Here is a 57,671-nt window from a genome sequence, read left to right on the forward strand (position 1 = left end):
CGTTGAGGTCCAGCTCGCGCATGGTCTCGATCGCGCCGAGCGCCGCCGCGCAGGCCACCGGGTTGCCGCCGTAGGTGCCGCCCAGGCCGCCCGCGTGCGCCGCGTCCATGATCTCGGCGCGGCCGGTGACGGCGGCGAGCGGCAGGCCGCCCGCGATGCCCTTGGCCGTGGTGATCAGGTCGGGGACGACGCCCTCGTCCTCGCACGCGAACCACTGGCCCGTGCGGCAGAAGCCGGACTGGATCTCGTCCGCGACGAAGACGATGCCGTTGTCCTTCGCGAACTGCGCGATGCGCGGCAGGAAGCCCTTGGCCGGCTCGATGAAGCCGCCCTCGCCCAGCACCGGCTCGATGATGATCGCGGCGATGTTGTCGGCGCCGACCTGCTTGGTCATGGCGTCGATGGCCTGGGCCGCGGCCTCCTCGGCGCAGTTCTCCGGGCCGGTGGGCCAGCGGTAGCCGTAGGCCACCGGCACGCGGTAGACCTCGGGGGCGAACGGGCCGAAGCCGTGCTTGTACGGCATGTTCTTGGCGGTGAGCGCCATCGTCAGGTTCGTACGGCCGTGGTAGCCGTGGTCGAAGACGACGACGGCCTGGCGCTTGGTGTGCGCGCGGGCGATCTTCACCGCGTTCTCCACGGCCTCGGCGCCCGAGTTGAACAGCGCGGACTTCTTGGCGTGGTCACCCGGCGTCAGCTCGGCGAGCTTCTCGCAGACCTCCACGTAGCCCTCGTAGGGCGTCACCATGAAACAGGTGTGGGTGAAGTCGGCGAGCTGCGCGGCGGCGCGGCGCACCACGGCCTCGGCGGAGTTGCCGACCGAGGTCACGGCGATGCCGGAGCCGAAGTCGATCAGGGAGTTGCCGTCCACGTCCTCGATCACGCCACCGCCGGCGCGCTTGGTGAACACCGGCAGCGTCAGGCCAACGCCACCCGCGACCGCGGCGTTCTTCCGGGCCAGCAGCTCCTGCGACTTCGGGCCGGGGATCGCGGTGACGATGCGGCGCTCCTGGGGGAGGGCCGGGCCTCCGGTCAGTTCGGTCATGAGGTGCTCCAGGGGGAGAGAACGGGCTTCGATCGGACTTTTAGTCGCAGGCTAGGGGCGGGAGCGGGGGTCGGGCATGTTCCGTTCGGGAGCAGTGGGCGCGTCGCGTTGTCCGTACCGGACATGGCGGCGGGTGACAGGGCCGTCAGCACGTTTCCCGGGTGATCATGCGCGCGGCATGGCCGGGGACGCTGAACTCGCCACGGCCGACCACTAGATTGAGCGACGGCGCGCACTCAGACGAGAAAGCCAGAAGTCGGCCGGCGGGGGGCGAGGGGCAGCGATGGAGCACGAGGGCACGTACGACGCACCGGGCGCACGGGGCCGGCTGCCCGGGGCGGCCGGCCCGCCGCAAGCCCGGGCTGCCGGCGCCGGGCCCTGGCCCCGGCAGCCGGCAGGCCCCCCCGTACCTCCGCCCATGCCCCGTGCGGCCCCCGTGGCGCCCCATGCGGCGCCCCCCGCCATGCCTGCGGAGGCCCCGCCCCCGCCCCGTGCGGTGCCGCCGCAGCCCGGAAGGGCACCCGGGGCGGCTCCGCAGGGTCGGTCCCCGTTCCTCACCTGGCTCCGCACGCCCCGTGTCGCCGCGGGCCCCGGCATCTGGGCGTACGGCTACCGCCCCAAGCCTCCGGAGGAACCGGACCGCATCCCGGGCCGGCAGCTCCTCAGCGGGGCGGTCATCGCCCTCCTGTGCGGCTGGCTGCTGGGGTCGCTGCTGTGGAACGGCTACCTCGGCTTCTACTGGCTGTGGCCGCTGACCGTCCTGACCCCCGACTCGTGGCACAGGGGCATGGCGGCGGTGTGGACCGTCTACACCTATTACGCCGTCTGCCTGGGCGTGCTCGTCTACGTCTTCGGCCGCCTGGGGCGCTGGCCCCAGGTCTGGCGGCGGTACTTCGCGCCGCTGCTGGCGAGGCTGTGGGACGACGGCGGAGCCCTTCCGGCCGCCGTGGGAGGCGGCCCCCGCCAGGACCCGGCCGACTGGCCCCAGCTGCGCGCCGCGGGCGCGCACGAGGCGGCGGAAAGGCTTGCCGCGGAGGCGCAGGCCGGGCTGATGAACGACGTCGACCACGCCCGTATCGAGCGGGCCTGGCAGACCGTACGCGTGCAGCCGGGACGGCTCGCCGCGTTCACGGAAACCGTTCTGCGGCACGGGGCGGCCGCCTGCGCCCACCCGTCCGGTGCGCGCGATCTGCCCGTACGCGCCGCGCGCCACGACCTCGTCACCCGGCAGGTGCGCATCGGCACCGCCGTGGACGACGAGCGCAACCCGTACGTGCACCGGGGCGCCGGATTCGCCCTCGACCCCCGCCTGCTCGGTACGTCCCTGCTCGCGGTCGGCCCGCCCGGCAGCGGCAAGACCGACCGGCTCATCCGCCCCGTGCTGGAGTCGCTGTGCCTGCAAGCGCTCGCCGGCCGGGCGGCCGTCGTCGCGGTCGGCGCGGCGGGGGCGGGCCTGGCGCCCGACGAGGCCTTCGACGTCGTGGTGCGTATCGGCCGACCGGACTCCGCGTACGACCTCGACCTCTACGGCGGCACCGACGACCCCGACGAGGCCGCCGCCGTGCTCGCCGAGGGCCTCGTGGGCGACCTCACCGCCATGCTGCCGGGCGAGGGGGTCCGCCGGGCCGCAACCGTGCTGGCCCAGATCCTCGGCCCCTACCGGGCCGCTCACGGCCGCTTCCCGTCCGTCCCCGAACTGCGCGAGCTCCTGGACGGCTCGCCCGCCGCCGTGGCCTCCCTGCGCGCCGCCCTGACGGACGCGGGGCATGAGGCCCTCATCCGCGAGCTCGACGCACGGGAGCGGCAGGCGCACCGCCCCGGCGACGCCGGCCCCATGCTCGCCGACCGCCTCGCGCTGCTCGACCGCCCCGCCTTCGCCCGCTTCTTCGACACCACCGACCCTTCGCGCACCTTCTCCCTGCGCGCCCTGGAGCACCCCCTGCGCGTCCGGATCGACCTGCCCGAGCGCGGGCACGCCGAGGCGTCACGGATGCTGGCCCGGCTCGTCCTCGCCCAGTTCACGGAGTGCGCGGTCGCGCGGGGCGACCGCTCCCTCTTCGCGTGTCTCGTCCTCGACGACGCCACCCACACCGTCACCTCCGAGGCCGTACGGGGCCTGGCGCGGCTCCGCTCGGCCAATGCGGGAGCGCTGCTCACCCTCCGTACGCTCGACGACGTACCCGACTCCCTGCGCAGCGCGCTGCTGGGCTCCGTCGGCTGCCGCATGGCGTTCTCCGGCGTCACCACCTGGGACGGTGCGCGCTTCGCGGAGGTGTGGGGCAAGGAGTGGGTGGAGACCCGCGATGTCACCGACCGTCAGGTCATCGCCCACGAGCCGCTGACCCGCGTCACGCATGTGGTGCGCAGGCTGGTCACGGGGCGGGCGGTGACCGCGCAGTCGGTGACGGTGCGCAAGGTGGAGCGGGAGCGCTGGTCCGCCTCCGAGCTGGCGCACGCAGTGCCGGCGGGGCATGCGGTGCTGTCCGTGACCTCCGTGCGGGGGAACAGCGCGCCGCCGGTGCTCGTCGATCTGCAGCGGTGAACCGGTTCGTGTTACCGGTGATTGCTCCACTGAGGCAGAATCGGTCGCAGATGTTCATACGCGACGGCACTTTTGCCACGACGCCCCTCCCGAAGGTGCCATGCCCCTCACGCTCGCCTCACTCGTCCACCACTCCGCGCTGAAACTCACCGTCCTCGCGGGGGAGGACCGGCTGGACAGGCCCGTCCGCTGGGCACACGTCAGCGAGCTGGCCGACCCCGTGCCGTGGATGGACGGCGGCGAGCTGCTGCTGATCACCGCGCTGAAGATCGACGCGGAGGATCCCGAGGCCATGCGGCAGTACGTCCGCCGCCTCGTGCGCGCAGGCGTCGTCGGCCTAGGCTTCGCGGTCGGCGTCAACTACGAGCGTGTGCCGGAGCCCCTGGTCGACGCCGCGAGGGGCGAGGGCCTGCCGCTGCTGGAGGTGCCTCGCCGTACGCCCTTCATCGCCATCACGAAGGCGGTGTCCGCAGCCATCGCGGCCGACCAGTACCGCGCGGTGACGGCCGGATTCGAGGCCCAGCGTGAACTGACCCGCGCCGCCTTGGGCCCGGACGGGCCGGCGGCCCTCGTCGCCCGGCTGGCCGCGCACCTGGACGGCTGGGCGGCGCTGTACGACGCCTCGGGTTCCGTCGTCGCGGCAGCGCCCGAATGGGCTGCGCGCCGGGCCGCGCGCCTCGGAGCGGACGTCGAGCGGCTGCGGGAGCGCCCCGCGCCCGCCACCGCAGTCGTGGGCACGGATCCCGCCGAGGAGGGAGCCGACCGCGTCGAGCTGCAGTCCCTCGGCTCCGGGCGGCGCGCACGGGGGGTCCTCGCCGTCGGCACGGGTGCGCCCCTGGGGACCGCCGAGCGCTACGCCGTGCACTCCGCCATCGCTCTGCTCACCCTCACCACCGAGCGCTCCCGGGCCCTGCAGGAGGCGGAGCAGCGACTGGGCGCGGCGCTGCTGCGCATGCTCCTCGCCGGCGAACCCGACCATGCGCGGGCCGTGGCAGGGGATCTCTACGGAAGCCTGCTGGACGCTCCGTTCCGGGTGATCGTCGCGGAGGCGGTGGAGGTGCCCGCCGACGCCGACAGCGTCGGGCCTGAGGGGGAGGGCGAGCCCCCCGTGGAGCCGCTGGCCGTACTCGCGGACACCCTGGAGACCGCTGCGGGCCGGGTGGCGGAGCCGCTGCTGGTCGTCCCGGACGGCGACCGGCTCGTCGTCCTCGCACCCGACGGAGGGGCGGTCGCCGCGGCATGCGGGGAACACGCCCGCGCCATAGAAGCCCGCCGCGGAACGAAGGCGCGGCCTCGGGACCGCAGCGCTGCCGCCCCCGCCTGCGACCTCGTCATCGGCCTGTCCGCCCCCGCGGGGCCCATCGCGGCCGCGGCGGCCTTCCGCCAGGCGGAGCAGGCCCTGTCCGTCGCACGCCGCCGCGGCAGGGTCCTCGTGGAGCACGAAGAGGTCGCCGCCGGCTCGGTGCTGCCACTCCTCGCGGACGACGCGGTACGTGCCTTTGCGGACGGCATGCTGCGGGCCCTCCGGGAGCACGACGCGACCGGCCGCGGCGACCTCGTCGCCTCCCTGCGCGCCTGGCTCTCCCGCCACGGCCAGTGGGACGCGGCGGCGGCGGACCTCGGCGTCCACCGCCACACGCTGCGCTACCGCATGCGGCGGGTCGAAGAGATCCTGGGCCGCTCCCTCGACGACCCCGACGTCCGTATGGAGCTGTGGCTGGCCCTGAAGGCGACAGCGGCCTCGGGGCAGGAGTAGAGCCCTGGGGCACCGGAAAGCCGGAAGGGGCGCCCTGTAAGCCCGAGGAGGCTCAAGGGTCCGCGGTCCGGCTCGGGGGAGGGCCGCATGGGGCCGCGGCCGGTCTCCCCGGCACGGCGCCGTGCCGGGGGCGAGCGCGTGGTGGCATGGGGCCCGTGCGGGTGGCGCCGGTGGCGCGCCCCATGCGCGCCGCATGGGGCGCGCCACCGCCGGCCTCATGCCGTCGCGAAGGCCCGCAAGCCCTGAGCTCTGCAGGCGCACGAGGCGCCGCCACTCCGCCATTGCGGTGCCCCCCGCACCGGTACTGCTCCACCGCGGACAATCGGCGCCCGGCCGCCCCGCACCTACCGTGGGGGAGCAATATCCACACCACTTGGGAAGGGCCGGGATTGTGACTGCTCCCCACGCGTTCTGGCTGGCCGGCCGCGAGGCCACCGGCGAGGAGACCTTCGACGTCACGAACTCCTGGGACGGCCGTCTCGTCGGCACCGTGAGCGTGCCCACCGAGGCACAGGTCGAGGAGGCCGTGGCCGCCGCGCACGCCGTCCGAGAGGAGTTCGCGGCGACGCCCGCGCACGTGCGGACCGCCGCCCTCGACCACGTCGCGAAGCGGCTGACCGAGCGCACCGAGGAGATCGCCCAGCTCATCTCCGCCGAGAACGGCAAGCCCATCAAGTGGGCCCGCGGCGAGGTCGGCCGCGCCGTCTCCGTCTTCCGCTGGGCCGCCGAGGAAGCTCGCCGCTTCAACGCCGGCGACGCGCAGCGCCTCGACACCGACGCGGGCGGCACCGGCCGCCTGGCGCTGACCCGCCGCTTCCCGCGCGGCACCGTGCTGGGCATCGCGCCGTTCAACTTCCCGCTGAACCTGAGCGCCCACAAGGTCGCCCCCGCGATCGCCGTCGGTGCGCCGATCATCCTCAAGCCCGCTCCGGCGACCCCGATCTCCTCCCTCGTGCTGGGCGAGATCCTGGCCGAGACGGACCTGCCGGCGGGCTCCTGGAGCGTGCTGCCGGTCCCGAACGACCGCATGCCCGCCCTCGTCCAGGACGAGCGCCTGCCGGTCATCTCCTTCACCGGTTCCGGGCCGGTCGGCTGGTCGATCCTCGACTCCGCCCCCCGCAAGCACGTCACCCTCGAGCTCGGCGGCAACGGTGCGGCCGTCGTCCTGGCCGACTGGTCCTCCGAGGAGGACCTCGACTGGGCCGCACAGCGCATCGCGACGTTCTCGAACTACCAGGGCGGCCAGTCCTGCATCTCGGTGCAGCGCGTCATCGCCGACGCCTCGCTGTACGAGCGCCTCGTGCCCAAGGTCGTGGCCGCCGTCGAGGCGCAGGTCACCGGTGACCCGTCGGACGCCGCGACGGACGTCGGCCCGCTGGTCAGCGAGGACGCCGCCAAGCGCGTGGAGTCCTGGGTGGACGAGGCCGTGGAGAAGGGCGCCGCTCTGCTCACCGGCGGCAAGCGCGACGGCGCGACCTACGCCCCGACCGTGCTCGCGGACGTGCCGGCCGACGTGACCATCGCCTGCGAGGAGGTCTTCGGCCCCGTCCTGACGATCACCAAGGCCGAGGGCGAGGAGGCTGCTTTCGCCGCCGTCAACGACTCGCCGTACGGTCTGCAGGCCGGTGTCTTCACGCACGACCTGCAGACGGCGTTCCGGGCGCACCGTGCGCTGGAGACCGGTGGCGTCATCATCGGCGACGTGCCGTCCTACCGTGCGGACCAGATGCCCTACGGCGGCGCCAAGCAGTCCGGCGTCGGGCGCGAGGGCGTGCGCTACGCGATGGACGACTACACCTACGAGCGAGTGCTCGTCCTGACGGGCCTGGCGCTCTAGCAGGGAACTGCCTGCAGGCACCTGCCCAGGCAGAGAAGTCCCGTCCGAGGGCCGGGGCGCGCACGAAGCGCGCCCCGGCCCTCGGCGTTTCTGCCTGCGCCCCGCCCGGCCGTGTGCCGAGCCGCATGGGGCGCGGGGCCGGTGCCCCATGCGGTCCCCCCCCCGTGCGGCGCCCCATGCGGTCGGCCGCGGCGAGCGGCAGCGCCGCTCTTCGGGCCCGCCTCGCGCTCCCGTCTGGCCGGATCCTTGCGAGCCGTGGCAGTCAGGCCGCTCGTCGCCGTTCGTGATCTCCGGAAGTCTGGGGGTATCGAAACGGCACGACCGCAAGGAGCGCACCGTCATGACCGCAGCACCCGCCCGCATGCACGCCATCCGCCAGGAGTCCGCCGGCGGCCCCGAGGTGCTGCGGCTGGTCGAGACCGACCGCCCCGTGCCGGGGCCCACCGAGATCCTGGTGCGGGTACGGGCGGCAGGGGTCAACCCGGTCGACTGGAAGACCCGGACGCGCGGCTACTACTACACCGGGGACACCACGCCCTTCGGCCTCGGCTTCGACGTCTCGGGCGTGGTCGAGACGGTCGGTGACGGCGTGACGTTGTACGCCCCGGGCGACGAGGTGTACGGCATGCCGCGCTTCCCGCACCCGGCCGGCGCGTACGCCGAGTACGTTGCCGCGCCGGCCCGGCACTTCGCCCCCAAGCCGCAGGGGCTCGACCACGTACAGGCAGCCGGCCTGCCCCTCGCCGCGCTCACCGCGTGGCAGGCCGTCGTGGACACCGCCCGCGTCACCGAGGGGCAGCGGGTGCTGATCCACGCGGCGGCGGGCGGCGTGGGCCACCTGGCCGTCCAGATCGCCAAGGCACGGGGCGCGTACGTCATCGGCACGGCCAGCGCCGCCAAGCACGACTTCCTGCGGAGCCTCGGAGCCGACGAACTCATCGACTACCGCGAGCAGGACTTCGCCGAGGAGCTCGGCGACCTCGACGCCGTCGTGGAGTCCATCAGCGGCGACTACCCGGCCCGCTCGCTGCGCACCCTCCGCTCCGGCGGCACCCTCGTCTCGTTGCTGCCCCTCACGGAGCCGGTCCTCGCCGAGGCGCGGGAGCGCGGCATCCGCGCCGTGCGGATGATGGTCGAGCCCGACCTGGCGGGCCTGCGGGGCATCAGCGAGCTCGTCGAGTCCGGGCGGCTGCGCACCGAGATCGCGGCGGTCCTGCCGCTCGCCGAGGCCGGCAAGGCCCACGAGCTCGGCGAGACGGGCCGCACCTCCGGGAAGATCGTGCTCACTGTCGGCGACTGACCGCCCGCCCACGTCACCCGCCCCATGCCACTGCCCCATGCGGCCCGCACGGCCCGCGCGCGGCTGCTGCAGACCGGCCTCCTGCCCGCACAGCGCGTGCCCCGTAGCCCACACCCGGAGCGCACTTGCCTGCGCAACCCGGGGCGCTGGCCTCACACCCCGCATGGGGCCCTGCCCGCACCCTGCATGGGGCCCCGCCTCGCGCCCTGCACGGGGCTCCCGCTACGCCTCGGGCCGGAACGTTGCGCGAGGTCTGGTAGATGCCGGGAGGATCGGGTACATACGGTCCAGTAGTACCGGTCGGTAGCCGACCGGGACGGCCCCGACTGAAGCGGCGAGGTGCCTCATGACCGCACCATCCGTACGACAGGTCTCCGAGCGCGAAGCACGCCAGGTCGCCGAAGCGGCCCGGGAGCAGGACTGGAAGAAGCCGAGCTTTGCCAAGGAACTCTTCCTCGGCCGGTTCCGCCTCGATCTGATCCACCCGCATCCGACGCCGGCCATGGAGGACGTACGGCGCGGCGAAGAGTTTCTTTCGAAGCTCCGCGACTTCTGCGAGACGCGCATCGACGCCGCCCGGATCGAGCGCGAGGCGAGGATCCCGGACGAGACGGTGAACGGGCTCAAGGAGCTCGGCGCCCTCGGCATGAAGATCGACACCAAGTACGGGGGCCTCGGGCTCACGTCGGTCTACTACAACAAGGCCCTCGCCGTCGTGGGCTCCGTCAGCCCCGCCGTCGGCGCGCTGCTCTCCGCCCACCAGTCCATCGGCGTGCCCCAGCCGCTCAAGCTCTTCGGCACCCAGCAGCAGAAGGAGACCTTCCTGCCGCGGTGCGCCCGCACCGACATTTCGGCGTTCCTGCTCACCGAGCCGGACGTCGGCTCCGACCCCGCGCGCCTCGCCACCTCCGCGGTCCCCGACGGTGACGACTACATTCTCGACGGGGTCAAGCTCTGGACGACCAACGGCGTCGTCGCGGACCTGCTGGTCGTCATGGCGCGCGTCCCCAGGAGCGAGGGCCACAAGGGCGGCATCACGGCCTTCGTCGTCGAGGCCGCGGCAGAGGGCGTCACCGTCGAGCGCCGCAATGCCTTCATGGGCCTGCGGGGCATCGAGAACGGCGTCACCCGTCTCCACCAGGTGCGCGTCCCCGCCGCCAACCGCATCGGCCCGGAGGGCTCAGGGCTCAAGATCGCTCTGACGACGCTCAACACCGGACGGCTGTCCATCCCCGCCATGTGCGTCGCCGGCGGCAAGTGGGCGCTGAAGATCGCCCGTGAGTGGTCCACGGCGCGCGAGCAGTGGGGCAAGTCCATCGCCAAGCACGAGGCGGTCGGATCGAAGATCGCCTTCATCGCGGCGACCACCTTCGCCCTGGAGGCCGTCCTCGACCTCTCCGGCCAGATGGCCGACGAGAACCGCAACGACATCCGCATCGAGGCCGCCCTCGCGAAGCTGTACGCCAGCGAGATGGCCTGGCTGATGACCGACGAACTCGTGCAGATCCGCGGCGGACGGGGCTACGAGAGCGCCGCCTCGCTCGCCGCACGGGGCGAGCGCGCCGTCCCCGCCGAGCAGATGCTGCGCGATGCGCGCATCAACCGCATCTTCGAGGGCTCCACGGAGATCATGCACCTGCTGATCGCCCGCGAGGCCGTGGACGCCCACCTCTCGGTCGCGGGCGACCTCATCGACCCGGACAAGTCCCTGGGCGACAAAGCCCGCGCAGGGGCCCGCGCAGGGGGCTTCTACGCCCGCTGGCTGCCCAAGCTGGTCGCCGGCCCCGGGCAGCTCCCGCGCACCTACGCGGAATTCCACCCTTCGGGCCACCGCGACCTCGCCACCCACCTGCGCTACGTCGAGCGCTCCTCGCGCAAACTCGCCCGCTCCACCTTCTACGCCATGTCGCGCTGGCAGGGCCGCATGGAGACCAAGCAGGGCTTCCTCGGGCGCATCGTCGACATCGGCGCGGAGCTCTTCGCGATGAGCGCGGCGTGCGTCCGTGCGGAGCGGCTGCGTGCCGAGGGCGAGCACGGTGCGGAAGCGTACGAGCTCGCCGATGCCTTCTGCCGGCAGGCCAGGATCCGCACGGAGGAGCTCTTCGGGCGGCTGTGGACGAACACCGACGACCTCGACCGCAAGGTCGTCTCCGGAGTGATGTCCGGGGCGTACGAGTGGCTCGAGGCCGGCATCCTCGACCCCAGCGGCGACGGCCCCTGGATCGCGGACGCCACCCCCGGCCCGGCCAAGACGGACAACGTCCACCGCCCCATCCGCTGAGACCGCCGCCCCGCGCGCGGCGCCGTCCGCCCCGTGCGGGGTGCTCTCCGCCCCACGCGGGGCAGCGCCCTGCGGGGGGCTTTCCCGCCCCATGCGGGGAAGAGGGTACTTCCGCCCCGTGCAGGGAATGGCTTCCGCCCCGTGCGGGTACCTCCCCGCCCCATGCGGCGCCCGCTCCCGCCCCATGCGCGCGCGTCCACCGCCCCATGCGGCTCCGCCCCGCCCCATGCGGGCAAACCCGCCCGCCCCCTGCCCACGCCTCCCCACCGAGGGGCGGACGGGGGCTCCCTGTCCGCTCTCCGGTCGGAAGACGCAACAATGAGCCCATGACGGACTCCCTCGCTGACCCGCATCTGCGCTACTCCGCCCCCACCGCCGCGGGCGAACCGCGCGAGATCGTGATCCTCGGTTCCACCGGCTCGATCGGGACCCAGGCCATCGACCTCGTGCTCCGCAACCCCGACAGGTTCCGGGTGACCGGCCTGTCGGCCGCCGGCGGCCGCGTGGGGCTCCTCGCCGAGCAGGCGCGGCAGCTGCGGGTGCGCACCGTCGCCGTCGCCCGGGAGGAGACGGTGCCCGCGCTGCGCGAGGCGCTGGCGGCGCTGTACGGGGCGGAGCCGCTGCCCGAGATCCTGGCGGGGCCCGAGGCGGCCACCGAGCTGGCGCGGAGCGAGTGCCACACCGTCCTGAACGGCATCACCGGCTCGATCGGCCTGGCGCCGACCCTGGCGGCCCTGGAGGCCGGCCGGACGCTCGCGCTGGCCAACAAGGAGTCGCTGATCGTCGGCGGCCCGCTGGTCAAGGCGCTTGCCAAGCCCGGCCAGATCATCCCCGTGGACTCCGAGCACGCCGCGCTCTTCCAGGCGCTGTTGGGCGGCACGCGCGCCGAAGTCCGCAAGCTGGTCGTCACGGCCTCGGGCGGGCCCTTCCGGGGCCGTACGAAGGCCGAGCTGGCCTCCGTGACCCGCGAGGACGCGCTCGCGCACCCGACCTGGTCCATGGGGCCGGTGATCACGATCAACTCCGCGACCCTGGTCAACAAGGGCCTGGAGGTCATCGAGGCGCACCTGCTGTACGACATCCCGTTCGAGCGCATCGAGGTCGTCGTCCACCCGCAGTCCTACGTCCACTCGATGGTGGAGTTCGTGGACGGCTCCACGCTGGCCCAGGCCACCCCGCCGGACATGCGCGGCCCCATCGCCATCGGCCTGGGCTGGCCGGAGCGGATCCCGGACGCGGCCCCGTCCTTCGACTGGTCCACGGCCTCCACCTGGGAGTTCTTCCCGCTCGACGAGGAGGCCTTCCCGTCGGTCGGCCTCGCCCGGCACGTAGGCGAGCTCGGGGGCACGGCGCCCGCCGTCTTCAACGCGGCCAACGAGGAGTGCGTCGACGCCTTCCTCGCGGGCGGGCTGCCGTTCAACGGGATTGTCGATACGGTCGCGGAGGTGGTGGCGGAACACGGCACGCCCACCACGGGAACCCGCCTCACCGTCGCGGACGTCTTGGAAGCGGAGGCCTGGGCACGAGCCCGGGCCCGTGAACTGGCAGCGCGGACGGCCCCGGCGGCCCGTACCGCGAAGGCGACCTCGGAGGCCCGCGCATGACGACACTGATGACGGTCCTCGGGATAGTCGTCTTCGTGGTGGGCCTGCTCTTCTCGATCGCCTGGCACGAGCTGGGCCACCTGTCGACCGCGAAGCTCTTCGGTATCCGCGTGCCGCAGTACATGGTCGGCTTCGGGCCGACGATCTTCTCGCGGAAGAAGGGCGAGACCGAGTACGGCATCAAGGCCATCCCGCTCGGCGGCTACATCCGCATGATCGGAATGTTCCCGCCCGGCGCGGACGGCCGGATCGCCGCCCGTTCCACCTCGCCGTGGCGCGGCATGATCGAGGACGCCCGCTCGGCCGCCTTCGAGGAGCTCCAGCCCGGCGACGATTCCCGGCTCTTCTACACGCGCAAGCCGTGGAAGCGCGTCATCGTGATGTTCGCCGGGCCGTTCATGAACCTCGTCCTGGCCGTCGTGATCTTCCTCGGCGTGATGATGTCCTTCGGGATCAACACGCAGACCACGACCGTCTCCACCGTCTCCGACTGCGTCGTCGCGGCCAGCGCCCAGACGGACAAGTGCGGCAAGGGCAATCCGGACTCCCCGGCCAAGGCCGCCGGCCTCAAGCCGCGCGACAAGATCGTGGCGTTCAACGGGCACCGCACGAACGACTGGGCCACGCTCCAGAAGGAGATCCGCAAGACCACCGGCCCCGCCACGGTCACCGTCGAGCGGGACGGCGTCCGCAAGACCCTGAACGCGAACCTGATCTCCAACCAGGTCCAGAAGTACGACGGCAAGGGCGTGCCCATCAAGGGGCAGTACGTGACGGCCGGCTTCCTCGGCTTCGCGCCCGCCACGGGCGTCGTGCCGCAGACCTTCGGCCAGTCCGTCGACCGTATGGGCGACATGGTGCAGTCCGGCGTCGAGTCGCTGATCGCCCTGCCGAGCAAGGTCCCCGACCTGTGGAACGCCGCCTTCGACGGCGGCGAGCGCAAGGCGGACTCCCCGATGGGCGTCGTCGGCGCGGCGCGGGTCGGCGGCGAGGTGTTCAACCTCGACATCCCGCCGTCGCAGCAGATCGCCACCATGCTGTTCCTGGTCGCGGGCTTCAACCTGTCGCTGTTCCTGTTCAACATGCTGCCCCTGCTGCCGCTGGACGGCGGGCACATCGCCGGGGCCCTGTGGGAATCCGTACGGCGTGCCTTCGCGAAGGTGTTCCGCCGCCCCGACCCCGGTCCGTTCGACGTGGCGAAGCTGATGCCGGTCGCCTATGTGGTGGCGGGAATCTTCATCTGCTTCACTCTTCTCGTCCTCATCGCGGACGTGGTGAATCCGGTTCGGCTCACCTAGCGCGATGTGTGGACAAACGCCCGTTTGTGGCGACCGGCCGCAGTGTGTGGCCGGTCGTCTGCGTTTGAGGGGTCTCCGCGGTGGGATGTGCTTCGAACGGATCGGGTGCCGTAATCTCGAAGCGGAGCCCGCCGATCTCGGGACCTTGATTCACACCTTGGGGTTGCTCGCCACATGACTGCGATTTCGCTTGGAATGCCTTCCGTTCCGATCAAGCTCGCCGACCGCCGGGTCAGCCGCAAGATCCAGGTCGGCTCCGTGGCCGTCGGAGGCGACGCGCCCGTTTCGGTGCAGTCGATGACCACGACCAGAACGTCGGACATCGGCGCCACGCTCCAGCAGATCGCGGAGCTGACGGCGTCGGGCTGCCAGATCGTGCGTGTGGCCTGCCCCACGCAGGACGACGCGGACGCGCTCCCCGTCATCGCGAAGAAGTCGCAGATCCCTGTCATCGCGGACATCCACTTCCAGCCGAAGTACGTCTTCGCCGCGATCGACGCCGGCTGCGCCGCGGTCCGTGTGAACCCGGGCAACATCAAGCAGTTCGACGACAAGGTCAAGGAGATCGCCAAGGCGGCCTCCGACGCGGGCACCCCGATCCGTATCGGCGTGAACGCGGGGTCGCTGGACCGCCGCCTGCTGCAGAAGTACGGCAAGGCGACGCCCGAGGCGCTGGTGGAGTCGGCGCTGTGGGAGGCCTCGCTCTTCGAGGAGCACGGTTTCCGCGACATCAAGATCTCGGTCAAGCACAACGACCCGGTGGTGATGGTCAATGCGTACCGTCAGCTGGCGGCGCAGTGCGACTACCCGCTGCACCTGGGCGTGACCGAGGCCGGCCCGGCGTTCCAGGGCACGATCAAGTCCGCGGTGGCGTTCGGTGCGCTGCTGTCGGAGGGCATCGGCGACACCATCCGCGTCTCGCTGTCGGCGCCGCCGGCGGAGGAGATCAAGGTCGGCATGCAGATCCTGGAGTCCCTGGGCCTGCGCCAGCGCCGCCTGGAGATCGTCTCCTGCCCGTCCTGCGGTCGTGCGCAGGTGGACGTGTACAAGCTCGCCGACCAGGTCAGCGCCGGCCTGGAGGGCATGGAGGTGCCGCTGCGCGTCGCGGTGATGGGCTGCGTCGTCAACGGTCCGGGTGAGGCCCGTGAGGCCGACCTGGGTGTCGCCTCGGGCAACGGCAAGGGGCAGATCTTCGTCAAGGGCGAGGTCATCAAGACCGTGCCGGAGTCGAAGATCGTGGAGACCCTCATCGAGGAAGCACTGAAGATCGCCGAGCAGATGGAGAAGGACGGCGTCGCCTCCGGCGAGCCCAAGATCAGCGTCGCCGGCTGACCCTGCCGCCCCGCGCCCCGTGCGCCCGGGCAACCCCGCGGAGCCCTCGGTGCCCCGCCCCGTCCGGCACGGGGCGGGGCACCGTTGCTTCCCGCCCCGTGCGGCCGCAAGGGGAGTGCGTCCAGGAGGCTGGGAGGTACAGTTCCAAGACCTGTTCCTCCGGCCTCGGGCCCCGCGACGGTGAGGCAAATCCACACGTGCTGACGACGACCACCACCAAGGTCCTGGAGCCCGGTGACATCGAGGCCGCCCTCGACGTCCTCGACCGCGACCCCGTCGCCAACGCCTTCGTCGCCGCCCGCGTCCAGGTCGCGGGCCTCGACCCCTGGCGGCTCGGCGGCGAGATGTGGGGCTGGTACTCGGGCGGCCGCCTCGAGTCCCTCTGCTACGCCGGCGCCAACCTCGTCCCCATCTGCGCGGGCCCCGAGGCCGTACGGGCCTTCGCCGACCGCGCGCGCCGCGCAGGGCGCCGCTGCTCCTCCATCGTGGGCCCCGCGGAGGCCACGTCCGCGCTCTGGTCGCTCCTCGAGCCCCACTGGGGCCCCGCGCGCGAGGTCCGCGGCCACCAGCCCCTCATGGTCACCCGCTCCATGCCCGCCGACGTCGAACCCGACCCCCTCGTCCGCCGCATCCGCAAGGACGAGATGGAAGTGATCATGCCGGCCTGTGTCGCCATGTTCACCGAAGAGGTCGGCGTCTCCCCGCTCGCCGGGGACGGCGGGCTCCTCTACCAGGCCCGCGTCGCCGAGCTCGTGGGCTCCGGCCGCTCCTTCGCCCGCATCGAGGACGGCCGCGTCGTCTTCAAGGCCGAGATCGGCGCCGCGACGCCCCGCGCCTGCCAGATCCAGGGTGTCTGGGTCGCCCCCGAGTGCCGCGGCCGCGGCCTGTCCGTGACCGGCATGGCGGCCGTCCTGCGCTACGCCCTCGCCGAGGTGTCGCCCGTCGTCAGCCTCTACGTGAACGACTACAACACCGCCGCCCGGGCCGCCTACCGGCGCGTGGGCTTCGAGGAGACCGGCGCGTTCATGAGCGTGCTGTTCTGAGCCGCCGGCCACCGCTCGCGGGGAGCGTGCGGGTAGCCTCCCCGCATGGATGACATCGTGGTCGGGCCGCTCGACCTCGCCGCGCGGGTCGACGACGCGCTGGCCGTGCAGGCACTGGCCTTCGGGCTCACCGCGGAAGAGGTCGCCGTCCGGCGGCACATCGTGCTGCGCCACCTCGCCTCCCGCGGTGCGCGTGCGCTCGGGGCGACCACCCACGGTGGGCGCCTCGTCGGCTTCGTCTACGGGATGCCCAACGACCGCAGCCACTGGTGGTCGGGCGTGGTCGAGCCCTACCTGCGCGCCACGGGCAGCGAAGGCTGGCTCGACGACTCCTTCGTCATCACGGAGCTGCACGTCCACCCCGACTTCCAGAAACAGGGCATCGGCCGGGCACTCATCACCACCATCACCGACTGCGCCGCCGAGCCGCGCTCGATCCTCTCCGCCATCGACACCGAGTCCCCCGCCCGCGGCCTCTACCGCAGGCTCGGCTACCGCGACCTGGCGCGCCCCGTGCACTTCCCCAGCGCGCAGAGCCCGTACGTGGTGATGGGGGCCCCGCTGCCGCTGCTGGGGTGAGGCACGGGGCCGCAGGGAGGGGCCGTGCGGGCCGCCCGGCGCGAGAACTCGTTTCAGCGGAGCACCGGGCTGCCGCTAATCTCCTGACCATTCCCTACGCCCCGCCAGGAGACCAACGATGGCCCATGTCCAGCGCATGTCCACCACGCTGCTGAAGACACTGCGCGACGACCCGGCCGACGCGGAGACCGCCAGCCACAAGCTGCTGGTCCGCGCCGGGTACGTCCGACGCTCGTCCGCCGGTGTCTGGACCTGGCTGCCGCTCGGCAAGAAGGTGCTGGAGAACGTCTCGCGCGTGGTGCGGGAGGAGATGGACGCCATCGGCGGCCAGGAGGTCCTGCTGCCCGCCCTGCTGCCCAAGGAGCCCTACGAGGCGAGCGGGCGCTGGGAGGAGTACGGCGACCTCCTGTTCCGCCTCAAGGACCGCAAGGGCGCCGACTACCTGCTCGGCCCCACGCACGAGGAGATCTTCACCCTCACGGTCAAGGACCAGTGCACGTCCTACAAGGACCTGCCCGTGATCCTCTACCAGATCCAGACCAAGTACCGCGACGAGGCCCGGCCCCGCTCCGGCGTGCTGCGCGGGCGCGAGTTCCAGATGAAGGACTCCTACTCCTTCGACACCACCGACGAGGGGCTCGCCGAGTCCTACCGCCTGCACCGCGAGGCGTACACCCGCATCTTCGAGCGCCTGGGCCTCGACTACCGCGTCGTCTCCGCCGTCTCGGGCGCCATGGGCGGCTCCGCGTCCGAGGAGTTCCTGGCGCCCGCAGCAGCCGGCGAGGACACCTTCGTGGACTGCCCCAGCTGCGACTACGCCGCCAACACCGAAGCCGTCACCGTGGCCGTGACCCCCTCCGACCCCGCGGGCCACGGGGCCGTCGAGGAGCTGGACACGCCCGACACGCCCACCATCGAGACCCTCGCGGCCCACCTCGGCGTGCCGGCCTCCGCGACGCTGAAGAACCTCCTCGTCAAGGTCGACGGCGAGATCACCGCCGTCGGCGTGCCCGGCGACCGCGAGGTCGACCTCGGCAAGCTGGGGGAGCACCTGGCGCCCGCCGTCGTCGAGCTGGTCACCGCCGAGGACTTCGCGGACCGGCCCGACCTCGTACGGGGCTACGTCGGCCCCCAGGGGATCAAGCTGCGCTACCTCGCCGACCCGCGCGTGGCGCCCGGCACCGCGTGGATCACCGGCGCCAACAAGCCCGGCAAGCACGCCCGCAACGTGGTCTGCGGACGGGACTTCGAGGTGGACCGGTACCTCGACGTGGTCGTGGTCGAGCCGGGCGACCCCTGCCCCCGCTGCGGCGCGGGACTGGAGATCGGCCGGGCGATCGAAATCGGCCACATCTTCCAGCTGGGCCGCAAGTACGCCGACGCCTTCGGGCTCGACGTCCTCGGGCAGAACGGCAAGCCGGTCCGCGTCACCATGGGTTCGTACGGCATCGGCGTCTCCCGCGCCGTGGCGGCCCTCGCCGAGCAGACGCACGACGAGTCCGGCCTGTGCTGGCCCCGTGAGGTCGCCCCCGCGGACGTGCACATCGTCGCCGCCGGCAAGGCGGTCCAGACCGAACTCGCCCTGGAGCTCGCGGACAAGCTGGGCTCGGCAGGCGTCCGTGTCCTCGTCGACGACCGCACCGGCGTCTCCCCGGGCGTGAAGTTCACCGACGCCGAGCTGATCGGCATCCCGGAGATCCTGGTGGTCGGCCGCGGGGCGCCCCAGGGGCTCGTCGAGCTGAAGGACCGGCGCACGGGCGCCCGTGAGGAGCTGCCGGTCGCCGAGGCGATCGAGCGGCTGAGCGCGCGCGGCTGACGGTTCGCCGGACACGGCCGGGGCCCCGTGCCCCGGCCGCATGGGGCGGCGACGCGAGCCGCATGGGGCGGGACACACCCCAGCCACATGGGGCGGGGTATACCCGTACCGCATGGGGCCGGGGCGGGACATGCATGGGGCGGATGCTGGATGCGCATGGGGCGGCCCGTCCGCACCGCATGGGGCGGGAACGCCGTCAGAGCATCCCCGCGAACTCCAGCAGGAGTTCGCCCCGTGCGCGCGCCCCGGAGGCGAGTTCGCGCATGCCCGCCTCCGCCGTGCGGAAGAGGGTCCAGCCGCGCAGCCGGTCGCGGTCGACGTCCAGGGCGTCGGCGAGCTTGGCCACACGCCGCCGGGCGATGGCTGCGGCCCCGGGGGAGGCCATCAGCGTGTCGACCCGGTCACGGGCGAGCCACGCCAAGTCGTAGGCCCGCTCGCCCACCAGCGGCCTGGGGCCGACGGCCAGCCACGGGGCCCGCTCCCCGGCGAGCACCTTGCCCTGCTGGTAGCGACCGTGCAGCAACGACGCCGGCTCCTCGGTGCCGGCGTCGGCCGTCAGCGCGTCCCGCAGCTCCAGGGCCTCGTCGACGACGGCCCGCGCGTCTGCCGCCCATGGCTCCCCGCGCTGCTCCCGCATGACGCCCGCGAGACGAAACGTGTGGTCGGCCACCGAAGTGAACGGGTGGTCATCCGCCGGACGCACCCAGAGGCGCTGCAGCGTCGCCGTCGCCTCCAGGACGGCCTTCGCCTCCGCCAGGGACCGCAGGCTCACATCGGCCCGCAGCCGCTCCAGGAGGAGCGCACCCTCCTCGGGCTCCGCCTGCAGCACCCGGACCGCCCCCAGGCCGTTCCAGTGCGCCAGCGCTGCGCGTTCCAGCGCGGCGGCCTCGCCCGGCACTTCCAGCTTCAGTACGGCACCCGTGCCGTCGGCCCGGTGCGCGAGGACGACGACGCTGCTCCGTCCGCCCGGTTCGTGCACCCGCTCCGGGGTCAGCTCCCAGCGCTCCGCGAACTCGTGCACCTGCTCCGGTAGCGAGGCGAGCCACTGGCGCCCCGCCCCGTCCGCCGGCCCGGAGCCCAGGGTCCGCACCAGCCGCTCCGGTGGTGCGAAGCGGTCGTCGGCGTTGCTCATATCCCTGTGCTGTCCTTTTCGTCCTTGCCGGTCAGGGGCGTTCGGGTGAACTGCTGGGCCTACCCGGAGCCGTACGCTCCGTGAGCCCAGGGAAGGCTACGCCGCCACCGCGCCAGCGCACCGCGCGCACTGCCGCCTCACGCAGCCCGCCCGCGGCCTCGAGCCGCAGGTCACCGCCGGCGGCGGCCACGAGATCGGCGTACACGGCCGCGACGCGCGCCTCCAGCTCCGCCGCCAGCCGCACGGCGGCGTCCGCATCCGAGACGGTGAACGGCAGCGCGTACCCGGCGGCCGCCGCCTCGGGCACGCCGCCCAGGTCCCGTACCGCCCGGCTCATCGCATCCCGTCGCGCGCGGTGCGCGTCGTATGCCTCGCGCGCCTCCGCCGCCCGCTCCTGCGCCACGCGCGCGCCGACGACCCCGTAGCCGTACACCGCGGCGTGTTCGGCCCCGAGCGCGGCCTGGGCCGCGCGCAGGGCCTGCCGCACGGCGGGGTCCTTGGGAGCCTTGGGGCTCGCCGTCTCCGTCATGCGTCCTCCGTCATGCGTCACTCCTGAGCAGGTATGCGTGGGCCGCACCCGCGGCGGCCACGGAGGCGAGCAGCCGGGCCAGTTCGGGCGGGGCGGAGCCGAGGGCCTTGGTACGGCTGTCCGCGGTGCGCCGTTCGGCGTCGGCCAGTGCAGCCAGGGCGGCCTTCTCGTCACCCGGAACGCCGTCCGTACGTGCGGAAGCGGACGCGCCTGAGGCGGACGCCCGCGGAGTCTCCGGAGACGACGACCCGGAGGGCGACGACTCAGTCGGCTCGGACGGCTCCGACGGTTCGGACGACTCAGAGGAGGCTGAAGGAACCGAAGAGGCTGAGGAATCCGGGGATCCGGACGAGTCCGGGGAGCCGGACGGGGCCGGAGCCGTCGCCCCCCGCGGCACGCCCGACGCCCCCCGCGGCGCGCCGAAAGCCTCCGCATGGCGCGCCACTTCCTCCCGCAGCGGCCGCAGCCGCTCCGCGAGCGCCCCGTGCGCCGCGATCGTCGCGTCGTAGCGCGCCAGCAGCTGCGCGGAGTCGCGCCCCGCCACGGCGCGCAGGCGCTCCGCTGCCGAAGGCCCCGAGGGCGCCCCGGAGGCGCCCGAACAGCCGGTGAGCAGCGCCCCGGAGCCGGCGCTCAGCAGAACCGCGGCGCCCCCTGCCAGTACCCTGCGTCGGTGCGGGCCGGCCGGGCCCCGCGTCGTCGTCGTGAACGCCACGATCCTCTTTCCGCCGGTCCGGTCATGATCACCGCACGTGAGCGTACCGGCGCGCAACCCGGCGGCCGCGGACGAGGCACCGAATCGTCAGTCGGCTGCCGGAACAGATAGGCTTTGACCTGACACGCGACTTTCCCACAACAGCACACGCGGCCGAGGAGTCACCCGGATGAGCACCACCCAGAGCGAGCGGCTGCGCGAGCTGCTGGCCCCTCTCGTGAGCGCGCGGGAGCTGGATCTGGAAGAGATCGAGGTGACCGCGGCGGGCAAGCGGCGTGTGCTGCGCATCGTGGTGGACTCCGATGCGGGCGTCGAGCTGGACGAGTGCGCTGAAGTCAGCCGCGCCGTCTCCGAGAAGCTCGACGAGACGGACGCCATGGGCGGCGCCCCGTACGTCCTGGAAGTCACCTCCCCCGGTGCCGACCGCCCCCTCACCGAGCACCGGCACTACGTGCGTGCCACCGGCCGTCTGATCAAGGCGCAGCTCACCGAGGGCGGCGAGCTCGTGGCGCGCATCGTCGCCGTGGACGACGAGGGGCTGGACCTGGAGGTCCCCGGGGTGAAGGGCCGCAAGCCCACCTCCCGGCGACTGGCCTTCGGCGAGATCGCGAAGGCCCGCGTGGAGATCGAGTTCAACCGTAAGGCCGCGGAGAAGACCGCGGGCGCGGCGGCAGAGGCCGCCGGCGAAACCGACGAGAGCCAAGAGGAGGCGTAGCCGTGGACATCGACATGAGTGCCCTGCGGGGTCTGGTGCGAGAGAAGGAGATCTCCTTCGACCTGCTGGTCGAGGCGATCGAGTCGGCCCTCCTCATCGCCTACCACCGCACCGAGGGGAGCCGCCGCCGCGCCCGCGTGGAGCTGGACCGCGGCACCGGCCACGTGACGGTGTGGGCCAAGGAGGACCCGCAGGACCTGGAGGAGGGCGAGGAGCCCCGCGAGTTCGACGACACGCCGTCCGGCTTCGGCCGGATCGCCGCGACCACCGCCAAGCAGGTCATCCTCCAGCGTCTGCGCGACGCCGAGGACGAGATCACTTTCGGTGAGTTCGCGGGCCGTGAGGGCGACGTCGTCGCGGGCATCGTCCAGCAGGGCAAGGACCCGAAGAACGTCCTCGTGGACATCGGCAAGCTGGAGGCCATCCTGCCGGTGCAGGAGCAGGTCCCCGGCGAGGAGTACAAGCACGGCACGCGCCTGCGCACGTACGTCGTACGGGTGGCGAAGGGCGTGCGCGGTCCGTCCGTCACGCTCTCGCGCACCCACCCGAATCTGGTCAAGAAGCTCTTCGCCCTCGAGGTGCCGGAGATCGCGGACGGCTCGGTGGAGATCGCCGCCATCGCCCGTGAGGCCGGTCACCGCACGAAGATCGCGGTCCGCTCCACGCGGTCGGGCCTCAACGCCAAGGGCGCCTGCATCGGCCCCATGGGCGGCCGGGTCCGCAACGTCATGGCCGAGCTGCACGGCGAGAAGATCGACATCGTCGACTGGTCGGACGACCCCGCCGAGCTGGTGGCGCACGCGCTGTCCCCCGCGCGGGTGAGCAAGGTCGAGGTCGTGGACCTCGCCGCGCGCTCCGCCCGGGTGACCGTGCCCGACTACCAGCTGTCGCTGGCCATCGGCAAGGAGGGGCAGAACGCCCGCCTGGCCGCGCGCCTCACCGGGTGGCGCATCGACATCCGCCCGGACACTGAGCAGCCCGACCGGGAATCCGGTCGAGCCTGATCACGTTCACGACACCGGGGCCCGCCTGCGCGGGTCCCGGCATCGTGGCCGAAACGCATACGTGCCCGATCACTGCCCCCCAGGGGTGGGGTGGGCGCGGGGAGGTAGACTGAAGAGTGTCTGGCCGGACGCATGCCCGCGCATGCCCTGAGCGAACCTGTGTGGGATGCCGGGAGCGAGCGGCCAAGGGCGATCTGCTGCGGATCGTGATGGTCGAGGGCGCCTGCGTCCCCGACCCTCGCGGTACGCTGCCCGGCCGGGGTGCCTCCGTGCACCCCACACTGGTCTGTCTCGACCTGGCGGTCCGCCGCCGGGCGTTTCCCAGGGCCTTGAAAAGCCCGGGGCCGCTCGATACGGCGGAGCTCCGCCGGTACATCGAACAGATCGAACAGCAGTAGTTCGGCCCCGCGTCTGCGGGGTATGGCCCCACTGTAAGAAGCACGGCACGGGTAACCGTGCGGTCAGGTACCTCGCGAGTTGGAAGTAGGTCGAGATTGCGATGAGCACTCGATGAGTACGCGATGAGTACGCCCATGAAGTAGCGACGGTCCGGTGGACACCCCGGACCTAGAAGGAGCGAAGTGGCTAAGGTCCGGGTATACGAACTCGCCAAGGAGTTCGGAGTGGAGAGCAAGGTCGTCATGGCCAAGCTCCAAGAACTTGGTGAATTCGTCCGTTCGGCGTCCTCGACGATCGAGGCGCCGGTTGTCCGCAAACTGACTGACGCACTGCAGGGACCCGGCGGCGCCGGCAAGCCCGGTGCGAAGCCCGCGGCGCCGCGCAAGTCCGCGGCCCCCAAGCCGGGTGCCCCCACTCCGGGTGCGCCCCGTCCCGCCGCCCCCAAGCCGGCGGCGGAGGCAGCTGCCCCCAAGCCGTCCCAGGCCGCGCCGACTCCCGGCCCGCGCCCGGGCCCGAAGCCTGCTCCGGCGGCTCCGGCCAAGCCCGCCCCGGTCACCCCGGTGCCAGCCGCGGAGTTCTCCGCGCCGGCCACGGAGCGTCCGGCTGCCGAGCGCCCGGCCACCGAGCGTCCGGCCGCGCCGCGTCCCGGCGCCACCCCCGGCCCGCGCCCCAGTGGTGCCCGTCCGGGTCCCGCCGGCCAGCGTGACGGCGGCCGCCCCGAGCGCGCCCCGCGTCCCGGTGGTGCGGGCGAGCGTGCCCCGCGTCCCGGTGGCGCCCGTCCGGCCGGTCCCCGTCCGGGCAACAACCCCTTCACCTCCGGTGGCTCCACGGGCATGGCCCGTCCGCAGGCCCCCCGTCCCGGTGGCGCACCGCGCCCCGGTGGTCAGGGTGCCCCGGGCGCTCCGCGTCCGCAGGGCGGTCCCGGCGGTGCCCCCCGTCCGCAGGGTCCGGGCGGCGCCCGTCCGACCCCGGGCGGCATGCCCCGTCCGCAGGGTGCCCCCGGTGGCGCCCCGCGTCCCGGTGGCGCTCCCTCCGGCAACCGCCCGAACCCGGGCATGATGCCGCAGCGTCCGGCTGCCGGCCCGCGTCCGGGCCCCGGTGGCGGCGGTCGCGGTCCCGGCGGCGGTGCCGGTCGTCCCGGCGGCGGTGCCGGTCGTCCGGGCTTCGCCGGTCGTCCGGCCGGTCCCGGCGGCGGCGGTCGTCCCGGTGGTGGCGGCGGCGGCTTCGCCGGTCGTCCCGGTGGCGGTGGCCCCGGTGGCGGCGGCGGCTTCGGCGGCGGTCGTCCCGGTTTCGGTGGCCGTCCCGGCGGTCCGGGTGCCCGTGGCGGCACGCAGGGCGCCTTCGGCCGTCCCGGCGGTCCGGCGCGTCGTGGCCGCAAGTCCAAGCGTCAGCGGCGCCAGGAGTACGAGGCCATGCAGGCCCCGTCCGTGGGCGGCGTGATGCTGCCTCGCGGCAACGGCGAGAGCATTCGCCTGTCGCGCGGTGCGTCCCTCACCGACTTCGCGGAGAAGATCGGCGCCAACCCGGCGTCGCTCGTCGCCGTGATGATGAACCTCGGCGAGATGGTCACGGCCACGCAGTCCGTCTCGGACGAGACGCTGCAGCTCCTCGGCGGCGAGATGAACTACACCGTTCAGATCGTCAGCCCCGAGGAGGAGGACCGCGAGCTGCTCGAGTCCTTCGACATCGAGTTCGGTGAGAACGAGGGCGGCGAGGAGATGCTCGTCGCGCGTCCGCCGGTCGTGACCGTCATGGGTCACGTCGACCACGGTAAGACGCGACTCCTCGACGCGATCCGCAAGACCAACGTGGTCGCGGGCGAGGCCGGTGGCATCACCCAGCACATCGGTGCCTACCAGGTCTCCACCGACGTCAACGACGAAGAGCGCAAGATCACCTTCATCGACACCCCGGGTCACGAGGCGTTCACCGCCATGCGTGCCCGTGGTGCCAAGTCGACCGACATCGCGATCCTCGTGGTGGCGGCCAACGACGGTGTCATGCCGCAGACGATCGAGGCCCTGAACCACGCCAAGGCGGCCGACGTGCCGATCGTGGTCGCGGTCAACAAGATCGACGTCGAGGGCGCCGACCCGACGAAGGTGCGCGGTCAGCTCACCGAGTTCGGTCTGGTGGCCGAGGAGTACGGCGGCGACACGATGTTCGTCGACATCTCCGCCAAGCAGGGTCTGAACATCGACAAGCTGCTCGAGGCCGTCGTCCTCACCGCCGACGCTGCGCTCGACCTGCGCGCCAACGCGGAGCAGGACGCGCAGGGCATCGCGATCGAGGCCCACCTCGACCGTGGCCGCGGCGCCGTGGCCACCGTGCTCGTCCAGCGCGGTACCCTCCGCGTCGGTGACACGATGGTCGCCGGTGACGCCTACGGCCGTGTCCGCGCCATGCTCGACGACAAGGGCCAGAACGTCGAGGAAGCGGGTCCGTCGACCCCCGTCCTCGTCCTCGGTCTCACCAACGTCCCGGGCGCCGGCGACAACTTCCTCGTCGTCGACGAGGACCGCACGGCTCGCCAGATCGCCGAGAAGCGCGCTGCGCGTGAGCGCAACGCCGCCTTCGCCAAGCGCACCCGCCGGGTGTCCCTCGAGGACCTCGACAAGGTGCTCAAGGCCGGCCTGGTGCAGGACCTCAACATCATCATCAAGGGCGACGCGTCCGGTTCGGTGGAGGCTCTCGAGTCCTCGCTGCTCCAGCTCGACGTCGGCGAAGAGGTCGAGATCCGGATCCTGCACCGTGGTGTGGGTGCGGTCACCGAGTCCGACATCAACCTGGCGACCGGCTCCGACGCGATCGTCATCGGCTTCAACGTCCGCGCCGAGGGCCGTGCCACGCAGATGGCCGAGCGCGAGGGCGTCGACGTCCGGTACTACTCGGTCATCTACCAGGCGATCGAGGAGATCGAGGCGGCCCTCAAGGGCATGCTGAAGCCGGAGTACGAAGAGGTCGAGCTGGGTACGGCGGAGATCCGCGAGATCTTCCGCTCGTCCAAGCTGGGCAACATCGCGGGTGTTCTCATCCGCTCCGGCGAGGTCAAGCGCAACACCAAGGCGCGCCTCATCCGCGACGGCAAGGTCATCGCGGAGGAGCTCAACATCGTCGGTCTGCGTCGCTTCAAGGACGACGTCACCGAGATCCGCGAAGGCTTCGAGGGCGGTATCAACCTCGGAAACTTCAACGACATCAAGATCGACGACGTCATCGCGACGTACGAGATGCGCGAGAAGCCGCGCGGCTGAATCGCATAGCTCGACCCCGGGGCCGGTCGGCGGAGCATATTCCGTCGATCGGCCCCGGCCGTTGCGTGTACGGTTCGAAGAGCCCTACACCACAGCTGGACCTCACGCCTCCCGGGTGGGCTTCACCCGTCACGCATGTATGCAGGGACTCTGTCCTTCGACCTCCTCCTCGGCGACGTACGGTCGCTGAAGGAGAAGCGCTCCGTCGTCCGCCCGATCGTCGCCGAGCTGCACCGCAAGTACGCGGTGAGCGTGGCGGAGGTCGGCGACCAGGACCTCTACCGCCGGGCGACGATCGGCCTGGCGGCGGTCTCCGGGGACGCGGGGCACCTCACCGACCTACTGGACCGCTGCGAGCGCTGGGTCGCCGCACGTCCCGAAGTGGAGCTGCTCTCGGTCAGGCGGCGGTTCCACGGCGACCACGACGACTGAGCGCGTCACCGGCGCCACAAGCACAATGGACAAGAAGAAGGAGACGGACCAGTGGCCGACAACGCGCGTGCGAAAAGGCTGGCGGACCTCATCCGCGAGGTGATCGCCCAGAAGCTGCAGCGCGGAATCAAGGACCCGCGGCTCGGCTCGCATGTGACCATCACGGACACCCGGGTCACCGGCGACCTGCGGGAGGCTACGGTCTTCTACACGGTCTACGGGGATGACGAGGACCGCGCCAGCGCGGCCGCGGGCCTGGAGAGCGCCAAGGGCATCCTGCGCTCGGAGGTCGGCCGTGCGGCCGGCATCAAGTTCACGCCGACCCTGACGTTCGTGGCCGACGCCCTGCCGGAGAACGCCCGCACCATCGAGGACCTCCTCGACCGGGCCCGGGCCTCCGACGCCGCGGTGCGCGAGGCGTCCTCGGGCGCGGCGTACGCGGGCGGGGCCGACCCGTACCGCAAGCCGGACGAGGACGAGGACGACAAGGACGCTGCCGGCGAATGAAGCACAAGGAGACCCCGCCGGACGGCCTCGTCATCGTCGACAAGCCGGCCGGCTTCACCTCGCACGACGTCGTCGCGAAGATGCGCGGCATCGCGCGGACGCGGCGCGTGGGGCACGCGGGGACGCTCGACCCCATGGCGACGGGCGTCCTCGTCCTCGGCATCGAGCGGGCGACGAAGCTTCTCGGCCACCTCGCGCTGACCGAGAAGGAGTACGTCGCGACGATCCGCCTGGGGCAGAACACCGTCACGGACGACGCGGAGGGCGACATCACGTCCTCGGCCGACGCCTCCGCGGTCACCCGTGAGGCGATCGACGCGGGCGTGGCCAAGCTCACCGGCGCGATCATGCAGGTGCCGTCGAAGGTCAGCGCGATCAAGATCGACGGCAAGCGGTCGTACAAGCGGGCGCGCGAGGGCGAGGACTTCGAGATCCCGGCCCGGCCGGTGACCGTCTCGTCGTTCGCCGTCCACGCGGTGACCCCCGCGGAGGCCGCGGACGGCACCCCCGTGCAGGACCTGCTGGTCTCCGTCGTCTGCTCCTCCGGGACGTACGTGCGCGCCCTCGCGCGCGACCTGGGCGCCGACACGGGCGTGGGGGGCCACCTCACCGCCCTGCGGCGGACGCGCGTCGGCCCGTACGGGCTGGGCGACGCCCGCACGCTGGACCAGCTCCAGGAAGAGCTGACGATCATGCCTGTCGCCGAGGCGGCCGCTGCGGCCTTCCAGCGCTGGGACGTCACGGAGGAGCAGGCGCGCCTGCTCGCCAACGGCGTGCGGGTACGCGTCCCGCTCTTCGACACCACGGGGCCGATCGCGGCCTTCGGTCCGGACGGGCGCTTCCTGCTCCTGCTGGAGAACCAGGGCGGCCGGGCGAAGAGCCTGGCGGCCTTCGGCTAGAAGCCGGCCGCCGGGGGCGCGGCCGGCCGCCTTGGTGCGGCGCCGTGCCCCCGGCATTGCCATGTCCACGGGGTGTGACGGCGCCGTGCTGTCCACGGGGTGTCGGCGCCGTGCGCGTCCGGCTGCGGTGGCGCCGTGCCTCCCGGGCGCGGGCCGGGGACGGCCGCTCAGGGCTGTTGCCGGCTGCAGGACGGCCTCTGCGGGGCTACGAGGCGCGGGGCGGCGCTGCACACGCTGTGCGGGCGCCGTGGGTGCCTGCAATGCCCCTCTGGGATGGCTTCCCGTGCCGTTCTGGAGTGAGGGACACCGGGACCGGGCCGCGTACGGCATTGCTGCACGGGGCTGGCCGGGCGCCTATGCCCCACCTTCGTGGGGCGGGGAGCCGTCATCCGTCGCTCCCCGCCCCACGATCCCCTTCCTCCCGGTCGTCTATCCACACCGCTCCCACAATTCACTCCATTGGGCAGGCGCTCGGAGTGAACAGCGGGTGCGGAAGGGGGCGCGTTCCTGCGACGACCTGGTCCTGCCGATCATCCGCTGCCTACCGTCGGGGTAAGTGCACGGCGGGGAGGTTCGGCGGATGAGCGGTCGGCGGACCGATGTGGACGAGTTCCTGGTACGCATCAGAGACCTCGCCGGGAGGCCGCGCGGTACGGGCTTCATCGCCGACGACCGCGGCACGATGATCACCAGCCATGAGGCCGTCGACGGCCTCGCGCGCCTGGTGCTGCTGGCCCCGGGCGACCGTACGTGCCTGGTGGGCGCCGAAGCGGTGACGCCCCTGCCGGGCTGCGACCTGGCACTGGTGCGTACCGAGGGCCTCGGCGTCGCCCCTCTGCCCGTCGCCGCCCCGGAGCGCATCGAGGACGGGGCGAGCGTCCGGCTGCGGGCGGGCCACTGGCAGCGCGCCCAGGTCATCGGCGAGGCCCTCGTCACCTACACGGCCACGGACCGCTTCCACCTGCTCGACGCCGCCGTGGAGCTCTCCCTGGGCGAGCGCGACGGCCTGCGGCTCGGCGAGGAGGCGACCGGTGGCCCGGTCATCGACGCCCGTACGGGGACAGTCGTCGCCGTCCTCGGTACCGCGCTCCATGCGGAGCGCCGCTCCGGAGGTTTCGCGATCCCGCTCCGTGCGGCGGCCGCGGCCTCCCCGGACGGCTCCCTGGCAGCCCTCCTGGAGCGCAACGCGGCCACCGTCCCCGCCTTCGGCCCCGACCTCAACCTCGCGGGCGCCCTCCAGCTGACGGCGACCTCCCTCGGGCCGATCATCACGGCGCGCGACTGGCGCGACCCCGTGGAGCGGCCGGAGATCGCCAGGGAGTTCACGCGCTTCCTGGAGCCGGACGAGGAGCCCGACGGGCGCGCGGACGCCGACGCCGACCCCGGGGACGCCGGCGAACGCATGCCGGACGACGCCGACCGTCCGCCCGCTCCCGAACCGCCGCCCGACGAACCCGTCCCGGAGCCCGGCCCCGCGCCGGGCGGCACGGGGGCCCCGGGCGTGCTGGTGGTGACCGTCCCGGCGCGCGCCTGGCGCGGCACCCCCGGCGGCGGCCCGGGCGGACGCTGGATCGGGGACCTGCCCGGTGCGCACCATCCCGCCGATCCGCTGGATCCCGGCGAGGCCTCGGCTCCGGATCCGCACGGCCTGGAGGGTCCGGACGGGCCGGGCGTCCCGTCCGCCCCGGACGACGCGGATGACGGGGAGGACGGCCCTGCCGCCGCCGTCCTCGGCCTCGTGGGAGGCCCCGGGACGGGCCGCACCACCGAGCTCCTCTCGCTCGCCTCCCGGCGCGCACGGGGCCCCGAACCGGCTCCCACCCTCTGGCTGCGCGGCGCCGACCTGGAGGAGGGCGACAGCAGTCTGCGGGACGCGATCGCGCGGGCCCTTGCGGATGCCGCCCGGATCGTCACCGCCTCCGCCGGGGCGGCCGGCACGGTGGGCGACCCGGCAGAGGCCACCCCGGAGGCCGTGGCCACGCTGGGGCACCGCGTGGGGCGGCCCCTCCTCGTCGTCCTCGACGGCCCCGAGGAAGTCCCCCCGGTCCTCGCACACGCCCTGCCGGCCTGGACCGCGGCGACCGCCGAGTGGCTGGAGGAGACGTCCGCCCGGCTCGTCGTCGCCTGCCGACCGGAGCACTGGGAGACGGCGGGCGACCTCTTCCCGCGCGAGGCGCTCCACGTGTCGACCTCCTCGGCCACCCCGCGCAGCCTGCCGCCCTGCGTCAGCCTGACCGACCTGGGGCCCCTGCAGGCCGAGCGGGCCCGCGCCCTGTTCGGCATTCCGCCGGACGCCATTCACCAGGGGGACGCCGCCCACCCGCTCGCCCTCCGCCTGCTCTCCGAAGTGCGCGCCGCGCTCCCGGACGGCACCGCGCCGGGCAGCCGGGCGGGCGAGGACGGGGCCCGGCCCCCCGACCGCTGGGACATCTTCTCCGCCTACCTGGACCTGGTCTGCCTGCGCATCGCCGTACGGCTGGCGGCCGGGCGCCGCCCCGCGCTGCGCGGCACGGCGGTGCGCAGGCTCGCCGCACGCGTGGCCGGGCAGGTGCACGAGGCGGCCCGGCGGTGCCTCGGCCCCGGGCAGGGCGAGCTGGAGCGCGAGGCCTTCGAAGAGCTCTTCCCGTGGCGCAACGGCTGGGCCTCCGCCGTCCTCACCGAGGGCCTGCTCGTCCCGGCCGGCAGCGGCTACCGCTTCGCGCACGAGGAGTTCGCCGACTGGCTGCAGGGCGCCCACCTCGACCTCGACGCCGCCCTGCACACGCTCGTCCACCGCTGGTACGAGCCCGAGGGCGGCTCCGGTGAGCACGACGCCCTGCCGTCGCGGCCGGGCGGGGGGCCCGCCATCGAGGGCCACGTGCCGCCGCCCCCCGGATCGAGCCGCGCACCGCGCTCGACGGCCGCTCGCCGCCGCAGCCGCCGCGCCGCCCGCCAGCGGGCCCGCAGGCCGCTGCCCGTGCCCCGGCACCGCATCGGCCCCGTGCTCCAGGCCCTGCTCCTCCTGGCACGCCGCTCCGGCCCGGACGCGCTCGCGCGCCGGCTGGGCGCCCTGGTCGACGCGGTCGCCGCGCTCCCTCCGCCCGACCGGACAGGCGGTGCGGACGACGAGCGCCGCCCCGTGCTGCCGGACCCCGCCTGGTGGGCGGCGCACCTCCTGGGCGAGACCCTCCTGCGCGTACCGGACGCCACTCCCTACCTGGGCGCCCTCCGGCTCCTCGCCGAGCGCCTCACGGCCCGCTCCCTGGCGCTGGGCGGCTTCGACAGCGGGGCGACGGGCTCCCTGGGTGGCCTGGCCGAATTCGGGCCCTGGTTCTGGCTCCGGCTGCCCCTGGGGCTCGCCGAGCGGCTGGACCTGCTGCGCCTGCTGCTCCCCGCCGACGCACCGCCCCCCGGCCAGACCCCGTACCAGGCCCAGGCCCTGGAGAGCGCCTCCCCGGGCCCGGAGCAGCCCCGTCAGGCGCCCCAGCCGCCGCACACCGACCGCTTCCTGCCCGCCGTCATGACCGTCCTCGCCGAGGAGCCCTGCGCCGCGCAGGCCCTGCTGTGCCGCTGGTTCTCCGACGAGCGCCCCCTGCAGGCCGCCCCGTACGGCGATCACCTGAGGCTGACGGTCTCCACCGCCGCCCAGGTCCTGCTCCACACCCACCGGCACCGCGCCGTCGACGACCTCGCCGAAGCACTCGTGGACGCCGCGCACCCCCGTGCCGACGAGCTCCTCGCCGCGCTCGCCGAGGACGAGCCGTCCGCCATCTGCCGGGCCGTGGACCGGTGGGCCCACGACGACCGCATCGAGCGGCACGTGGCGGCCGCCGCGTACGCCCTCAAGGCCGCCCGGCACGTCACCACGGCCGCCGACCGCGAGCTGCTGCGCTACTCGGCGCTCGCCCTGCTGGCCCGCCCCGCGGAGGGCGCCCTGCACGGCACCGCGCTCGCCCTCCTCGTCCGTGACCGGGAGACGCGCTCCAAGCACCTCCAGCGGGCCCTCGCCCTCTTCGCCGCGTGCGACCCGCACCTGCCGGCCGGTGCCCTGGCCCCCGCCCTGACCACTCACCCCGAACCGGTCCTCGCGGCGTACCGCGCACGGCTGTACGTACGCGGTGACGGGCCCGGGGACGTCCTGCGCACCCTCGCCGAGGTCACCACGCCCGCCCTCGCCCGGCGGGCCGCGGCCCTCGTCCAGGAGTACGTCGAGCACCACCCCGAGGGCGCCGGGCTCGCCGCCGCCTTCGTCGACCGCCGGCTCGAGGAGGGCCCCTCGGCCCGCTCCGTCCTCTTCCCGCTCGTCGTGCACCTGCTCAGCAGCCGACCGCCCCAGGTGCGCCGTGCCCTGGCGCCGGTCCTGGCGTTCCCGGGTACGCCGCTGTCGCGGCCGCTGCGCCAGGAGTTGCTGGAGGTGCTGCTGGAGCGCGAGCAGTACGGGCCTTTCGAGCGCGACGTCACCGTCCTGGACGCCCTGCTGCGCGCGGTGGCGGCCGGCGCGGGGGAGCGCACCGAGGCCCGCACCCGGGACCTCGTGCACCGCACCGGTCTGCTCATGGCCCGCAGCCCCGAGGGGGCGGCCTGTTTCGACCGCCGCATGGTGCAGCTGTCCCGGGAGATCCCCGTCTTCGGGGAGCAGGTGCTCCGCTGGCTGCGCTCCGCGCCCGCGCAGTGGGCCGTCGTGGTCGGCCCGCGAGCGCGCATCAAGCTCACCGCCTGGGCGGGGCAGGACGGCCCAGGGGGCGCAGCGGACCCGTCGGGCGCGGCCGGCTCCCCCGACCTGACAGTCACCGGACCGGCCGATGCGGGGCGCCGAGAACCGGCATGGCACTCTTAGTCCTGCGTAATCGACAGACAAAAGTTCGGGTTCGGGCGAGGAGCGGGCAGAGTGCAGCGCTGGCGTGGCTTGGAGGACATCCCCCAGGACTGGGGGCGCAGCGTCGTCACCATCGGCTCGTACGACGGTGTGCACCGCGGGCACCAGCTGATCATCGGGCGGGCCGTGGAGCGGGCGCGCGAGCTCGGGGTGCCCTCGGTCGTGGTGACCTTCGACCCGCACCCGAGCGAGGTCGTGCGGCCGGGCAGCCACCCGCCGCTGCTGGCGCCGCACCACCGGCGCGCGGAGCTCATGACCGAGCTGGGCGTCGACGCCGTGCTGATCCTGCCCTTCACGGCGGAGTTCTCGAAGCTCTCGCCCGCCGACTTCGTGGTGAAGGTGCTCGTCGACAAGCTGCACGCCAAGCTCGTCGTGGAGGGCCCCAACTTCCGCTTCGGGCACCGTGCCGCGGGCACCGTCGACCTCCTGGCGGAGCTCGGTGCCACGTATGACTACGGCGTCGAGGTCGTCGACCTGTTCGTGAGCGGCGAGGCGGGCGGCGGGCAGCCGTTCTCCTCCACGCTGACCCGGCGCCTGGTTGCCGAGGGCGACGTCGCGGGCGCGATGGAGATCCTCGGCCGCCCGCACCGCGTCGAGGGCGTCGTCGTACGCGGCGCGCAGCGCGGCCGCGAACTCGGTTACCCCACGGCCAACGTGGAGACCCTGCCGCATACCGCGATCCCCGCAGACGGCGTCTACGCCGGCTGGCTGACCGTCGGCGGCGAGTCGATGCCCGCGGCCATCTCCGTCGGCACGAACGTGCAGTTCGACGCGACGGAGCGCACCGTCGAGGCGTACGCCATCGACCGGACCGACCTCGACCTCTACGGGCTCCACGCGGCCGTGGACTTCCTCGCGTACCTGCGCGGCATGGAGAAGTTCGAGTCCATCGAGGCGCTGCTGCTGTGCATGGCGGGCGATGTGAAGCGCGCGCGGGACCTGGTGGCCGCACACGAGAAGACGGCGGCCTGACGGCTGCCGCGGCGTCGGACGTACAAGAAGGGGGCCCCGTGCGGCGATCGCCGCACGGGGCCCCCTTTGCGCGTGCCCTGGTGCCGGGGCGCTCCGCGCCCCGTGCGCGCTACTGCTGCGGGTAGCCGTACCCGCCCGGCTGGCCCGGGTAGCCCTGCTGCCCCGGCGGGGAGTACGGGCCCGGCTGCTGCGGCTGTGCGCCGCCGTACGGGCCCTGCGGGGCGGCGTACGGGTGGTACGGCGAGGGGGCCGGCTGACCGGGCTGCTGGGCCTGCTCGGGGGAGTACTGGGCGGGCGTCGGCGCGGCCGGGGCCGCCTGCTGAGGCTGCTGCTGCGGTGCCGGCTCTCCGCCCCATACGCCGCGCTGCTGCTGGGCCCGGGTGAAGTCCTCCGCCACCATGGCCGAGAGGTTGAAGTAGGCCTCGCGGGTCTTCGGCCGCATCATCTCCAGGTCGACCTCGGCGCCGGTCGCCAGGTGCTCGTCGAACGGGACGACGACCACGCCGCGGCAGCGCTGCTCGAAGTGGGACACGATGTCCTCGACCTTGATCATCTTTCCGGTCTCGCGGACACCCGAAATGACGGTGACGCTGCGGGAGACGAGCTCGGCGTAGCCGTGCGCATGGAGCCAGTCGAGCGTGGTGCTGGCGCTGCTCGCGCCGTCGACGGACGGCGTCGAGACGACGATCAGCTGGTCGGCGAGGTCGAGGACGCCGCGCATGGCGCTGTAGAGCAGACCGGTGCCCGAGTCCGTGAGGATGATCGGGTACTGGCGGCCGAGCAGGTCTATCGCACGCCGGTAGTCCTCGTCGTTGAAGGTCGTGGAGACCGCCGGGTCCACGTCGTTGGCGATGATCTCCAGGCCGGAGGGCGCCTGCGAGGTGTACCGGCGGATGTCCATGTAGCTGTGCAGGCTCGGGATCGCCGACACCAGGTCACGGATCGTCGCGCCCGTCTCGCGCCGCACGCGGCGGCCCAGCGTGCCCGCATCGGGGTTGGCGTCGATCGCGAGGATCTTGTCCTGGCGCTCGCTGGCGAGCGTCGCACCGAGGGCGGTCGTCGTGGTCGTCTTGCCGACGCCGCCCTTGAGGCTGATGACGGCGATCCGGTAGCAGGAGAGGACGGGCGTACGGATCAGCTCCAGCTTGCGCTGCCGCTCCGCCTCCTCCTTCTTGCCCCCGAACTTGAACCGGGGGCCGGCGATCTGCTTCTTCGGCTTCGGCTTGCTGCGCAGCAGCCGCTCCGAGGACAGCTCCATGGAAGCGGTGAACCCCAGCGGGGCCCCGTGCACGGACCGCTGCCGCTGCTCCGGCGTCACCGTGGGCCAGCCGCCGGCGCGCGGGTCGGCGGGCTGCCCGCCCTGCCCGCCGTCCCCGGCGGGCGGCAGGGCGCTGTCGGGGTACGGGGATTGGGCGTACGGGTACGGGGCGGGGGCGGGTGCAGCAGCCGCCTCGTGCGCGCCCGTGGGGCCCGGCTGGGCCTGCACCGCCGGCGGCAGCGCGGGGGAGCCGTCGAAGGGGCTCTGGGCGTGCGGGAGTTGCTGTGGGTCGGCGTGGGGTGCGGGAGCCGGTGCCGGGGCCTGCTGGGGGTCGGGGTGCGGGAGGCCGCCGAGGGCTGGCGGCACCGGGGCCCCGTGCAACTCGGGGCGCGGGGCGCCGTCGAGCGCGGGAGGCACGGGCGCGTGGGGCGCGGGCGCCTCCGGACGCGGGTACCCGTAACCGCCCTGCGGCGCCGAGGCATTCGGCGAATGAGGCGCGGCGACCTCCTGCGGCCCGGTGAGGCCCTGCGGCGACGGGACGGCGTCCTGCGCCGGAGGAAGGGCGGGAGCAGTCTGGTGCGCCGGGAAGGCATGGGGCGCCGGAGCCGGCGCAGGGGCGACCGCCCCGTGCGCGTCGGGCCGCGGGTATCCGTAGCCGTCCTGCGGGGCAGGAGCAGCCGCGTACGGGGCAGGGGCCGCGCTGACGGGCGCGGCGTGGGCATCGGGCTGCGGGGAGCCGTCGAGCGGCGGCGGCACGGGCGCCCCATGCGCGTCCGGGCGCGGGTACCCGTAGCCGCCCTGCGGCGCAGCGGGGTTGAGCGCGGGCGGCACGGGGGCGCCCTGGGCGTCGGGCTGCGGGAAGGACGGCGCCGGCGGGTAGGGCGTCGGCGTCAGGCCGTTCGGCGGGACGGGCGCACCGGCGGTCCCATGCGTAGCCGACGGCGGCTCTGCGGGCGCCTGCTGCGCCTCAGGGGCGGCAGGCGCGGCAGGCACGGCGGAACCGTCCTGCTGGGCCGCGGTGTACGGGCCCGGGGCGGGCGGGAAGCCCTGCGGCGGCATGGGGGGAGGCGCGGGCATGCCGGAAGGCTGCTGCGCGTCCGGCACCGGAGCCGCAGGGGCGAAGTTCGGCGGGAGGGGAGGCAGCGCGGCCTGGGGGACCGGCGGCGGGGCCCACGCGGCCGCCTGTGCGTCCTGTCCGGCTTCCGCCGGCTCCTCGTCCGCACGCCCGGCGACCCTGTCGCGCAGCGCGGCAGCGGAGAACCGCATGGTGCCCTCGGGGCGCGGTGCCGTGTGCCCGGCCTCGGAGGCCGCGTCCGTGCCTTCGGAAGCCGGTGCGGCCCCGGAGCCGTTCTCGGATGCCGCGTACGAGCCCTCCACGGGGCCCTGTCCGGCCTTCTCGTCGTCAGCAGGGGTGCCGGCGACGGGAGAAGCGCTTTCGCCCTCCGTGCGGCCCGTGCCGGCGCCGTGCCCCGGCTCCGTGACCGACTCGGCGCGGGCCTCATGCCCGGCCGCGGCGTCTGTGTCACCCAGGGTGCCGACGGGGCCTTGTCCTGCGACACCGTCGGCGGTCTTTGCACCCTCCGCGTCGGCGGCGATCGCACTCGGTGCGGAGGCGGCCTCGCCGCCCCGTGCCGCGATCTCGTCCTGCAGTGCCGCCGCGGAGAACCGCATCGTGGCAGGGCTCTTCACCTCGCCCGCTGCAGGGGTCTCCCCGGAAGCCGTCTCCGCCCGGTCGCTCCGCGCCTCGGCCGCCGCAGGCGCCATGCCCAGCGGTTCACCCGAAGGCGGGGGAGGGGTGGGCTGCTGCGCGGCACCCCCGGCACCGCCTGGGCCCGCCGTGGCAGCCGCCGCGGAAGAGGCGTTCTGCGTGTACCAGGCAGGTGGCGTGTAGTCGATGGTGAACTCGCCCATGGTGTCGGGCTCGTGATCGTGACCGGCGTCGGACCGGTCCCCGCCGGCTGCGGACCCGCCTGCGCGGATCTCGTCCCGATCGCTGCTCACATTGCCTCCTGGTGTGGTCTAGCGCCCATGAAATGCCTGTCGGGCCCGACCGTTCCCGTCGTCCGACCGCCCGGGTCTCCCCCGTTTGCGACAGGGGAGGCCGATGAGGTCCCCCGTCCGTACACCTGCCCAGCCTAATCGTCATACGCACCGCCGGGGCAGGCCCGCCCCCACCCCACCGGCCGCCCCGCGCGCCGCCCCGGACCCCGGGCGGCGGCAACCGGACCGGTGGGGCGCAGGAGGCGGGTGGCGCAAAGATTTCCCGCTCGAGTGCCACAACAGTGCGACATCTGCGCCCGATTCGTTTCTTTCTGGTCGAATAGACCCGAAGAGCGTGCTGCAAACTCCGAAGGCCACCATGAGTGCCGAGAACCCGCTCTTCAGCGCGAGGCGCCGGTACGAGGGGGTCCGCCTCGTCACCGCCGCCACGCACCCGCCGGGCAGCAGTTCCGACGGCGCGGACGCCGACAAGCTGCTCCTCGCCTTCGGCAGGGACTGATGGCCCGCGGGCCCGCCGGACTCCTGCGAGTGAACGGGGCGCGCGCCACAGAGTGCGCGCCCCGTCTGTTTGCGTCCGTACAGACGGCCCAGCACGTTCGACGCAGCCAGCCAGCCAGCCAGCCAGCCAGCCAGCCAGCCCGGTTGGTCCTCAGCAGCCGGTCAGTCCATGCGGCGCGGCGCGCCCAGCAGTCTCGTCTCGGCATCCGTCGCCCGCACGTCGACGTACGTCCACGACTGCCGGGCGCACCACAACGTCACCGTCTCCGGGAGCGCGGGCAGCGCCTCGACGTCGGCCTGTGGCAGCCCGAGGAGGCGGCCGAGCTGCTGTGCCTCCTCCGGCGAGACCCGCTGGACGCCGACGAGATCCGCGCTGCCCAGCAGACGCGGCGCGTCCGGCCCCAGGTAGGGCAGCAGGGTCAGGACGGACTGCCAGGGCGCGGCCGTGGCCCGGCCGCGGGGCGGCCGGGCGCCGCAGTCGCGCACGACCAGGACCGGGGCGTGCACCGACGGGCCCTGCGGAGGCACCCGTCCGACGTCGTGCAGGGTCACGCACTGCTGCCCGCCGTTGGCGGCCTGCGCAAGCGGGGTCCACAGCTGGCGGCGGCCGGTCTCCACGGCTACCCGGGCGCCCGTGCCGACGGTCCGCAGGGCGATGACCTGTGCCGTCCAGGCGCCGCCGATCAGGACGGCGTCGAACGGCGTGGGGCGGGCCACCCCGAGGACGGCCGGCGCCTCCTGCGGGTCGGTGCCGATGACCACGCCGTCGTCGCCGACGGGCAGCGCCAGCGCCTCGTACTCCTCGGGCGCGAGCTCGTGCCGGCCCCGCCGCGGCCCGAACAGCCCGAGACCGAAGCGCGGTCGCCAGGCGCCGGCGCCTGGCGCGCTCCCGGGCCCCGGTGAAGGCGTCGAGGTGGTCGTCACCGCGTACCTCCCAGCGGCAGAGTGGCGAGCATGCCGGGGACCTGCTCGTGGTCGAGCCGCACCAGACCGGTCTTCACCGAACGAGCCGCACGTTCCAGCTCCCGCCCCGTCGCCGCCAGTTCGTCGGAGCTGCGGCCGGTGACGCGGACGTGCGTCGTCAGCGTCGGCGCATGGCGCCCGTTCCGCAGGCGGCCCCGTGCCAGCGTCAGGCTCAGCGTCGTCGACAACGCCGGCAGCGAGGTGAGCAGGGCGGCGAGCTGCGGCAGGGGAGTGGCCCCCGGGCCGAGCTGCGGCCAGCGTGCGACCCAGTACGTGCTGTGCCAGCGGTCGTCGCACCGCAGCGCCCGGGCGCTCTCCAGCGTCCGCCGCACGGGCGTGGCCGTTCGCGCGGCCTGCGCGGAGGCCACCGGATTGACGTTCGCGGCCGTGGATATCGCAGCCGTCAGCTCGTCCTCGGACAGCAGCGCCGCCCGGAACCCGGCCCCCTGCAGCCGGCTCGCCAACTGGTCGGCCACCCGCACCACGCAGCGGCCGGCGCCCTCTTCGCCCCCTCCGCGCGCCTCGATGGCCTCCGGGCACAGCTCCGGGTCGAGCTTCAGCGCCACCCACGTCGTCCTGACCGCAGGAGCACCCGACAGGGCCTGCAGCGGTGCGTAGTTCCGCGCGGCCAGCGCATCGGCGGGCAGGTGAGGGGCGGGCGCCGGCAGGGTGCTCTGCACCACCTGCACGGACTCCAGCCGGATGCCGTCGACGTCCAAGGCGTCCCGCAGCAGAGCCAGCGGCAGCCCCTTCTCGGCCCGCAGGGGGCGCAGCGGGGCGTCCACGGCATCGATGCGCAGGACCGCCGACACGAACGTGCCGTCACCCACCAGGCCGACGCCGCGCTGCCCGCGGTCCGTGAAGGTGCCGGTCCGCAGAGCCGGTTCGCACTCCACGACCGGTGCCATCGCAGGGTCCGTGCCCGCATCCGCCGGTGCCGTCCGGCGGGCGCGGCCGCGGAGCGCCACCGACGCCGCCAGCGACTCCGCCATCGGCCGATGCCCCCGGTGGACCAGCGCGAGCGACACCAGGACCACGGCCGCCACGACCGCGGGCGCCAGCAGCACCGGCCCGGCCGGCCAGGCGAGCAACACCAGCGCCACGGCGACCTCGGCCAGCACCAGCTGCTGCAGCCGCACCGGCCCGACCCTCCCGCCCCGCGCCGCCGCGCGGGGGGCGGCCACGCCCGCCCCGGGATCGGCACTTCCCGGCGCCCGTACGCGCGTTGCGGCACCCATGCCTGTCACAGCCCCCTCAGCCGTCGCCGGCCACATCCACGACCGGGCGGGAAATCCGGATCAGCGCCGGGCCCTGACGGACCTGTTGATCCCTACCGGCATAGTAGGGGTCCGGTACGACAACCGGACCGAGCGCAGTACCTGTCGACCCGCGCCGAGACCAGGGGAGAAGCGGCTACACATGGCATCACGGCGGGATGAGCTCAACGCCTATGTCTTCGCGAGGAAGCGAACGGTCGCAGCCTTCCTGCAGCCTTCGCCCCACGGCACGGAGGAGGGGGCGCCGCGCCCCCTGCGCGCCGTCCTGCCGGGCCTCGTCGCCGGGGCGGTGCTGATCGCGGGCTTCGGCGCCTGGGGCGTGTTCAGGCCGACCGCGCCGAAGGGCTGGGACGACGAGGCCGCACACGTCATCGTCGGCAGTCAGTCCACCACCCGCTACGTCGTCCTGACGACGGACAAGAAGAAGCAGCTGCACCCCGTCCTGAACTTCGCCTCCGCGAAGCTGCTCCTCACCCCCGAGAAGTCCTCCGTCATCAAGGTGAAGGAGGCGGAGCTCGACAACGGCCGCATCCCGCGCGGCCCGACGCTCGGCATCCCCTACGCGCCCGACCGCATGCCCGGACCCGGCGAGGCGGCCAAGCAGAAGCACTGGGCCGTCTGCGAACAGCCCGGTGCGGGCGGAAGGACCACCCAGAAGGCCGTCTTCCTGTTCGCCGGACGCGACCCCAAGCTGAAGAGGCTCACGGGCGAGCAGCGCCTGCACGGCGACCAGGCGCTCTACGTGCAGGGTCCGGACGGCGCCCGCTACCTCGTCGACCCCCGGGGCGCCAAGTACCTGCTCGGCGGCGCCGACTGGAAGTCCACCGACCCCTCGGAGCACAACCTGTTGCTCCGATCCGTCTTCAACGACGGCGCCAAGCCGCAGCCCGTCACCAAGGACTGGCTGGACACCTTCCACGACGGCGCGCCCATCGTCTTCCCCGAGACCGGCGGCGACATCGGCGCGGACGCGGGCGTGGGCACCCTGCCCGCCAAGGCCGGCCGCGTCGGCACGGTCCTCGAAGCGCCCACCGGCAACGGCACGCAGAACTACGTCGTGCTGCGCGGCAAGGTCCAGCGCGTCTCGCCGCTCGTCGCGAAGCTGCTCCTCAACAGCAGGAAGCTGGCCCCGCTCAACCAGGCCGGCGTGCCCGAGCGGGTGAGTGCGGCCGCCTTCACCCCGGCGGACGACGAGTTCTACGGGCAGTACCACTGGCCCTCCCAGGTGCCCCGGCAGGCCAACTTCATTGGGCCCTCCAACGACACCCACCACACCGTGTGCAGCATCTTCAGCGGCATGTCCGCCGGAGGCACTCCCGAACTCGCCACCTGGGCCGGCGACGACTACCCGGCGACCATCCCCGACGGCGCCACCAGTGCGTACGTGACCCCGGGATCCGGCCTCCTCTACCGCCAGGTCACGGGGCGCCAGACCAACAGCGGGTCGGTCTTCCTCGTCACCGACACCGGACTGCGCTACGCCGTGCAGTCCAACAACGACAGCGGTACGGGCAAGTCGAAGATCGGCGAGAAGGCGACGCCCTCGGCCGGTCCGGACGGCTCGTCCGACCCCGCCCGTGCGGCGGACGGTGCAGGACCGGAAGCCGCGGGCCCGGCCGGATCCGACCAGGCCCGCACCAGGCTCGGCTACGGAAACGTGAACCCCCTGCCCGTACCCGCGAACTGGTCGCAGTTCCTGCCGACCGGACCGCGCCTGGACACCAACAGCGCCCGGCAGCCGCAGGGGTCGTGAGCCGGTCATGAGACAGCTGATGCCACGCACCAAGAGGCAGCCGATGCCGCGTACGACGACAGTGCTCAACGCCGCCCTGGCGGCGGCCCTCGTCACGGCTGCGGCAGCCGCGCCCGGGGCCGCGCCCGCACCCATGCTCACGCCGGCGGACGCGTCCGCCCCGGTCCCTTCAACCGCCCCTGCGCTCCACGCCCCGGTGACGTCGTCCGCCGCCGTGAACCTGGACGGCAGCGGCGAGTGCACCACCTACCCCGCCAAGACCATCAAGGGCACCCCTTGGTCGCTCCAACGGATCCTCCTCGACCGGCTCTGGCAGGACACCAAGGGCCGGGACAGCGCGGGCCGGCCGGTCCGCGTCGCCGTCATCGACTCGGGCGTCGACGTCCGGAACCCGCAGCTCAAGGGCGCCGTCGACGTCGAGAGCGGCGCCGACCTGCTCACGGGCATGGCGGAAGCGGCAGCGGAGGCGGCGGCCAAGGGCGGGACGGGCGTGAGGGCGAACACGAAGGACGCGCCCCGTGCACCCGGCCCCGCGCCGTCGCCCGGCCCGTCCGACGCGGGGAAGGACGGCAAGGCGGACGGGGACCGCAAGAAGGCCGGGGACAAGAGCACGCCGAAGGCCGGAACGCCGTCCGGATTCCCGTCCGGGGAGAAGAAGGGCGACCCCGGGAAGCCGGAGAGGTCCGCGGAGCCGAGCCCGTCGAAGAGCCCGGAGAAGAGCCCCGACAAGCCGCCGGAGGGGAAGCCGGAGAAGGAGCCGGAGAAGCCGAAACCCGATCCCACCCTCGACCTGGTGGGACACGGCACCAAGGTCGCCGGCATCATCGCGGCCCGCCCGTCCCCCGGCAGCGGGTTCGTCGGCATCGCACCCGAGTCGGTCATCATCCCGATCCGCCAGAACGACGAGAAGGGCACGGGCACGTCCCGGACCCTGGCGCAGGGCATCGGCCTGGCCGTCGCTGCGGGAGCGCGCGTCATCAACATCTCCCAGGACACGACGAAGGCCCTGGAGCACGACTCCGACCTCGAACGGGCCGTGAAGGAAGCGCTGGAGAAGGACGTCGTCGTCGTGGCCTCGGCGGGCAACGACGGCCTCGGCGGCGACGTCAAGGAGACCTACCCCGCCGCGTACAAGGGCGTCCTCGCCGTCGGCGCCTCCGACCGCAACAACGAGCGTGCCTCCTTCTCGCAGCCCGGCGAGTTCGTCGGCGTCGCCGCGCCCGGCGTCGAGATGGTCTCCACCGTCCCGCTGGGCGGCCAGTGCGTCGACAACGGCACCAGCTTCTCCGCCCCCTACGTGGCCGGGGTCGCCGCCCTCATCCGCGCCAAGCACCCCGACTGGAAGCAGCACCAGGTCGTCGCCCAGATCGAGCAGACCGCGGAGCGCGCCACCAAGGGCCACGACCCCTACATCGGCTGGGGGGTCGTCGACCCGGTCCGCGCCCTCACGGACGACGCGCACCCCGTCGACCGCGTCACCCCGGCCGGGCCCGAGGCCCGCAGCGTCCGGGCCCCCTCCGTGGCCCCCCTGGCCGTGGGCGAGTCGCCGCAGCAGCGGAAGGAACGGCTCGCGACGTACGCGCTCGGCGGCGCGGCCGTGCTCGTGGCCACGATCGCCGGGGTGGCCGTCGTGGGGCGGGAACACCGCCGGCGCCGGTCGCTGCGCGGCCTGTGAGCGCATCAAAGTGCCCGAGTGTGTGCCTAGTTGGGGCGTGCACTCAGAGTGGTTAGAGTGACATTCGGCGCCTTTCGCGGGCGTGGCAGACAACGGCACTCGGGGGGAAAGGCGGAACATGTCGGAGAACGGCAGGCAGAAGGTCAGTGACGAGGCGTTCAAGACCTTCACGGACGCCATCGACAAGACCAGTTCACACTTCTCGGCGAACCTTCGTCAGCTGGCGAACGTCATCGCCACCCTGGACGGCGGATCCTCGTGGAAGGGCGAGGCGCACAGGGCCTTCCGCAAGGCGCAGAGCGACCTCAACGACGACCACGACCGGGTGCGCCGCATGATCGACCGCGTGCGTGAGGCCGTCGTCCTGACGCACCGCGCCTCCGGCGCGACCGACGCGGAGATCGCCGCCCAGATGAAGGGCGTCGACATCGGTGGCGGAGGCGCCGCACCCGCCTCCTCCTCCGCGTCCGCCGCCGGAGCCCACGGGGCGCCCTCCAGCGGGATCGACAACTACTGATCCGGCCGGGCACTCGTGCCCGCCACATCATTTCGGCACATTCCGGCTTTCGGCTTCGAACAGCACCACAGAGGGTGGGGACACATGGCAGATCAGGGTGGAGAGCTCGTAGTCAACTACAGCTCCCTTCAGACCACGGCCGCCGACATCAAGAAGGCCGCGGGCGTGATCGAGCGCGAGCTGGAGGTCATGCGCAGCGCCGTGAACAAGGTCGCGGCCGGCTGGGAGGGCGAGGCCCACCAGATGATGCTGCAGGTGGACGCGGAGTTCCGGCGGCGGAGCGCGCACATCCAGGAGACGCTCAAGCAGGTCGCGGACCTGGTCCTGAAGGGCGGCGAGCACTTCCACGCGACGGACAAGAAGGCGTCGCAGCTGTTCGACATCAGTTACTGATCCGCGTCCGTTGAACCGCGTCTGCTGATTGGCCTCTGCTGATCCGCTTCACCGTGCTCCGGGGGCGGCCGGCCGGGAATCCGGCGGCCGCCCCCAGGCGCGTGCTCCCGGCTCACCAGCCCGTCGGCACTGGCCCACCGGTTCACCGGCCCGCCGGCCTACTTCAGGTCGAATTCGCCGTCACGCGCACCCAGCACGAAGGCCCGCCACTCGGCCGGGGTGTAGCGCAGCACGGTGCCGTGGTCGGTCGAGGACCGCATGGCCACGGCGCCGTCGGAGAAGTAGGCGATCTCGACGCGTTCCTCGTCATCCTTGGCCTCGGGCGCACTCAGCCATTCGAGACCGGAGATGTCGCGTGCGTACAGCTCGTCCTTCTCGCGTTCGTCCATGGGACAAGGGCCGCCTTTCGGGTGCGCAATTCCGCGGGATCGCTGTGGCATGAGGCCAGTTGACGCCTGCAGGGACGACAACTCCTGCAGGGACAGCATTTGCGAGCAGCGTACTCCGGATGGATCCGCGGCAGAGGAGATTCGCAAAGCGCTCGTACGGAAGGCCGGCCGTGTGGAGAATGCAGCCCCTGGCGGGTGCCGACCGGGGGCTTCCTCCGCCGCCCCGTGCCCTCACGTCTCCTCCGGCACCCACCCCACCTGCACCAGCGACACGCCCCTCTTCCGGGACACGAAGTACCCGCGCCCCGGCGGCATCCCCTGCGGCCGCACGCTGCCGAGCAGGTCGCCCTCTCCGGGGTCGCCGGACAGGAGGACGCCCTGGGCGCCCAGCTCCTTCACGCGCTGCATGAAGGGCTCGTACATCGACCGGGACGCGCCGGCCGAGCTGCGCGCGATGATGAAGCGCACCCCCACGTCGCGCGCGAAGGGGAGGTTCTCGGTCAGGACGGACAGCGGATTGCCGCTGCCGGTGGAGACGAGCTCGTAGTCGTCGACGATGACGAAGAAGCGCGGGCCGGACCACCAGCTGCGCTCGCGCAGCTGCTGCGGCGTGATGTCGGGCTGCGGGGCGCGCCGCTCCATGAGGCGGTTGAGGGCCTCTGCGTGCACCGTCAGGGCCGAGGCGGTCGGCGCGTACTCCAGCAGGTGCGTGCCGGGGACGGTGTCGAGGAGCGTACGGCGGTAGTCGCCGACCACGATCTTCGCCTCGTCCGGGCCGTACCGCTCGGTGATCTGCCGGGCCAGGAGGCGCAGCAGGGCCGTCTTGCCGGACTCGCTCTCGCCGAAGACGAGGAAGAACGGGTCCGTCTCGAAGTCGGCGAAGACCGGTTCGAGGCCGGCCTCGTCGATGCCGAAGGCCACGCCGTGCTGCGGGAACTCGAAGCCCTTGGGCAGGTCGTCGGCGCGCAGCCGGCGCGGCAGGAGCCGCACGCCGGGCGCGCCGGGGCCGCCCCATGCCTCGCTGACGGCGCGGACCATGGCGGCGGTGCCGTCCGTGAGGGTCTCGGGGTCGCTGCCGGAGTCGATGCGCGGCAGCGAGGCCATGAAGTGGAGCTTCTCGGGGAGCTGGCCGCGGCCCGGCATCCCGGCGGGGACGTTCGCGGCGACCTTGCGGTCGAAGTCCGAGTCCATGGTGTCGCCGAGGCGGAGCTCCAGCCGGTTGAGGAGCTGGTCCTTGAGGGAGGCGCGCACCTCCATGGTGCGGGAGGCCGTCACCACGACGTGGACGCCGTAGCCCAGGCCGCGCGCCGCGATGTCGGCGACGACCCCCTCCAGCATCTCGTACTCCTGCCGGAAGCCGGCCCACCCGTCGACGATCAGGAAGACGTCGCCCCACGGCTGGTCCGTGATCTCGCCCGTCGCCCGCAGCCGCCGGTAGGTGCCGATGGAGTCGATCGCGTGCGCCCGGAAGTACTCCTCGCGGCGGGCCAGGATGCCCGACACCTCGGCGACCGTACGGCGTACGCGCTCGGGGTCGAGCCGGGACGCCACTCCGCCCACGTGCGGCAGGCCGTCGACCGCGCTCATGCCGCCGCCGCCGAAGTCCAGCCCGTAGAACTGCACCTCGGTCGGCGTGTGCGTCAGCGCGAAGGCCGACACCAGGGTGCGCAGCAGCGTCGACTTGCCGGACTGCGGGCCGCCGACGACCAGCATGTTGCCCGCCGCGCCGGAGAAGTCGCGGTAGAGGACGTCGCGCCGCTGCTCGAAGGGCTTGTCGACCAGGCCGATCGGGACGCTGAGCCGGCCGGGGCGCGGATGCCCGGGCGCCGTGAGGCCGCGGCCCGGCACGGCCGAGAGCGGCGGCAGGAGCTCGTCGAGGGCCGCGGACCGGTCCAGGGGCGGCAGCCACACCTGGTGGGCCGGCGGGCCCTGGCCCTCGAGCCGGCGCACGATCACGTCGAGGACCGTGTCGGCCAGCGCGTCGTCTCCCGGGCCGGGCGCGGCCGGAGACACGGGTGCCGGGGCGGTGTACGTGACGGGGACGGGCCCGGCGGTGAACAGGACCGGCCGGCGGTCGATCGGCAGCTGCCCCGTGCCGGGCCCCGTGCCCGGGGCCGCCCGGTAGTCGCCCGAGACGTACGCGGCCTTGAAGCGCGTCATCTCGTCCGTGCCGAACTTCAGGTAGCCGGAGCCCGGCACCGAGGGCAGGTGGTACGCGTCCGGCACCCCGAGCGCCGTACGGGACTCCGCCGCGGAGAACGTGCGCAGGCCGATCCGGTACGACAGGTACGTCTCCAGGCCGCGCAGCCGGCCCTCCTCCAGGCGCTGCGAGGCGAGCAGCAGGTGCACGCCCAGGGAGCGGCCGATGCGGCCGATCTGGATGAACATGTCGATGAAGTCGGGCTTCGCCGTCAACAGCTCGCTGAACTCGTCGATCACCAGGACGAGTGAAGCCAGCGGCTCCAGCGCGGCACCGGCCGCCCGGGCCTTCTCGTAGTCGTGGATGTTGGCGTAGTTGCCCGCCGCCTTCAGCAGCTCCTGCCTGCGCTGCAGTTCGCCGGTGATCGAGTCGCGCATGCGGTCGACCAGCGTCAGGTCGTCGGCGAGGTTGGTGATGACGGCCGCGACGTGCGGCATCTGCGACATGCCCGCGAAGGTCGCGCCGCCCTTGAAGTCGGCGAGGACGAAGTTCAGCGTCTCGGAGCTGTGCGTGACCGCGAGCCCCAGGACCAGCGTGCGCAGCAGCTCGGACTTGCCGGAGCCCGTCGCGCCGACGCACAGCCCGTGCGGCCCCATGCCGTCCTGCGCAGCCTCCTTGAGGTCCAGCATCACCGGGACGCCGCCCTCGCTGACGCCGATCGGCACGCGTAGCCGCTCCGCCGCCGACCGCGGCCGCCACGTGCGCGCCACGTCCACCGAGCCCGCGTCGCCCAGCCCCAGCAGGTCGGTGAAGTCCAGGTTCGCCAGCAGTGGCTCGTCGCCGTCGTCGCCCGTGCCCAGGCGCAGCGGCGCCAGCTGCCGCGCGAGCGCCTCGGCGGCCTCCAGGGCGAGGGTGTCCGGCACCCCCTCGTAGACCGCGACCTGCGACTCCAGCCGCAGCGAGCCCGGCCGCACCACGGCCGACAGCCCGCCGCGCGGCTCGCCCAGCTCTCCCGTCACCACCTCGACGACGGTCACGCCCTGCAGCCCCTCGGGCGCCGCGAACACCGAGTCCGCCGGCACCGCGGCACCGTCCAGCACGACCACGACGTGCGGCTGGTCCAGCAGCGGCCGGCCGTCCCGGCTGAACCGCGTACGCCCCTCCAGGCGCGGCCGCAGCAGCTCCTCCAGCTCCGTCAGGTCGTCGCCGATCAGGCGCCGCGCGCCCGCCCCGTCCACGGCTCCCGGCACCTGTACGTGCGGCAGCCACTTCGTCCACTCCCAGGACGGCGCCGCGCCCCGTGCCGCGACCACGGCCACGACGAGGTCGTCCGGCGAGTGCAGCGTCACCAGCTGGGCCACCAGCGCCCGCGCCGTGCCGTGCACGGTCTCCGGGTCGCCCGACAGCGTCAGGTGGTAGAAGGCGCGCAACGACAGCGCCACCGGCATGCCGTCCAGCGAGCCGTGCGTCGCCAGGAACTGCTGCATGGCGCCCGTCGCCAGCGGCTCCAGCTCGTCTATCGGAGCCGTCTCCGGCGCCTCCAGCGGCGTCGCGAGCTGCTGCGTGCCCAGTCCGATGCGGACCTGTGCGAAGTCCTCGTCGCTCGCGCGCCGCTCCCACAGGCGCGTGCCCTCGGCCACCACCGACCACAGCTGGTCGGGGGAGGGGTGCAGGTAGAACTGCGCGTCGCGCTGCGCCCTGGCGGTGCGCTGCACGGTGCGCCGCGTCTGCGCGAGGTACTTGAGGTAGTCGCGGCGCATGTCCGCGGTCCGCCCCTGCGTGCCCTGACGGTGCCGCACGATCATCGCGACGGTCATGCCGAGCGTCGAACACATCATCAGGACGCCCATGATCTTCATCATCGGGGCGGCGCCCGGCATGAAGAAGTACACCATCGACGAGGCCATGCCGAGCGTCGGCAGGAGCTGCATCAGCAGCCCCTCCTGACGGTCCCTCGGCAGCTCCGGGGGTGCCTCCAGCCGGACCGCCTCGCCGGGCACCTCCGGCGGCAGGGCCCTCGGCGGACGACTGACCACGATCTGGCTCACCGGATGCCTCAACCCCTCCGCACGGCAAGGACAGTTCCGCGCGGCGCCTCCCTGTCGCCCGACGGCGCGGGCCCCATGCGCGGAACGGTGATCCTATCGGCGTACGGGCATACGGCCCCGATAGGGTGGCCGCACATCCGTGCACAGTGAAGCCGCACAGTCGTGTACGTGAAGCGCACAGTCGTGCACAGTGAAACAAGGGGCCTGATAGGTGAGTACGTCCACTGCGACCGGCTTCTGCAGAGTGACCGTCGTCGCGCCCGACAGCCGGATCGACGTCGCCCTGCCGGACGACATCGCCGTCGCCGACGTGTACCCGGAGATCCTGCGCCTGACCGGGCAGACCCAGCCGGCCGGCACCCCCACCGGCTACCACCTCGTGCGCCGCGACGGCACCGTCCTCGACGGCGCCCGCTCGCTCGCCGCCCAGCACGTCCTGGACGGCGACCTGCTCGCGCTGCGCCCCTTCGCCGAGTCGCTGCCGCCCGCCGTGCACGACGACGTCAGCGACGCCATCGCCTCCGCCGTCACCCGCGACCACACGCTGTGGAGCGACGGCCTGCTGCGCGCCTGCGGCCTGGCGGGCGGAGCGCTGCTCCTCGCCCTCATGGGCCTCGCCCTCTGGTTCGCCGACCCCGTCCGGCACGACATGCACGGCCTGCCCGGCGCCGTCGCGGCCGCCGCCGGTGTGCTGCTGACGGCCCTCGCGGGCGTACGGGCCCGGGTCTACGCCGACCGCGCCTCCGCCGTCGCCCTCGGCCTCGCCGCCCTTCCGCACGTGATGATCGCGGGCTCCGGCATCCTCGGCCCCGGGCCGGGCGAGGGGGCCGGCCGGCTGCAGTTCCTGCTGGGCTGCGCGGCCGTCGTCGTCGCCTCCGCCGTGCTCGTCGCCGCCGTGCCCACCGGCGACGCCCCCTTCGTCGCCGCCTTCACCGCCGCGGCCACCGGCACCGTGGCCGCCTTCTGCACGATCTTCACCGGGGCCGACCCCTCCGCGGGCGCCGCCGTCTGCGCCGTCGTCGCCATAGGAGCCGTCGCCTTCCTGCCCGGCCTGTCCGCCCGCGTCGCCCGCCTCCCCGTCGGCTACGCCGCGCCCCGCTCCGCGGTCACCGGGGACCGTACGGCCTCCCGCGGCGGCCGGGGGCCCGAGCCCGTGGACGCCGCGCTCATCGCCGCCCGGGTCCGCCGCGGCCACGAGCTGCTGCTCGGCCTCGTCGGCGGCTGCGCGGTCCTCGTCACGGCCTCCACCGCCGTCCTCGCCTTCGCCGCCGACAGCGGCCCCTGGCCCCGTCTCCTCGCCCTGACCGCCGGTCTCGCGATGCTGCTGCGCGCCCGCCTCTTCCGCTACACCGCCCAGGTCGCCGCCGTCCTCGGTGCGGGCCTCGCCGCCCTCGCCCTGCTCGTCCTCGGCCTCGCCCTCCAGCCGGCCGCCGCCGCGGGCGCGGGCGGCGGCTCCCTCGACGTCCGTACGCTCTGGCTCGCCGCAGCCGTCACCCTCGGTGGCGCGCTGCTCACCACCGTGGCGCTGATCGTCCCCGCCCGGGGTCTGTCACCCTTTTGGGGGCGTGTCTCCGATCTCGCCGAGAGCGTCCTCCTCCTTGCGCTCGTCCCGCTGTGCCTCGCCGTCCTCGATCTGTACTCGGCGGCGCGCAGCCTGTCGGCCGGATAGGCCGGATAGGCCGGGCAGAGGCGGGCAGAGCCGGGCGGAGGCGGCGCCCGTCCCATGCGCCCGCTCCAGGCCCGCCCCATGCGGCCCCGCCCGGGGCAGTGCCCCAGACCCGCCCCAGGCCCCCAGGCCTCCCGGAGCCCGCCCCGGGCCCCGTATCCGGCCCTCCCGGCCAGGGGGACTGGTCCGGGCTGGTACTCTGTGCAACGGCCGTTTGTGTACGCGCCTCCGGAGCGCCCTTCGCGGGTCTCTGGGGACAGCGCCCAGCGGACCCCGCCTCCCGAGTAACGGAAGCTCCCCTGAGTAAGAGACCAGGGGCACTCGGTGGCCAAAAGACACTCAGAAGGAGTATCGCGTGTCGCTCGACGCCGCTACGAAGAAGCAGATCATGGCCGAGTTCGCCACCAAGGAGGGCGACACCGGCTCCCCCGAGGTCCAGGTCGCGATGCTCACCCGCCGCATCTCGGACCTGACCGAGCACCTGAAGCAGCACAAGCACGACCACCACTCGCGTCGTGGCCTGCTGCTCCTGGTCGGCCAGCGTCGCCGCCTGCTGCAGTACCTGGCCAAGAAGGACATCACGCGCTTCCGCGCCCTGGTCGAGCGCCTCGGCATCCGCCGCGGTGCCGCCGGCGCCAAGTAAGACACCGTGAAGGGAGCGGTTCCCACCATCTGGGGGCCGCTCCCTTTGCGTATCTCGTGGAGAGCAGAAGCTTTGTAGTCTGGTTTCCACAACGGCACCTACGCCGAACCGTATGAGGAGGAGCGCTCAGCTCGCCGCCGGTCCTCGGTAGTGGCCCCCGGATCAGGGAAATCCGGGTGCTTCGATCGAAGACCGGCCAGCACAGACGCTCCTCCACCACCGTCCCCGCCACACGGGCCGGGACGTAGACGAGGAGATATCCCTGGTGGAGAACGAGACCCACTACGCCGAGGCCGTCATTGACAACGGCGCCTTCGGCACCCGCACCATCCGCTTCGAGACGGGCCGCCTGGCCAAGCAGGCCGCCGGTTCCGCCGTGGCGTACCTGGACGACGACACCATGGTGCTGTCGGCCACCTCCGCTTCCAAGAAGCCCAAGGACCAGCTCGACTTCTTCCCCCTGACGGTGGACGTCGAGGAGCGCATGTACGCGGCCGGCAAGATCCCCGGCTCCTTCTTCCGTCGTGAGGGCCGCCCCTCCGAGGACGCGGTCCTCACCTGCCGCCTGATCGACCGCCCGCTGCGCCCCTCCTTCAAGAAGGGCCTGCGCAACGAGATCCAGATCGTCGAGACGGTCATGGCGCTCAACCCCGACCACCTCTACGACGTGGTCGCGATCAACGCCGCCTCCTGCTCCACGCAGCTCGCGGGCCTGCCCTTCTCCGGTCCGATCGGCGCCACCCGCGTCGCTCTGATCAAGGGCCAGTGGGTCGCGTTCCCGACCCACACCGAGCTCGAGGACGCCGTCTTCGACATGGTCGTGGCCGGCCGCGTCCTGGAGGACGGCGACGTCGCGATCATGATGGTCGAGGCCGAGGCCACCGAGAAGACCGTCCAGCTGGTCAAGGACGGCGCCGACGCCCCCACCGAGGAGGTCGTCGCCGCCGGTCTCGAGGCCGCGAAGCCCTTCATCAAGGTCCTGTGCCGCGCGCAGTCCGAGCTCGCCTCCAAGGCCGCCAAGCCCGAGGGCGAGTTCCCGGTCTTCCTGGACTACCAGGACGACGTCCTGGCCGCCCTGACCAAGGCCGTCCGCGACGAGCTCGCCCAGGCGCTCACCATCGCCGGCAAGCAGGAGCGCGAGACCGAGATCGACCGCGTCAAGGAGCTCGCCGCCGAGAAGCTCCTGCCGGAGTTCGAGGGCCGCGAGAAGGAGATCTCCGCCGCGTACCGCTCGCTGACCAAGTCCCTGGTCCGTGAGCGCGTCATCAAGGAGAAGAAGCGCATCGACGGCCGTGGCGTGACGGACATCCGTACGCTCGCCGCCGAGGTCGAGGCCATCCCGCGCGTGCACGGCTCCGCCCTGTTCGAGCGTGGCGAGACCCAGATCCTGGGCGTCACCACCCTCAACATGCTCCGCATGGAGCAGCAGCTGGACACCCTCTCCCCGGTGACCCGCAAGCGCTACATGCACAACTACAACTTCCCGCCGTACTCCGTCGGCGAGACCGGCCGCGTCGGTTCGCCGAAGCGCCGCGAGATCGGCCACGGCGCCCTGGCCGAGCGGGCCATCGTGCCCGTGCTGCCGACGCGCGAGGAGTTCCCCTACGCCATCCGCCAGGTCTCCGAGGCGCTGGGCTCCAACGGCTCGACGTCCATGGGCTCGGTCTGCGCCTCCACCATGTCGCTGCTGAACGCCGGTGTGCCCCTGAAGGCCCCCGTCGCCGGCATCGCCATGGGCCTGATCTCCCAGGAGATCGACGGCAAGACGCACTACGTCGCCCTCACCGACATCCTCGGTGCGGAGGACGCCTTCGGCGACATGGACTTCAAGGTCGCCGGCACCAAGGAGTTCGTGACCGCCCTCCAGCTCGACACCAAGCTGGACGGCATCCCGGCCTCCGTCCTGGCCGCGGCCCTCAAGCAGGCCCGTGACGCCCGCCTCCACATCCTCGACGTGATGATGGAAGCGATCGACACGCCGGACGAGATGTCCCCCAACGCCCCGCGGATCATCACCGTCAAGATCCCCGTGGACAAGATCGGTGAGGTCATCGGCCCCAAGGGCAAGATGATCAACCAGATCCAGGAGGACACCGGCGCCGAGATCACGATCGAGGACGACGGCACCATCTACATCGGTGCCGCCGACGGCCCGGCCGCCGAGGCCGCCCGTGCCACGATCAACGGCATCGCCAACCCGACCATGCCGGAGGTCGGCGAGCGCTACCTGGGTACGGTCGTCAAGACCACCACCTTCGGTGCCTTCGTCTCCCTCATGCCGGGCAAGGACGGTCTGCTGCACATCTCGCAGATCCGCAAGCTCGCCGGCGGCAAGCGCGTGGAGAACGTCGAGGACGTGCTCGGCGTGGGCCAGAAGGTCCAGGTCGAGATCGCCGAGATCGACCAGCGCGGCAAGCTCTCCCTCGTCCCCGTCATCGAGGGCGAGGACGGCGACAAGGCCGACGAGACCAAGGACGAGTCCGCCAAGTGACGTCCCGTAGTACACGGAAGACGGCCCGCACCTCCTCGGAGGGGCGGGCCGTCGCCCGTACCCAAACGCTCCTCAAGGGCGAGAACGGCATCGGCACGGTCCGCCGCACCACCCTCCCGGGCGGCCTGCGCATCGTCACCGAGACGCTGCCGTCCGTGCGCTCCGCGACCTTCGGCATCTGGGCCAACGTCGGCTCCCGCGACGAGACGCCGGCCCTCAACGGTGCCACCCACTACCTGGAGCACCTGCTCTTCAAGGGCACGGCCAAGCGCAGCGCGCTCGACATCTCCTCGGCCATCGACGCCGTCGGCGGCGAGATGAACGCGTTCACGGCCAAGGAGTACACGTGCTACTACGCGCGCGTGCTCGACACCGACCTGCCGCTGGCCATCGACGTCGTCTGCGACATGCTCACCGGATCGCTGATCGACGCCGCCGACGTCGACGCCGAGCGCGGCGTGATCCTCGAAGAGATCGCGATGACGGAGGACGACCCCGGCGACTGCGTGCACGACCTGTTCGCGCACACCATGCTGGGCGACACGCCCCTGGGCCGCCCCGTCCTCGGCACGGTCGACACCATCAACGCCCTCACGCGCGACCAGATCGCCCGCTTCTACAAGAAGCACTACGACCCGACGCGTCTCGTCGTGGCCGCCGCGGGCAACGTCGACCACGCCAAGGTCGTCCGCCAGGTGCGCGCCGCCTTCGACCGGGCCGGCGCCCTGAGCCGTACGGACGCCACGCCCGTCGACCCCCGCTCCGGCGCCCGTGCGATCCGCACCGCCGGCCGCGTGGAGGTGCTCGGCCGCAAGACCGAGCAGGCGCACGTCGTCCTCGGCATGCCCGGCCTGTCGCGCACGGACGACCGCCGCTGGGCGCTCGGCGTGCTCAACACCGCCCTCGGCGGCGGCATGAGCTCGCGGCTCTTCCAGGAGGTCCGGGAGAAGCGCGGCCTGGCCTACTCGGTCTACTCCTACACCTCGGGCTACGCCGACTGCGGCCTCTTCGGCGTCTACGCCGGCTGCCGCCCGAGCCAGGTCCACGATGTCCTGAAGATCTGCCGCGACGAGCTCGACAAGGTCGCGTCGGAGGGGCTGCCGGACGAGGAGATCAGCCGCGCCGTGGGGCAGCTCGCGGGCTCCACCGTCCTCGGCCTGGAGGACACCGGTGCGCTCATGAACCGCATCGGCAAGAGCGAGCTGTGCTGGGGCGACCAGATGTCCGTCGACGACATGCTGGCGCGCATCTCGGCCGTCACCCCGGACGAGGTCCGCGAGGTGGCCCGCGATGTACTGGGACAGCGTCCTTCGCTGTCCGTCATCGGCCCGCTGAAGGACAAGCAGGCCGCGCGCCTGCACGAGGCCGTTTCTTAGTTCACCGCGGGAAGTAGTTCACCGCTGTAGAGGGAAGCAGGGACGATGAGCAAGCTGCGCGTCGCGGTCATCGGAGCCAAGGGCCGCATCGGCTCCGAGGCCGTACGGGCCGTCGAAGCCGCCGAGGACATGGAGCTGGTGGCCGCGCTGGGCCGGGGCGACGGGCTGGAGGCCCTGACCGAGGCGGGAGCCCAGGTCGCGGTCGAGCTGACGCACCCCGACTCGGTCATGGAGAACCTCGAGTTCTGCGTGCGCAACGGCATCCACGGCGTCGTCGGCACCACCGGCTGGACCGAGGAGCGCCTCGCGCAGCTGAACTCCTGGCTCGACGCCTCGCCGTCGACCGGCGTGCTCATCGCCCCGAACTTCTCCATCGGGGCCGTCCTGACCATGTCCTTCGCCCGCCAGGCGGCCCGCTTCTTCGAGTCCGTCGAGGTCGTCGAGCTGCACCACCCCAACAAGGCCGACGCCCCCTCCGGCACGGCCACCCGCACCGCGCAGCTCATCGCCGCCGCCCGGCGCGAGGCGGGCTGTGCCCCGCAGCCCGACGCCACCACGACCGCCCTGGAGGGTGCGCGCGGCGCGGACGTCGACGGGGTGCCCGTGCACGCCGTACGGCTCCGCGGCCTCCTGGCCCACCAGGAGGTGCTCTTCGGCGACACCGGCGAGACGCTCACCATCCGGCACGACTCGCTGCACCACAGCTGCTTCATGCCGGGCATCCTGCTCGGCGCACGGCGCGTCACGACGACCCCGGGCCTGACGTTCGGCCTGGAAAACTTCCTGGACCTGGGCTGAGCACCGTGCGCGCCAAAATCGTCTACTTCGCCCTGGCCGCCATCCTGGTCGTCTACTTCGTCCTGGTCGGCAGCCGCGGAGTGATGCTCATCCAGCAGGGCACCGCCGTCACCATCGCCTTCGGAGTGTCGGTCCTGGTGCTGCCGTTCATCGGCGCCTGGTTCCTCTACCAGACCACCAAGTTCGCGCGCGACGCCAACCGGCTGGCGCGGGAGCTGGAGGCCGAGGGCGGGCTGCCGGTGGACGAACTGGTGCGCACCCCCAGCGGGCGCATCGACCGGGACTCCGCGGACGCGGTCTTCACCAAGCGCAAGGCCGAGACGGAGGACGCGCCGTCCGACTGGCGCACCTGGTTCCGGCTGGCCGTCGCCTACCACGACGCCCGGGACACCCCCCGCGCCCGCAAGGCCATGCAGCGGGCGATCGCCCTGCACGACAGGAAGCCGGTGCGGGCGGACGCCGTATAGGGCGCTGCAACGTCCTGCGGAGGCGGCATGAGGCCACCGCATGGGGCGCCTGCACGGGGCGCGGTGCCTGTCCGGCGGCATGGGGCTGTGCATGGGGCCGCGCAGTATGGGGCACCACATGGGCCCCGCATGGGGCGGCGTGCGCCCGGCTCGCCGCCGGGCGGCACCGCGTCAGCGGCGGAAGTCCGCCGCCCAGCCCTCGACCGCGTCGCACGCCATCGCGAACGCCTGCGGACGCCCGAGGAAGTCCGCCCCGTGGTCGGTGACCAGGGTCGGCAGGGGGCTGCCGCCCGCGCGCTCCACGACGACCGCCTGCCCCTGCACGGTGCGGGGGAGACCCAGCCACCGCACGGGCTGCTGCGCGGTGCGCACGGCCGTCACCTCGGCCCAGGGCACCGTCTTCGCGGACAGCAGCCCCACGTGGCGCAGCCCGTGCTCGCTCACCCAGACCCCGGCACGCACCAGGCGCACGGCCAGGGCGATCACCAGGACGGCGACGGCGACACAGATGCCCGCCCCGGGCAGGGAGCCCGCCACGGCAATGATCATCGCGGCGAAGAGCACGTACGAGGCGAGCAGCAGCAACAGCGCGGTGACGCCGACGCGCCACGGACCCGGACGGTAGGGACGGCGCCAGCGGGCGAGGTCCTCGTCCCCGGCGGGCGGGGCGGCGGCCCCGGCGGCAGGCGCGAGCTCCTCGGCGTCGCGGTCAGCGGTCAGGAAGGGCAGGGGCACGAAATTCCTCACTCGTCAGCAAGCACGCTCGAACGGCTGTGCCCGGTGAGGCTATAGAAAAGGGCGGGACCCGAGCACACCAGGGTCGGTGCGCGGGATCCCGCCCGTCATGATCATCCGCAGGTCAGCGGCCGTCCGAGGTCTCGGAACGCTGCGACTGGTGCGTGTCCTGCGGGCTCGGCTGCAGCGACGGCATTCCGAACAGCAGCGCTCCTACCAGCCCCGTCGTCACCGTGAGGCCCACGAGCAGGCGGCCGGCCAGCTGCGAGCGGCTCGGGCGTTCTCGGGGCGGCGGCGTGACGTTGCTGCGGTAGCGCTCTGCCTCGGCGACGAAGGCGAACGGCACGGGCTCTCGCCGGCGGAACATGATGGGGGCTCTCCTAGGAACCTCGAAAACTGCTGTCGTACGTAAGGACGATCAAAGCGCGCCGACGGTGCCCGTTTTCGGCGACTTCTGTGAAAAATCTCAACCAGTGAGCAGCTTGCCCCGTCGCGGCGGGGCCGTCGGCCGCCGAGTGTCAGTGGCGGCCCGTAGGCTGGGCGCCGCCCCGAGCCATGCAACTGGAAGGACCCCGCCGGTGACCGACAGCCCCACCGAGACCGCCAAGCCCACGTTCCGCGGCGACGTGACCGTCGAGCTGGTCAAGCACAGCGCTGCCGACTCCGACGTGCTGTGGGCGGCCCGCGTCTCCACCGCCGGCGAGCAGTCCCTGGAAGAGATCACCAAGGACCCGGAGCGGTCC

General features: G+C 73.2%; 43 protein-coding genes (2 of these 43 cut by a window edge). 32 read left to right on the forward strand and 11 right to left on the reverse strand.

Annotated features, from left to right (window positions below; all coding sequences use genetic code 11):
- A protein-coding gene (gabT, locus tag AS857_RS31270; RefSeq protein ID WP_058046513.1) for a 4-aminobutyrate--2-oxoglutarate transaminase crosses the window boundary here: on the reverse strand, positions 1-1,042 show its 5' portion. It extends 308 nt beyond the left edge of the window; 1,042 of the gene's 1,350 nt are visible here — the first part of the coding sequence; it begins with the start codon at positions 1,040-1,042; the stop codon falls past the left edge of the window.
- A gap of 463 nt (positions 1,043-1,505) precedes the next feature.
- Between gabT and AS857_RS31275 the strand changes: the two genes are divergently transcribed.
- The 11 genes from AS857_RS31275 to AS857_RS31325 all read left to right on the forward strand — a co-directional run bounded on the left by AS857_RS31275 (position 1,506) and on the right by AS857_RS31325 (position 18,430).
- A complete protein-coding gene (locus tag AS857_RS31275) occupies positions 1,506-3,584 on the forward strand; it encodes an ATP-binding protein (RefSeq protein ID WP_245700580.1) in 2,079 nt (692 codons plus the stop codon).
- Between the two features lie 100 nt (positions 3,585-3,684).
- On the forward strand, positions 3,685-5,340 hold the full coding sequence (locus AS857_RS31280) for a PucR family transcriptional regulator (RefSeq protein ID WP_058046515.1): 1,656 nt from the start codon (positions 3,685-3,687) through the stop codon (positions 5,338-5,340).
- A gap of 391 nt (positions 5,341-5,731) precedes the next feature.
- The gene (locus AS857_RS31285; protein ID WP_058046516.1) at positions 5,732-7,177 is read left to right on the forward strand and encodes an aldehyde dehydrogenase family protein; all 1,446 of its coding nucleotides are present in this window, start codon (positions 5,732-5,734) and stop codon (positions 7,175-7,177) included.
- A gap of 340 nt (positions 7,178-7,517) precedes the next feature.
- Positions 7,518-8,477 (forward strand): NADP-dependent oxidoreductase, encoded by a 960-nt coding sequence (locus tag AS857_RS31290; RefSeq protein WP_058046517.1) that lies wholly within the window; start codon positions 7,518-7,520, stop codon positions 8,475-8,477.
- 346 nt (positions 8,478-8,823) lie between these two features.
- Positions 8,824-10,758, forward strand: a complete 1,935-nt coding sequence (locus tag AS857_RS31295; RefSeq protein WP_058046518.1) for an acyl-CoA dehydrogenase family protein — start codon at positions 8,824-8,826, stop codon at positions 10,756-10,758.
- 326 nt (positions 10,759-11,084) lie between these two features.
- Positions 11,085-12,362, forward strand: coding sequence for a 1-deoxy-D-xylulose-5-phosphate reductoisomerase (gene dxr, locus AS857_RS31300; protein WP_058046519.1), 1,278 nt, complete (start codon positions 11,085-11,087; stop codon positions 12,360-12,362).
- Entirely contained in the window at positions 12,359-13,660 is a 1,302-nt protein-coding gene (locus AS857_RS31305) for a M50 family metallopeptidase (protein WP_058046520.1), read from the forward strand. The genes dxr and AS857_RS31305 overlap by 4 nt, the downstream gene beginning before the upstream one ends.
- Before the next feature lie 174 nt (positions 13,661-13,834).
- A complete protein-coding gene (gene ispG, locus AS857_RS31310) occupies positions 13,835-14,992 on the forward strand; it encodes a flavodoxin-dependent (E)-4-hydroxy-3-methylbut-2-enyl-diphosphate synthase (protein WP_058046521.1) in 1,158 nt (385 codons plus the stop codon).
- A 197-nt stretch (positions 14,993-15,189) separates the two neighbouring features.
- The gene (locus AS857_RS31315; protein ID WP_058046522.1) at positions 15,190-16,035 is read left to right on the forward strand and encodes a GNAT family N-acetyltransferase; all 846 of its coding nucleotides are present in this window, start codon (positions 15,190-15,192) and stop codon (positions 16,033-16,035) included.
- A gap of 45 nt (positions 16,036-16,080) precedes the next feature.
- Positions 16,081-16,614: a GNAT family N-acetyltransferase gene (locus AS857_RS31320; protein WP_058046523.1), complete on the forward strand. Its 534-nt coding sequence runs from the start codon at positions 16,081-16,083 to the stop codon at positions 16,612-16,614.
- Between the two features lie 118 nt (positions 16,615-16,732).
- A complete protein-coding gene (locus tag AS857_RS31325) occupies positions 16,733-18,430 on the forward strand; it encodes a proline--tRNA ligase (protein ID WP_058046524.1) in 1,698 nt (565 codons plus the stop codon).
- A 196-nt stretch (positions 18,431-18,626) separates the two neighbouring features.
- Here AS857_RS31325 and AS857_RS31330 read toward each other — a convergent pair whose 3' ends face one another.
- The 3 genes from AS857_RS31330 to AS857_RS31340 are packed head-to-tail and all read right to left on the reverse strand — an operon-like array spanning position 18,627 to position 20,803.
- Entirely contained in the window at positions 18,627-19,562 is a 936-nt protein-coding gene (locus AS857_RS31330; RefSeq protein ID WP_058046525.1) for an aminoglycoside phosphotransferase family protein, read from the reverse strand.
- 31 nt (positions 19,563-19,593) lie between these two features.
- Complete coding sequence (locus AS857_RS31335) at positions 19,594-20,091, reverse strand: ferritin-like domain-containing protein (protein WP_058046526.1); 498 nt, start codon at positions 20,089-20,091, stop codon at positions 19,594-19,596.
- A 10-nt stretch (positions 20,092-20,101) separates the two neighbouring features.
- Positions 20,102-20,803 (reverse strand): hypothetical protein, encoded by a 702-nt coding sequence (locus tag AS857_RS31340; RefSeq protein WP_058046527.1) that lies wholly within the window; start codon positions 20,801-20,803, stop codon positions 20,102-20,104.
- A gap of 169 nt (positions 20,804-20,972) precedes the next feature.
- Here AS857_RS31340 and rimP point away from each other — a divergent pair, with 169 nt between their 5' ends.
- From rimP to AS857_RS31385, 9 genes are all read left to right on the forward strand, one after another.
- Complete coding sequence (gene rimP, locus AS857_RS31345) at positions 20,973-21,518, forward strand: ribosome maturation factor RimP (protein WP_058046528.1); 546 nt, start codon at positions 20,973-20,975, stop codon at positions 21,516-21,518.
- A gap of 2 nt (positions 21,519-21,520) precedes the next feature.
- A complete protein-coding gene (gene nusA, locus AS857_RS31350; protein ID WP_058046529.1) occupies positions 21,521-22,522 on the forward strand; it encodes a transcription termination factor NusA in 1,002 nt (333 codons plus the stop codon).
- A 116-nt stretch (positions 22,523-22,638) separates the two neighbouring features.
- The gene (locus AS857_RS31355) at positions 22,639-22,920 is read left to right on the forward strand and encodes a YlxR family protein (protein WP_079110750.1); all 282 of its coding nucleotides are present in this window, start codon (positions 22,639-22,641) and stop codon (positions 22,918-22,920) included.
- A gap of 183 nt (positions 22,921-23,103) precedes the next feature.
- A complete protein-coding gene (gene infB, locus AS857_RS38250) occupies positions 23,104-26,175 on the forward strand; it encodes a translation initiation factor IF-2 (RefSeq protein WP_079110751.1) in 3,072 nt (1,023 codons plus the stop codon).
- Positions 26,176-26,310: 135 nt separating this feature from the next.
- Complete coding sequence (locus tag AS857_RS31365; RefSeq protein WP_058046532.1) at positions 26,311-26,607, forward strand: DUF503 domain-containing protein; 297 nt, start codon at positions 26,311-26,313, stop codon at positions 26,605-26,607.
- Between the two features lie 51 nt (positions 26,608-26,658).
- The gene (gene rbfA / locus AS857_RS31370; protein ID WP_058046533.1) at positions 26,659-27,114 is read left to right on the forward strand and encodes a 30S ribosome-binding factor RbfA; all 456 of its coding nucleotides are present in this window, start codon (positions 26,659-26,661) and stop codon (positions 27,112-27,114) included.
- Complete coding sequence (gene truB, locus AS857_RS31375; RefSeq protein ID WP_058046534.1) at positions 27,111-28,013, forward strand: tRNA pseudouridine(55) synthase TruB; 903 nt, start codon at positions 27,111-27,113, stop codon at positions 28,011-28,013. Before rbfA ends, truB begins: the two co-directional genes overlap by 4 nt.
- A gap of 580 nt (positions 28,014-28,593) precedes the next feature.
- Complete coding sequence (locus AS857_RS31380) at positions 28,594-32,829, forward strand: trypsin-like peptidase domain-containing protein (protein ID WP_144440907.1); 4,236 nt, start codon at positions 28,594-28,596, stop codon at positions 32,827-32,829.
- Between the two features lie 51 nt (positions 32,830-32,880).
- On the forward strand, positions 32,881-33,840 hold the full coding sequence (locus AS857_RS31385; protein ID WP_079110752.1) for a bifunctional riboflavin kinase/FAD synthetase: 960 nt from the start codon (positions 32,881-32,883) through the stop codon (positions 33,838-33,840).
- 109 nt (positions 33,841-33,949) lie between these two features.
- Here the strand turns inward: AS857_RS31385 and AS857_RS31390 are convergent, their stop codons facing one another.
- Positions 33,950-37,099, reverse strand: a complete 3,150-nt coding sequence (locus AS857_RS31390) for an SCO5717 family growth-regulating ATPase (protein ID WP_058046537.1) — start codon at positions 37,097-37,099, stop codon at positions 33,950-33,952.
- Between the two features lie 358 nt (positions 37,100-37,457).
- On the opposite strand from AS857_RS31390, the gene AS857_RS40150 reads away from it, so the two are divergent.
- A complete protein-coding gene (locus AS857_RS40150) occupies positions 37,458-37,598 on the forward strand; it encodes a hypothetical protein (RefSeq protein WP_160330283.1) in 141 nt (46 codons plus the stop codon).
- Between the two features lie 161 nt (positions 37,599-37,759).
- Here AS857_RS40150 and AS857_RS31395 read toward each other — a convergent pair whose 3' ends face one another.
- Together AS857_RS31395 and eccE are read right to left on the reverse strand one after the other, a co-directional pair.
- A complete protein-coding gene (locus AS857_RS31395) occupies positions 37,760-38,521 on the reverse strand; it encodes a hypothetical protein (RefSeq protein ID WP_058046538.1) in 762 nt (253 codons plus the stop codon).
- On the reverse strand, positions 38,518-39,798 hold the full coding sequence (gene eccE / locus AS857_RS31400; RefSeq protein ID WP_079110753.1) for a type VII secretion protein EccE: 1,281 nt from the start codon (positions 39,796-39,798) through the stop codon (positions 38,518-38,520). Before eccE ends, AS857_RS31395 begins: the two co-directional genes overlap by 4 nt.
- Positions 39,799-39,979: 181 nt before the next feature.
- Here eccE and eccB point away from each other — a divergent pair, with 181 nt between their 5' ends.
- From eccB to AS857_RS31420, 4 genes are all read left to right on the forward strand, one after another.
- Entirely contained in the window at positions 39,980-41,590 is a 1,611-nt protein-coding gene (gene eccB, locus AS857_RS31405) for a type VII secretion protein EccB (protein WP_058046539.1), read from the forward strand.
- A gap of 262 nt (positions 41,591-41,852) precedes the next feature.
- The gene (gene mycP, locus AS857_RS38255) at positions 41,853-43,265 is read left to right on the forward strand and encodes a type VII secretion-associated serine protease mycosin (protein ID WP_420823998.1); all 1,413 of its coding nucleotides are present in this window, start codon (positions 41,853-41,855) and stop codon (positions 43,263-43,265) included.
- 118 nt (positions 43,266-43,383) lie between these two features.
- Entirely contained in the window at positions 43,384-43,782 is a 399-nt protein-coding gene (locus AS857_RS31415) for a WXG100 family type VII secretion target (protein WP_058046540.1), read from the forward strand.
- A gap of 84 nt (positions 43,783-43,866) precedes the next feature.
- Complete coding sequence (locus AS857_RS31420; protein WP_058046541.1) at positions 43,867-44,175, forward strand: WXG100 family type VII secretion target; 309 nt, start codon at positions 43,867-43,869, stop codon at positions 44,173-44,175.
- Between the two features lie 158 nt (positions 44,176-44,333).
- Here the strand turns inward: AS857_RS31420 and AS857_RS31425 are convergent, their stop codons facing one another.
- Positions 44,334-44,564: a DUF397 domain-containing protein gene (locus tag AS857_RS31425; protein ID WP_058046542.1), complete on the reverse strand. Its 231-nt coding sequence runs from the start codon at positions 44,562-44,564 to the stop codon at positions 44,334-44,336.
- 231 nt (positions 44,565-44,795) lie between these two features.
- Entirely contained in the window at positions 44,796-48,752 is a 3,957-nt protein-coding gene (eccCa, locus tag AS857_RS31430) for a type VII secretion protein EccCa (RefSeq protein ID WP_058046543.1), read from the reverse strand.
- Between the two features lie 211 nt (positions 48,753-48,963).
- Here eccCa and eccD point away from each other — a divergent pair, with 211 nt between their 5' ends.
- From eccD to AS857_RS31460, 6 genes are all read left to right on the forward strand, one after another.
- Positions 48,964-50,421 carry a type VII secretion integral membrane protein EccD gene (gene eccD / locus AS857_RS31435; RefSeq protein WP_058046544.1) on the forward strand — a complete coding sequence of 486 codons (1,458 nt, stop codon included), beginning with the start codon at positions 48,964-48,966 and terminating at the stop codon, positions 50,419-50,421.
- 352 nt (positions 50,422-50,773) lie between these two features.
- On the forward strand, positions 50,774-51,061 hold the full coding sequence (rpsO, locus tag AS857_RS31440) for a 30S ribosomal protein S15 (protein ID WP_045934183.1): 288 nt from the start codon (positions 50,774-50,776) through the stop codon (positions 51,059-51,061).
- Positions 51,062-51,326: 265 nt separating this feature from the next.
- Positions 51,327-53,552, forward strand: coding sequence for a polyribonucleotide nucleotidyltransferase (locus AS857_RS31445; protein ID WP_058046545.1), 2,226 nt, complete (start codon positions 51,327-51,329; stop codon positions 53,550-53,552).
- Positions 53,549-54,928, forward strand: a complete 1,380-nt coding sequence (locus AS857_RS31450) for a M16 family metallopeptidase (protein WP_058046546.1) — start codon at positions 53,549-53,551, stop codon at positions 54,926-54,928. The genes AS857_RS31445 and AS857_RS31450 overlap by 4 nt, the downstream gene beginning before the upstream one ends.
- 45 nt (positions 54,929-54,973) lie before the next feature.
- Complete coding sequence (dapB, locus tag AS857_RS31455; RefSeq protein ID WP_058046547.1) at positions 54,974-55,726, forward strand: 4-hydroxy-tetrahydrodipicolinate reductase; 753 nt, start codon at positions 54,974-54,976, stop codon at positions 55,724-55,726.
- A gap of 5 nt (positions 55,727-55,731) precedes the next feature.
- A complete protein-coding gene (locus AS857_RS31460; RefSeq protein WP_058046548.1) occupies positions 55,732-56,193 on the forward strand; it encodes a hypothetical protein in 462 nt (153 codons plus the stop codon).
- 171 nt (positions 56,194-56,364) lie between these two features.
- Here the strand turns inward: AS857_RS31460 and AS857_RS31465 are convergent, their stop codons facing one another.
- Together AS857_RS31465 and AS857_RS31470 are read right to left on the reverse strand one after the other, a co-directional pair.
- On the reverse strand, positions 56,365-56,928 hold the full coding sequence (locus AS857_RS31465) for a hypothetical protein (RefSeq protein WP_058046549.1): 564 nt from the start codon (positions 56,926-56,928) through the stop codon (positions 56,365-56,367).
- A 124-nt stretch (positions 56,929-57,052) separates the two neighbouring features.
- Entirely contained in the window at positions 57,053-57,295 is a 243-nt protein-coding gene (locus tag AS857_RS31470; RefSeq protein ID WP_058046550.1) for a hypothetical protein, read from the reverse strand.
- Between the two features lie 211 nt (positions 57,296-57,506).
- Here AS857_RS31470 and thyX point away from each other — a divergent pair, with 211 nt between their 5' ends.
- Positions 57,507-57,671, forward strand: the 5' end (the start) of a protein-coding gene (thyX, locus tag AS857_RS31475; protein WP_058046551.1) for an FAD-dependent thymidylate synthase. The gene runs 576 nt beyond the window's last position; the window shows 165 of its 741 coding nt (coding positions 1-165); it begins with the start codon at positions 57,507-57,509; its stop codon lies off the right edge, out of view.

The sequence above is a fragment of the Streptomyces roseifaciens genome (genome assembly GCF_001445655.1).
In the GTDB taxonomy this organism is placed as follows: Bacteria; Actinomycetota; Actinomycetes; order Streptomycetales; family Streptomycetaceae; genus Streptomyces; species Streptomyces aureoversilis.

Excerpts from the sequence above, each read along its gene's own strand:
- AS857_RS31470 (WP_058046550.1), bottom strand. The coding sequence starts at position 57,295 with ATGTTCCGCCGGCGAGAGCCCGTGCCGTTCGCCTTCGTCGCCGAGGCA.
- AS857_RS31325 (WP_058046524.1), top strand. The coding sequence starts at position 16,733 with ATGGCCCATGTCCAGCGCATGTCCACCACGCTGCTGAAGACACTGCGC.
- AS857_RS31425 (WP_058046542.1), bottom strand. The coding sequence starts at position 44,564 with ATGGACGAACGCGAGAAGGACGAGCTGTACGCACGCGACATCTCCGGT.
- AS857_RS31280 (WP_058046515.1), top strand. The coding sequence starts at position 3,685 with ATGCCCCTCACGCTCGCCTCACTCGTCCACCACTCCGCGCTGAAACTC.
- dapB (WP_058046547.1), top strand. The coding sequence starts at position 54,974 with ATGAGCAAGCTGCGCGTCGCGGTCATCGGAGCCAAGGGCCGCATCGGC.
- AS857_RS40150 (WP_160330283.1), top strand. The coding sequence starts at position 37,458 with ATGAGTGCCGAGAACCCGCTCTTCAGCGCGAGGCGCCGGTACGAGGGG.
- dxr (WP_058046519.1), top strand. The coding sequence starts at position 11,085 with ATGACGGACTCCCTCGCTGACCCGCATCTGCGCTACTCCGCCCCCACC.
- eccB (WP_058046539.1), top strand. The coding sequence starts at position 39,980 with ATGGCATCACGGCGGGATGAGCTCAACGCCTATGTCTTCGCGAGGAAG.
- ispG (WP_058046521.1), top strand. The coding sequence starts at position 13,835 with ATGACTGCGATTTCGCTTGGAATGCCTTCCGTTCCGATCAAGCTCGCC.
- truB (WP_058046534.1), top strand. The coding sequence starts at position 27,111 with ATGAAGCACAAGGAGACCCCGCCGGACGGCCTCGTCATCGTCGACAAG.
- eccE (WP_079110753.1), bottom strand. The coding sequence starts at position 39,798 with ATGGGTGCCGCAACGCGCGTACGGGCGCCGGGAAGTGCCGATCCCGGG.
- AS857_RS31335 (WP_058046526.1), bottom strand. The coding sequence starts at position 20,091 with ATGACGGAGACGGCGAGCCCCAAGGCTCCCAAGGACCCCGCCGTGCGG.
- AS857_RS31420 (WP_058046541.1), top strand. The coding sequence starts at position 43,867 with ATGGCAGATCAGGGTGGAGAGCTCGTAGTCAACTACAGCTCCCTTCAG.
- AS857_RS31290 (WP_058046517.1), top strand. The coding sequence starts at position 7,518 with ATGACCGCAGCACCCGCCCGCATGCACGCCATCCGCCAGGAGTCCGCC.
- AS857_RS31275 (WP_245700580.1), top strand. The coding sequence starts at position 1,506 with ATGCCTGCGGAGGCCCCGCCCCCGCCCCGTGCGGTGCCGCCGCAGCCC.
- rimP (WP_058046528.1), top strand. The coding sequence starts at position 20,973 with ATGAGCACCACCCAGAGCGAGCGGCTGCGCGAGCTGCTGGCCCCTCTC.
- AS857_RS31305 (WP_058046520.1), top strand. The coding sequence starts at position 12,359 with ATGACGACACTGATGACGGTCCTCGGGATAGTCGTCTTCGTGGTGGGC.
- AS857_RS31365 (WP_058046532.1), top strand. The coding sequence starts at position 26,311 with ATGTATGCAGGGACTCTGTCCTTCGACCTCCTCCTCGGCGACGTACGG.
- AS857_RS31380 (WP_144440907.1), top strand. The coding sequence starts at position 28,594 with ATGAGCGGTCGGCGGACCGATGTGGACGAGTTCCTGGTACGCATCAGA.
- AS857_RS31320 (WP_058046523.1), top strand. The coding sequence starts at position 16,081 with ATGGATGACATCGTGGTCGGGCCGCTCGACCTCGCCGCGCGGGTCGAC.
- AS857_RS31330 (WP_058046525.1), bottom strand. The coding sequence starts at position 19,562 with ATGAGCAACGCCGACGACCGCTTCGCACCACCGGAGCGGCTGGTGCGG.
- AS857_RS31295 (WP_058046518.1), top strand. The coding sequence starts at position 8,824 with ATGACCGCACCATCCGTACGACAGGTCTCCGAGCGCGAAGCACGCCAG.
- AS857_RS31415 (WP_058046540.1), top strand. The coding sequence starts at position 43,384 with ATGTCGGAGAACGGCAGGCAGAAGGTCAGTGACGAGGCGTTCAAGACC.